Origin of the sequence: Acinetobacter sp. YH12072 (assembly GCF_013419565.1) — a bacterium.
GTDB lineage: Bacteria > Pseudomonadota > Gammaproteobacteria > Pseudomonadales > Moraxellaceae > Acinetobacter.
In genome coordinates this window covers 1-51,440 of sequence record NZ_VOZV01000024.1, presented here as the reverse complement: position 1 = coordinate 51,440, position 51,440 = coordinate 1, and the positions used below count along the sequence as shown (strand labels likewise).

Here is a 51,440-nt window from a genome sequence, read left to right as displayed (position 1 = left end):
GGACAAGCATCGTCATTTTATTATGGTCAGCCTCAGGGTGAAGTGTGTCTAATCAACAGGGTTTTCGGTCTCTAAGTACTTTTTAAAGGGAACATCATCGACTCAAATCTCTATTTGCAACAGTGCCGTGCAACGGCTCAGTACTTAGGTCTTGAATCTGAAGCTGCATTTATGGGTCAAGGCGTAAGTGCCTGTGCAACCTGTGATGGTTTCTTCTACAAAAACCAAAAAGTTATGGTTGTCGGTGGTGGTAATACTGCGGTTGAAGAAGCCCTTTATCTATCCAACATTGCTTCACACGTGACTCTAGTTCACCGTCGTGACTCTTTGCGTTCAGAGAAAATTCTTCAAGATCATCTGTTCGAGAAAGAGAAAGAAGGTAAAATCAGCATCACTTGGAATCATCAAGTGGACGAAGTTCTTGGTGACAGAACGTCAGGTGTAACTGCAGTTCGCCTGCAATCTACCCAAGATGGCTCTAAACAAGATGTAGAAGTTACTGGCTTATTTGTTGCCATTGGTCATAAACCGAATAGCGGCATGTTTGAAGGTCAGTTGAACCTTCGTGATGGTTATATTCAGGTTCAAAGCGGTACGGCAGGTAATGCGACTGCTGCATCTGTTCCGGGTGTATTTGCTGCGGGTGATATTGCTGACAGCGTTTACCGTCAAGCGATTACTTCGGCAGGTTCAGGCTGTATGGCTGCACTTGATGCTGAAAAATATCTTGATAATCTGAATTGATGAGTAGGTTGTCATAATTGAAAAAGTGAATAAATGTAAAAACCCAGTCTTCATGATTGGGTTTTTGCACTAAAGAAATCAGATATAAAAAACAAAAGGGGAAAAGGCGTTGAACCAGAAACAGACGGAAACAGATGTCATCATTATAGGTGGTGGACAGGCTGCTTTATCTACTGCTTATTTTTTAAAGCGCAAGAAAATCCCATTCATTATATTGGATGAGCAAAATCAAGCAGGGGGTGCCTGGCTGCATACCTGGGAGTCATTGCGTCTTTTTTCTCCTAATACCTGGAGTTCTCTATCCGGTTGGATGATGCCCATCACTGAACAGACCTATCCAACACGAAATGAGGTGATTCAGTATTTATCGGCTTATGAACAGAGATATCAATTTCCGATTGTTCGTCCAGTACATGTCGATCGTGTGGAATCGAATGGAAAGTATTTAGACGTATATGCTGGAGAAAAGTTTTGGCGAGCCAAGGCCGTGGTTAGTGCAACCGGGACATGGAGCCAGCCGTTTATTCCTGATTATCCGGGACAAGAAAACTTTCAAGGTACACAGTTACATTCAGCCCATTACATGAATGCAGACCCATTTAAAGGTAAGAAAGTCATCGTTGTGGGTGGTGGGAATTCAGGCGCTCAAATACTCGCTGAGGTTTCACAAGTTGCTGAAACCATTTGGGTCACGAAAACTCCACCTCAATTTTTATCCGATGATGTGGACGGTCGTGTACTGTTTTTAAGAGCGACGGAACGCTTAAAAGCACAGCAAGAGGGTAAAGTCATTGATCAGCCTGTTGGGGGGCTTGGTGATATTGTGATGATTGATAGTGTTAAGGAGGCAAGGCAGAGAGGGGTTTTGCATAGTCGTCCACCTTTTAAATCATTTACCACAGACTCTATCATTTGGCCTGATGGCTCAAAAGAGCAAGTCGATGCGGTGATCTGGTGTACAGGGTTTAAAGCTTCTTTGGATCACTTGAGGACTCTGGGGGTGATAGAGCCAGACAACCTGATAGAGGTTAAGGACGGAAGATCGGTCAAGATGCCGAACTTGTGGTTGGTAGGCTATGGGGAATGGACTGGGATGGCTTCAGCTACGATAATTGGAGTTTCTAGAACAGCGAGAACCACAGTGGAGGAAATCGTTGCTTATCTACACGAAATTGATACTAAAAATTATTTAGAAAAATGAGCTATCTATCTCATTAGAGGATTTTAAAATAGACTCTTTTCAATACGTTACCTATATTAGGTAAGCTAAAATAATTCCATTTTCATAATTCTATTTGCTCTATTGAATGATAAATACAAGGCGTTAAATAGATAGAATATCTACTTAACGCCTTAGGTCTTATCTCAATAAAAGTACAGGTTTTATAGAGCTTGATAACAATTTGGTCGTCGTACTACCAATAAAAAACTGGCGTATCTTTGAATGACCATATGCACCAATCACAATCATATCAATAACGTTTTTTTCTTGATAATCCAATATAGATTTCTCAACATCACCGTCAAGCATGCTATCAATTACATCAAAACCATTATTTACAAGTAGCTCTTTTGCCCAAGTGACTTGTGATGTCATATCACTATTTAGCTTACCAACATATACCACATGAGCTGTCAGGGTTTTTAATAAAGGACTATTTGCAATTTTGTCTACACAAATACGTGCAGTAGGACTTCCATCAAAAGCAATTAAAAAAGACTCAGGTGGACTAAAGGGTGCAGATGTTATTAATACGGGTGAACCGTACCGGGTTTGTCGGAGACTTTTTATTTAAGTTAGGCCACCTGACCTAACGGGTTAATCTTATCATTGTACATTGCTTCAAACTCAAAAGGCGATACATTGTCAACGGCATTCTAAAATTGACCCCTTTTACCTTACAAATGGCAAAGTAAAATTGACCCCTGAAATCAGAGAAAGAGCGGTTCAATTATTGATTGAATCCGAAAAAGATTATCCATCGAATTGGGCAGCAGTTTCCGCAATTGCTCCTAAAATTGGCTGTACTCCTGAAACACTACGTGTTTGGTATCAAAAATATTTAGATCAACAAAATCCTGTCAAAGTACAAGATATCTGATCAAGAGAAAATGAAGGGTAATCCCCCCTAAAAATACTAGCTCTTTAAAAGAGGCAGTATTATGCTTTTACAACATGGTATTTAAACTTGAGAAACTGAATTTAAAACAATCTACTGTAACTCTTCCAGACAGATATGAAATTAATCCACCCCTAACCCTTTAAACACCGCATCCACCGGATCTGCATAAAAGCTGGTCTGGAACTTGGTAAACAGTTCCACAGGAATCGTTGGGATATCTGCCGCACTACTCATGGGTAAAGCAACCTTCTTGGCACCCGCATCAAAAGCAACTTGCAGACATTCGGCAATACTTTCCACCGGTGTCACTGAACCACCCAAGCTCATATCACCCAGTACCACCATCTGACTTTGTACCGATCGTCCTAACAGGCCTGAAGCGAAAGCCACTAAACTTGGCAAGGCAAGATGGCTGAGCGGCCCGGTATTCTGTAATTCAACCACATGTAAGTGGAAATCATGTTCCAGCACCTTACTCCCCCCCGAGATCCGGGATGCATTGGCCTTGAAGTAGTCAAATGCGATCTTGACCTGCTCCTTGGCACTGCTTGAATTCCATAAGCCTGATGTGGCCAATTTTCCTGAACCTTTAGTGACTTGCAGTTCTAAGCGGTATAAGCCTGGCATGCCCTTATTACTGAGGCCAATGGTATACAGGAAGCCTGGTTTAGCAGGACCTTCGGGAATAAGTCCACCTCCACCCTGCTCTTTTACCGAAACAAAATGCTCTTCTAGAGTGTCATTGTCGATATAGCTAAAATGCACATCATAGAATTCCATCCCTCCAATTTTCTTCAGCTGTTCTTTGACCCGACGGCGCACCTGCAGTGCATATTCCAGGCATTGCCGTACATCTTCTTTATTAAACTGACCGTGTGGGTAAAGCAGCTTCATCAATCCAGAAACCGTCTTGCGAACGGCGATCACATCACGCTGATTCAGGTTATTCCCTAGCTTGAAGTACTTCTCAATGGCATCCGCAAAACTGCGCTTGCGCATTTCCCGGAAGAATTCAGCCAGATAATCAACAATCAGGCCATAACGGTTGGTAAAGAATTCCGGGCGCATTTTTGGAATTTCCCAACCTGGGATATAGGCATGAAAGCGATCAAAGAATGCTGAATCGATCATAGCTTCAGGAAACGGAGCCAATAAGTGGCTAGTCTTCACCAAAGATTCAACACTTTGGTTAATATTACCCACAAAAACCATCGAAGCTGAGGCTTCCATTTGTTCACGACCACGAGCAAAAGATCCTGAGGCCATGTAATCTTTCATGATCTGTACACCATCTTTGTCCTTAAAGGAAATACCGGCGACTTCATCAAAAGCTACCACATCCCATAAGCCCACCAGACCAATACGGCGGCTACTCATGTTATAGAACAGGTTGGCGACAGTCGTTTGCCCACCAGAGACTAAAATACTATTCGGTGAACACTCTTTGTAAATATGGCTTTTCCCGGTACCGCGTGGTCCCAGTTCACAGACGTTATAGTTATTTTCAACGAACGGAACCATACGCGCTAATAGGTGCCATTGCACGTCCTCTTTTAACGAAGCCGGTTCCATGCCGATGGAACGGATTAAACTCTCGCGCCACTGATCAGTGCTTAATGCTGCTCTGCCACTGAAGAGTTCATCCATATTCATATTCGGCATTTGAATCGGCTTGAGTAAGCTCACCCCAAATGGAGAACTAGTCTGCCCTTCTTCAAAATAATAACTGAGCGTAGCAATGACCCAGATACCACCAACAAGTAATTTTTCATACTCTTTGACGATGCCTGCCGAGATTTCGGCATCTTTGATGCCCAGATTACTAAATGATGCTTCGTATTTGTCCTTACGCTCATTCAGCTTTACGGTCACCCGATCAATGACTTTATAACTGCCACGTTCACGAACCAGGGATTTCACCTTCTCAGCTTCATCAGGTCGTACATAGTTCTCTGCCAGCACCGTCTTTACGTTACGTAGTCCCTGCTCAATGATCTCAGGATCATCCGAGGCACAATACATCCCTAGCAGGTATTCGAGTACATAGACAGGAACGTTAGCCCCTTCTTTGATCAGTTTAGTCAGATCCTTACGTACCACCCGCCCAGCAAAGTGTTCATTCAGCAGCTGATCCAGTTCTTTATCGTTAGCAGATTCCATGTAGGCTACGCTCTATCGTTAATTCGTTATTAGAAGAAGTCATCGGTAAATGCCAAATCAATGGTGACCTTATAGCGCTGCACTTCGATATTTAGGTCTTTGTCCTTCAGTACCAAGAAGTAATCTTTCTTACGGTCAAAATCAGTACCGGACAATGACAGTCTGACCTGTTTTACCCGTTCCGCAACAGAGTCGGTAGTGCTATCAAAAGTCAAAGTTTCTTCACTGGAAACTTTAAGATCCCCATCATAAATGGCAATGGATAAAGTCACTGGCATGACCAGCTCACTGACAGCTTCGGTTTGCATCAAATCAAACTTCTGGATGTTATTGACCATCTTCAGCGTGGATTTGGTAGAAATGACCTCAACTTTACGCTTGGTCCGCTGTCCAGCCTTTTCACCACGTAGCTGTTTTACCATCAGTACCGGTACCACAATTTCCTGAGGCATGATGCCGCCATGCACGAAACGTGAGCCTCCTACAAAATGGAAACGGTTCGCCCCTTTTGGAATCCAGAAATCAGTCGCAGATAGTGTGCCTGCCGTAGCTTGGGTTGAGCCTTTCCAGGCTTCCTTGCTCTCTGGTAAACCATGACCAATCACATAGCGTTTTTTGCTTTTCAATGTATTGGTAGGTTTTTCAGTCAAGCTTGAACGATCCGCAGATTCCAGTTTACTTTGCTGGAACAAGAAGCCATGGTCGGCTGTGATCAACAGGGTAGAAATATTGAAATGCATCAAGATTTTGCGGCTAAGTTCAGTCAGCTCTTCAATGGTATGTTCCACCGCCATAAAGGTTTCTGATTCTGTCGAGGCACTGTCTCCCCGAGCATCAATGACGTTGTGATAAACATAAATCAAATCATGATCTTTCAGTGCTTCACGGCCTTCATCACGCGACCAGCCTTTTACCGTTTCAGCGGTAACCGCCAATCCATTATAGGCTGCCAGAATTTTGGAGCGTGCTGCAGTCCCTTTGCTGGATTGTCCATCCACCCATACATCATCACCTGCGGCCTCTTTGTACTCCAAAGTCTGATGCGGCAACAACGAGGCCATGCCAAGTGTGGTGTAACTTGGGACAACGCCCAGCTGTGAAGACAAGGTCGCTTCGGAATAACGCTTTTCATTGATACGATCACGCAGCTCTACCGCAGCTTCATAGCGAAAAGCATCACTGATAATTACCACAACCCGGCGTTTCGTTGCAGAACTGAGTAAGGGTCTGACGTGAGTATCGTAGAAGTTCTGCTGATTTGGGATATCTGCCACTTTCCATACATTCAAGCGTTGCTCAGCTTCAATCCGCTCTCCCCAGTTGCGTGCCAAGTGGTCAATAAACCAGTAGGAATAGCAATTTTCGATTTCTTCATCGAGTTTTTTCAGGATATCGACATGAGCTCGCTGAGAGGCTGCACTGTAGTGGCGATAGGCCATATCAAAGCGATACAGCTCCTGCTCGTAGGCTTTATACAAGGCTTCGCTAGAGTCGAAATAGAAACCGGCATCAAACTGTAGTCGCAGACTGAACAGCTCAATCGCTGCCTGCAACGCTGTATAGACAGTGCGATATTTACGGCGTGTTGCATCGTCCTTATGTTTGGAAGCCCAATAGCCATCCAGACGGGTAGAAATAATCGTTCTGAAATGTTCCAGTTCAGCTTTGGCTGCTGCAGGGATATGACTGGCCAGATCGACAATGATCTTTTGTTCAATCACTTCAAAGGTCATGACATCGAGCAGCTGCTCCAGATCAAAAGTCCCGACCTTCTCCTGGATCCGCAGTGCATTGGCCACGGTCTGGGAGAGTGTATCGAAGGTTGGGTAGTATTTAGAACTGTCTCTCCAGCGCGACAAAAAGGCTCTGGCTGTTGCACGGGAGCTGACAGAAGACATCACCAGTTCCTGAGCCCATACGGGTACATCGCCCAAACTTTCACAGAAGCCTGTGGTCATCAAACGGATAAAGAACGTACCGAGCTTGAATGGTGCTTCCCCATTCAACTCTTCAACCGATGCTGGATAACCAATTTCCGCCTGTAATGCTGTGACTAAAGCTGGCACTAGTTGGAACTTTTCCAGTTCAGCAAAGGAGTCTGGATTTACTTCCAGACTCAGATTCTGCTGTACCATTTCATCCGCCAGTGCCAGAACGATATGCATGAGTTCGGCACTATCAGCCTTGACCACAGCCGCAATCATGGCCATATCCAGATCCTGTTCATCTGCATCAGGCTGGATATAACGTTTTAAGGTGCTCAGACGGGCTTTGGCTTTGAGGAATTCTTCACGTTTGGCCAGATGTTCTCTTAGACTCTGCTGCTGTAAACCCAGCTCATTAAAAATAATCGAGAAACGATCGGCATAGAAGCTGCGAGAATAGAGCTTGATGTCCAGTAGCCAGTCTTTTTCAGTTTCAGGCTCAGGGCTTGGGAAATACAGCAAGTATTTGCCCTGCTGATCTTGCAGTTCCAGTTTGAGCTTGATCGCCAGACTCGACTCTTCTGCCATATTCAGAATCTGGACATCATTTAGCTCTAGGGCTTTGATTTCTTCAGTAAATGACTGTTCAGCATCGTACCAAAAAACAATTCGGTGATTTTCAGTATAGAAAGCCTGTTCTAAGCCTTGTGTTATTTGGCTTAAATTCATTTACTTTCTCCTGCTGCACGAAATTCTTTATAAGTCTTTTCCCAATCCTCATCAGGATAAGCCTTTTGAATACTTCCTAAGAAATCTTCTCTATTTAATGTATCAAACGTCACATCTTTATAATTCACATCCAATTGAATCTTCTGCACTAATGATTCAGCTGTTGGAAATGTCTTGTTTAGCTCTCGAGTTAACCACTTTTTAATATTTTCCTCAGTGGGATTATCCCCATACGTCCCGTATAGATGGTCAGGTATATTCTTCTGAACAATAGGTAAATAATAATTAACTATCATTTCTTTTGATTTTTCTAGCTCTTCTTCAAGATGACCAGCCAATGATTTTTGATGGTCCTCTATTTTAGTCCTTAGCTCAGCTATTCTTTCTTCAAATCTCGATAAGGCCTTTTTAAGAATCACCCGACCATGGTTTTTACCTAATGATGGCGTAAAATTGTCTCGGATTTCTTTCAACTCTTTTTCTAAATCTTTAGAAGAAGCACTACCATTTTTATCTAGCAAATCAAAAGTGGTTTTTAGCCGCCCCTCTAATTCCTTATCCATACCTATTTTTTGAATCGAACGAGGAAGATTGAGTTTATTTCTCTGAATAGCAGCACCTGTTAAACTTAGCTCTACATATTGGAAATGTGGCTGAAATACACGTACCTGGCGTGCTATATCAAACTTAACTGGTGGTGCAGCTATTAAATTTTGCTGAATTTCTTCTAAATTTTTGACGTTCAATTTCTCTGGCTGTATTTCTGTAACCAGTTCTTGGATATGTTTAATTTCCTTCTCGGTCTGCGCTTGTGCTAAAGCAATCGCTTTTGAAGCAGGTGATAAGCGTGCCATCGCCTCTTTAATTTGGTCAGGCATTAAACGCATAGCATTCAAAATTGGTGCTTCCGTTTGTTCTTTTTCTAAAAAAAGTGCGGTCGGAGTGTAGCTAAATCCAATGTCATCACTGACTATCAAACCGTTTCTTAAACCGGAAATATGCTGAATCTTAATTCCATTATCCTGCAACAATTTTATCGCTTCTAAAGTGCCATATCCCATACGTAGGACATTCTCATCGATGTCTAAAAAAACCGAGATGAGTTCAGGACCTATGTTCTTGGATAATGTAACAATTTCTGTAGCTGGAATCTCCTGAATGCTTGGTGCTGCATAGCATAGAGAAGTATTAGTTTGAGCAATAAGGTCCCGTAAGACTTCGGAGTTGATATGTTGAAAAAATGTTTCTCTCATTATTTCTCCCCCGTCACTGCTTTCACGTCAGCCAACAAGTCCCCAAACTTGCCGTAGTTCACTTTCACCCCATCATCTAGATCCAGTGATATACGCTGATCGGCATAGTGACGCAGTTTTTCTTCAAAAGTACTGAGTTCGGCCTGTTGCTTATGCAAGTTTTGCAATTCTTTTTCTTTACGTTTTATTTCAGCTGCCGAATCACTGTTTTCAATTTCACTTTCTAAAGAGTTAACCATCGCCGCCATTTTTGAAATCAGCGGCATCACGTATTCAGTACGCATACGCGCCAAGGTGCTTTCGTTATAGCGGTGCAAATACACCAATGCCTGGAAAGCCCCCTGTTTACCACTGCTGAATAGCCAGTAGATTGGACGCTTTTTATAGGTTTGCATGTGGTCTTTATAGAACTTGCTGGCTAGGTAACGGCGAATGGTATCTTCTGCTGTTTCACTGGCTTTTTTGTCCAAACTTTCTGCCAGCCAAAGCATATTGGTATCCAGCGTGTCTTTGCCCCAAACTGCAGTTAAAAACTCTTGGATACGATGTGTTGCATCATCTTCAAACCAATGCATTTCGGTCAATGGAATAATACCGTCGGCATCGGCTGGGAATTTTTGATAACGACTCGCATCAAAGTCTTGATTGCCTGCATGAGCATAGATCAGACCTGGTTCATCCAGACTATAACGCCCCATCATGCAGCCAAGTGCATAAGACACTAAACGTTGGCTGTCTTTTTCACGGTCAGCACGGGTAAGCGTGATTTGCGCATCCGGAACCTCTGGCGTCAGTTCATCCTGTAAACCATAAGCGTCAATAAATAGCTTATTGTTTTCTTCTTCTAGACGTTTCATTTCAGCGACGGCGTCAGCATTTTGTTGCTGCCATGTGTTAAATGCTTGTTCTAGATTTGACTGCTCCGTACGAATAATAGGATTCTGAGTAAAATCCCATGAGGTTTCGTAAGAGTCCCAATCAATTTTAGAAATTTCATATAGCTTATTTTCAATTTTAGATAACCGACTATCATCAAATATTTTTTCTAAAACAGGAGTTATAGCTATCACTCCATTACTGTAATGTAATCCTTGCAGAGAAATATTAACTAAGGTCTGAAAAACTTTAGAGTTCATAAAACCGTGCAAAATAGATTTATGCTCTTGTTTCTTTAAAATGGCTGTTGGACCTGTTGTGTCAAATACAAAGCCTTGACCAACACTTCTAGCATTAAAATAACTTGAAGTTAAATCGCACCAAGTCACTCCTCCTTTAAAATAATCATGCGCATTACGGATAACACTTTTCTCAAATTTTCTTAATTCAAAACCATCATTTTCCCAATTTATTACCCACTCATTATTCCCATACCATCGTCTAAAGCCCCCCCCTTTGCTATGAGGAAACCATTTTCGACCTGATTGAATTGCCTTAGTAGCGTCTGTAGCCTCAAAATAAATTTGATTTATATTTAATTCATTCCATAGTTTTAAATACAGATTATTATCTGCGGTAGCTAACCCTTGTCTTGCATCAGCATATTCTTTTAATGGTTTACCAAATGTGAATGCATCTACTATTTTATCACTCACCCAATAAGCCACAGGACTTCCAGGTATTTTCTTAAAATCATCTGGTTTAGCAGAAAAAAACCAACCACAATCAGGATTGTTAATCGCTTCTATAGTTTTCGGTGCTTGATTTTCATGTCCCTTAAATTCAGATAATTTAATATAACCACCAACAAAATTTGCTATGTGTGATTTTCCTACAATGAAAGCACATACAGGGACACACGCTGGTTCAAAGGCATTGTATTCAAGTTGAATGAGTGATTGTATTGTCGCATCTGTAATCAATTTGCTACGCATTTGCTCATAGGACGAAATAAACATCCATACGTAAGGTGTTACAAACGCTGTTTCACCTGATGCTTTAGAAAGTTCTTGGCATCGCTCTATAAACATTGCGAACATATCTGACTTGCTGTCAGGGAATGTCTTTTTCGCAAAATCTTTAAGTGCTGGATTCATCCCCTTACCACCCATATACGGCGGATTCGCAATCACAGCATCATATTGTTTAGCGAGTAATTTGGCTTGCTTGATTAAAGGTAACAGCTCTTGTGCTGACTGTTGCGCAAAAATATCCCCTGACTCTAATGCTGTATTTAACTTAGTTTCTAATTCAGGCAGCTTTTTAGCGAATGCTTGAGGGATTTGAATCAAAGAACCAAAGGTTGAAGCATGCTCAAATAAGTCCAACAGTTCTTTTAAATCTGCCTGTGCAATACCGGTACTTGCCAAATCCTGACTGAATGCATCCAAACACTCAGGCTGACTATCTTGCAGTGCAATAATATTCAGCTTCGGTGGATTGCTAAATAAACGGCGGTCATCCTCACGTGCTTTCATTAGCAGTGCAAAGCTAGCGAGCTGTGCTGCACGGGTATCAATATCAATGCCGTACAGGTTATTTTCAAGAATCAAACGTGGAATATCTCGGCTACGGTAACCACGTTCTAAATAAATTGCTTTTAGGCAATCATAGGCTTCCACCAGAATATGCCCCGAACCACAGGCCGGATCCAGCACCGTAATACTTTCAGGGTTTAAGGTATCACCATCTTCACTGATACGAACATCAATCAACTGTCTTAGCTGTGCATTGACTTCATCACTTTGTTCCGCTGGTTGAATATAGTATTCCCACTCACTGGCCAGCGTACTGTCAGGCTGCGCCATCATCCATAAACGACCAACACTGTTCTGTACCAGATACTTCACAATCCAGTTTGGGGTGAAGAGTTGCGTCGCTGCAGGAATGTCTTCACTCTTGACGACTTTACCAATCACCTGGTCTTTCTTTTCAGAAATATAGAACTGATACAGCCAGCCAATAATCTGTACATCCGACCAGTCTTCTTCCGGAATGCTGCTCACTAAATCACGGATCAAGGAGTCGGTTTTGGTGAGGTTATCCGGTAACAGTAGTTCAGACTCATCAGACACCTGTTCGAACAGGAGTGGCATGACCTGATTCAACGCATGACACTGCGCCAGTAACAACTCTCGGTACAACTCTTCGTCTTTATTACCATCCAGCTTGAGTTCAGCCACACGGCTGGCATTTAAACCCGGTAGCTCAATGTCCAGACACTCTTCCAGAAGCTGTGGCAAGCCTGCACTACCATCTGCACTACTCAGTACACGGCGACCATGATCCAGTAAGCCTTTGCATTCCATGTAACGAATCGCACAGAGACGGTTAAACCAGCTATAAGCGATATAATCAATCGTCTGCTCAAAGCTAGTTGCTTGAATACGTTTGATCAGCTTGTCACGTGGTTTCATGACTGATAGCGGAAAAACCTGATCGCCAATCAGCAACAAGTCGCCTTTCTGTTCAGCCGGTAAAATGCTTTCTGCGGTGATGCCATATTTGGCGGCCTGTTTGCGCATCGCTGCGATAAAATCATTTCGTGCTTGCGGTGCGTATTTTTTAATATTACTGGTATTCATCTTTAAACCTTTGATTAATGACTGATGCCGATATCCCTAACCCGAGTTAGCGGATACGCACACGCTTTTTATCACTCACGATTTTTTTCAGTTCAGCTTTGAGTGCGTCTACGAACTGATCCACTGATTCTTCTGTTTCCAGATAGACACTGCTGGAGGTTTTGCTGTAAATGCTAGCAACATCAACTTCGACAACAGGTTTCGGTGGCACTACGGCTGTCACAGTCTGTACAGGACTCGCAGCAGGTGTTGATGTAACTGGGCTGGAGGTGGTTGCAGTGTTGGTTACACTCTCGGCTTTGCTCTGAGCCAGTTGTGCCGCTTTGGCCTGACGCTGGATTTCCGCCTCAACTTCGCTTTCCAACTCATACAAGGCTTCATCAAAACGCTCGACGCTGGTTTGGGTTTGCAGCATATAGATGGTGGACAGGCTAGTTTCCACTTCAATATCCGTTTTCAGCAGTTGTAGTGGGCGTAATAGCTTGTTACTCAGCTCAGCGGTGGCAATACCACTGTTTTTAATCTCGGCTTCCAGCTGTTTGATCTTGTCATCAATGTGTTCTATCGCCTGACTGCGCTTTTCAGTCAGCAAGCGTTGATTGACACTTTCCACGGTGCGAACCAAATCAGCGACTTTATTTAACAGGCCATAGGGCGATTCAAGGGTGGAAATACGATGTAATTCGGAGAGGGCTTTTTTTGCCACATCATCACTGCCCAGCGCCTGTTTGTTTTTCTCAAAATGACGCAAGGCTTGTTGCAGTTGTTGCCAGCTCGGCATCTGGTTAGTGAAGAACTCATGAATATCACGATAATCTTCTTCCAGATCCAGATAGTCGTCCTTGTTCTCAACCACGGCCTTAAAGAAATCGAAGCTGTCGCTATTGGCCAGCAAACGCTCCAAAGTCAGAATCGATTTTTCAATCACTTTCTTGCCCGGGAACTGTCCGACATCAGTTTTACTCTTATACGACTTAAAGTTGGCTAACCAAGTCTTAAAATGCTGCAAATAGAATTCAAATAGCTCTTTCTCTGTCGCTGGCCCCATAGCCGAGAAAAGCCCTTGAGTCAGTTGCCGTGCCTGTTTCAATACCTGATCATCAGTCTGGCGTTTTTTAATGATCGACACATCACGGCGACGGCGGCTGTTTTGTAAAGGCTCAAAGGCATCTTTTAACTGTAAGCTGCCGCCATTTAACTGCAGAGAAATCCGCCCCATCGCCGCCAGTTGACCTACCAACAGTAAAATCTCAGCATCTGGCCAGCCATAAGGACGTTTGGCAAAACGATCCACCACATCCGATACCAGAATACGTTCTGTACCTGTTGCCCGTAGCGCAATGTACTGTTCCACTTCTTGTAGTGCTTTCGGGTTCGTCTGACCGCCATTCAGTGACAGGCCTAACTGCGCCATATCATCGACAGTCAAGACGGCGTTCAGTTCACGCCAGGCATCCTGCTGATAGACTTGCAGATAGCTCAGTTTGGTATAGGTATTTTCCAGCAAATAACGACAAGCCTCATCCAGCTTGGTGGTTGGACTTGAAGATGAAAGTTGTAAATGTTGACCCAAGGCATAACTTTCCGCGTCCAGCAACATTTCTTCGACCCGGGCACGCAGGCGTTTTTTACGCTCTTGGTTCTCACGGCCACGGTCTGCCAGGATACGGCTGATATCGGACTGAGTGCCATCATCATTTAACCGAATAAATTTATTGGTTTTCAGCCAGGTGCGCAGTTCATTAAAGAACTGTTTATCGTCTGCCAGTTTAAACAGCACTTGTCCTTCGGCCTGAGTACTTTTACCAATACAGTAAGCTTCAGTATAGAGGTTGTATTCCGTATCCAGCGGAGAAATGATTTCAACTTTCAAATCGCTCTCATACTTGCCATCCAGGCTATGACCATCCAGAAAACGACCAATCTGATAGTCCATCTTGTTGGCTTGATGGCGGTATTTGTTCTGATCGCGCAGTAAATCTTTAAAGATCAGGTTGGCTAACTCTTTATTTTCTTCTGAAGCTGCTAAGTCAGTGGCTTTAATTTTACGGGTGATATCGCGTTCTTCATTGGTCAGGAACAGGAACTCATCACCATTGCGGGTAATCAGGCTTTCTTTTTCCAGACGCTGCAGGCTCTCTTCAATCCGCTTGCGCAATGCCAGCTTATCTTCATCAATTTTCTCAATCGATAAAGTCACCAGGTTATCCAGCGTACCTTTGATGATATCGACATAGCGGATCATGAATAGGGTACGCAGCATCTGCACATCAAAACCATCCAGGGTTTTATTCTGCCCTGCCTGGTCGATGGTACGCTTCACTGCTGTATCCAGAAATCCTTCCACTGAAGTATAGAAGCGGTGGAAAGGAACCAGGGCCCCGACTTCATCTGTGGCAATCGCATTCGCGGCCATCTGGAACGCATCCAGCATAGATCGCTCACCATAGGCCAAGTGTGCACCGGTCGCACCGACCTTACGGATTTCTTCAAAAACTTTTTGCACCAACTGGAAATGATACGGCGCAAAAGGATAGTTATGAATAAAGCTGTCTGGTCCCTCATAGTTCTTGAGGGTTGGGCCTGAACGGTCAAAGGTAATCTGATTTTTTAAGATATCGCCCTTTTGCTCAAACACCGATCTGAGCAATGCTTCAGCTTCCGGGGTTTTACGTAATAAACGTTTCTGGATGACTTCATCGGTATTGGAACTGGACAGTGATAAACGGGTTTTAAAACGTCCAGCAATCTTGGAGAAGTCATTGGCTTTGGAAGAAGACATCTCACCTAAAACAGCATCGATGTCTGCCTGTGAGGTGACGATAATCCAAGCGCGGCCTTTACAGATCGTACCCAGGTTTTCAGTAATGGTTTGCAGTGTCAGCATCAAGCGGGTATCGCTGCCAATAAACTGCCCCACTTCATCCACCAGAAACAACATGCGTTGCTGGGGTCCTTTGCTGTCCAGGTATTCTTTCACCCACTGACAGAAGTTTTCGACCGAAACACTAAAAGTCTGCTCAGAATCCTCAAACCACTTGTGTGCCGCTTCTGCTGATAAGTTGAGGGCTTGGGAAATTGCGGTTTCGACATCATCCTGATAGAACTGATAGCCGTCACGTTCTTCTAGCCAAGACATGCCGCTAGATTCTTCAAAAGCCTGTTTAAAGCGCTCATACACCCCTTTCTGGCTCAGGTGACGTTCCATATGTGCAATATGTGGATGATCGGCACTAAAACCCTGATACTCGTTAAACACGCGTAAAAACACATTCAGAATCGGATTGCCGTCATCATTGGAACTGGCTTTACTGTCGATGTTAAATAGGATGACATCGGCATGATGGCTAACGGCCTTGCCAATATCCGCACGGATAAACGCATCACGGATTTTGCTTTCATCAAAGAATTCTGCAGCACTGCGTTCGTTACCTTCCGCGTCACGTGCCACTTTATTGGCCAGAATATACGATAAGGTTTTCAGGAAGTGTGATTTACCTGAACCAAAGAAGCCTGAAATCCATACGCCGACACGATTGGCAATCGAAGGATCGCTTAGGTCTGTACCATAAGACTGGAAAAAGTCCCGAAAATGCTTTTCCAGCTCATTGGTGACCACGTATTCATCGAGTTCCTGATATACCGTGGTATTGTCATTCTGGTCTGCCTTGACCACCCCGTTTATCGCACGATCTAATGGCTTGTAAAAAAGTTCTTTAATGTTCATCTCAATCCATTCCCCCGAATTCTTATTTCTATTTGCCGTGTTTAAGGCACCAATCTGAATGCTCTGTAGTAATTGTTGCTTGGAATTTTTCCAAATAAACTCATCGCTTGACCGTCGTAATAGCCCGGGTAAAACAGCACCACTGGCTTATGCCCCAATAACGAATGCAAACTGTTCAATAAGTGATGGGCACGTAACAGTGGCCAAACCGACCCTACCCCAGTCATCAACACAATATCTTGCGCATTGGTGGCATATTTACTCACCAGATAAGGCGCGAACTTATCCATATGCAGTGGGCCCTTTAAGGCTTTGAGCAGCGCTTCATCGCCTTTGGCTTTTTGCATTTGAATGGCTTTATCGATGAAGTTACGCTCAGCCAGATAATCCACCACGGCTTGCAGCAGGTTGATATTCACCACCTTCAGCTGACTGTGTTTTTTCTCCAGCATCCCGTCTAGAAAATGCAGATATTCGCGCACCTTCAACTCATCTTCAGGTGCATAATCAAAAATCCAGAAGCCAATTTCATTGCCCAGTCCTTGCCCGGTGAGAAACTCGGTGGAAAGAATTCGCTCTGGAATCTGGTTCAGACGCTCATGTATTGTTTGACTCATTGCTGCCCCTCTACAACTAACGCGTCCATAGCGACACTTCCATAGATCTTTTAATGCGTTGTTTATAATGTTCTTCCAACAGGCTACGCAGCTCTGCTCTGACGATCACGCGCTGTAACTCCAGCTTACGGGTACTTTTTAAGTAACCGGCTTCTGCCAGCATGCGAAACACCACCTGCCCCATTTTTTTCTTGCTGGACTCTTTCCATTCGCAGATATCCGGATCGCGTTGTGAGCGCTCATCCAAAAAATCTGACCAGATATAACTGTCCAAGTATTGCGCCTGGGAGATATAGGCATCCCTCATCACCGTTTCCATAAACTCAAGCAGCAACAGGTTGCGTTCCAGTGCCCCACAAAAAGCCACCTGGGTCGCCAGCTCATCATCCCCATCACGCAAAGCTTTCCAGAAATCAGGCTCTAAGCGCTCAAGACGCTTACGAATGGCAGTGGCGTTACGTTGGGCTGAAGCAGGCGTTCTTTTTTGCAGAATATTGTCAATCTGAATTGCCTGATGCCATTGTTCTGGAGTCGCTTCTCGTAATAACAGATCAGCGATCAGCCGGCTTTCACGCACCATCAGGGAGCCACCAATCAGGTCACTGTCATAATGAAATTGTTCTAACATGGCCAATCTCCTATGAGGCCTGATCAAACAGGTAAGACGACAGCTTTTCGATATCTGAGCGTTGTAGTACCAAGGGATATTTCAAGGCATCATCCGCCTCAGCCAGCGTGATCGCGGCCTGATATCGCTGCAAGGTATAGTGAGCCAGGGCTTTTTTCACCGGAATCTGTAATCTGCCATCAGGCATGCCGAAGTCTTTTTCGACCAGCACTTGTTGTGATGAGTTCAATTTTGGATTAGGGATCAGCGTCAGTACAATTTCTTCATTCCATTGCTGATCCTGAGCAGGGTCTACTGACTCAATCGCCACCACAACAGGTGTGCGATCAATCCTGGAGAGTAAAAAGTCCTTAAACTGCTTGCTCTGATGGCAATAGGCACGGACATGCCAGCGAAAACCGGTATACACCAGGGTGTGTGGGGAAATGATGCGTTCATGCCACTGCGGATTCTGCATCGAGGCATAAATCATTTTTAAAGTGTTTTGGTTTCGGCAGGCACGCAAAACTTCCCGAATCACTTCAGGACGTACACTGCGATCAGGTAATTGAACTGCTGCAAGATTCGGTTCTGGCATCGCTATCAGGGCATGCGATTCACTAACCAAGCCTGACAGCATATTGAGATATTCATTGATATGCGCTGTAGTCAGTACAGGCTGGAAGCTGGCTTTAGGCACATAACCCTTGACTGAGGGGTCATGAATCAAGGCATCGGGGTTATACAGCGTATTATAGCGCTTGATATCCGCAGAAGCCTGCTGTCGACTGAGCCCAAACCAGCTCATCAAACGATTGGTAACCAAACGACCTTCCCAGTAAGCAAGCAGCTCGATCGCTCGCATTCGTAGCAGGACTTCATGCTTATCTGTCGTCATATACCAATCAGTCAATAAATAGCAGCTTTAAGATTACCCTACAGCAAATATACAGTAAACATTTTTGACGGTATTTAAAGGTAGTATTGCAATCATCAGATAAAAAATATACTAGTATCCTGATGATAGCCGTCAAAGTACGATCTCTAGCAGATCATGGATCCTGGTATAGCGCGTGAATTGAGCTAAGTTTTAGAATGAGAGCAATATGGGTTTTAGATTTCGTAAAAGTATTAAATTATTCCCGGGTTTTAAAATTAATCTGACCCATAAAGGCATCAGCAGTGCCAGCATTGGCAAACCTGGTGCTTCTCTAAATATTGGGAAAAAAGGGACTCGAACCAGTGTCGGTATTCCAGGTACGGGACTATCTTACTCTAAACACCAGCCTTACTCTAAAAAGACCCGTGTTCCACAACCGACATCGCTAGAACACACGGAATATAATCCTCAGAATTTAGAACAACCGAAGGCAAAGATCTGGCCTTGGATTATTTTTGGAATATTGTGTTTTATTGTGGGTGCCGTCATTTTTTAGCAAAAACAACATTGTATTTTAATCAAAAAAAAATGCCCAGATGGATGAATGGGCAAACTAAGGAATTAATATCCTTCAGAAACTCCAGCGCAATTCTCGCTACTTTCAGTAAGCGACTCTGGCTCAATCATGATAGTCTGACTCAATCGAGTCGAGGTAAATCGATCCATCACAATTGGAGCAGAAATTATGCTTGAATACATTCTTGAATGATGCTGAAAAGTCTTTGAGTTTTAATTAATAAATAAGAGTATCCATGTCTACCCTCAACTTTACTTATTTTCAGATAGCAACCAATCGAGAGCACTCATTTTTACAATACCATTATAATTCGCTTCAGTCCCTATCGTGTCTAAGGTAAGTAAATACTTGGGATATGAATCAGAAATTTTCTGTAATGGACGTAACTCTCGGCTTAGTGTCTCCTCATTGAGAGTTTCTAATGCCACCTGATAATAAGTTAAATTCTGTAAAGTATCGACAGCAACAAAATCAATTTCATATTCATCAACCCGCCCTACATAGACCGTATAGCCTCGTCTGACAAGCTCAAGATAAATCACATTTTCTAAAATATGACCTTGATCAGCATTAGCATCAGGCAACATAATGCGGCGCAATCCGACATCAACTAAATAGTATTTTTCAGAGGATTGTAATAACTCACGCCCACGTACTTTAAATTGTGCGGCGCTATAAAATAGCAAACTGTCCTGTAAGCCCCGAATATAGCGCTTCACTGTTTCAAATGAGATTTTAACCCCGCTTGAAACAAAGGTATTTTTAATTTTATTGATGGAAATGGGTGAGCCTGTCACGCTTGCCAAATATCTTGCGACACGCTCGAGAGAGTTAATATCGGCAGTATTTAAACGGGGAATAACATCTTTAAACATTACACTGGCATAGACTGCTTGCAAGTAATCATAGGTTTCCTGCTGGCTGGTCATGGCAAGCGTATAGGGGAAACTACTTCGCGTGTACATAGCATACAAATCACGATTGGATAATTGTTGGATGATCGGATTATTTCCAATATGCCACTGTTTAAACTCTTGGAATGACAAGGGTAAAACATGTTGCTCGATATAGCGTCCTGTGAGTAAAGTCGCAAGTTCTCCACTCAGAAAGAATGCATTTGAACCTGTAATATATAAATCGATATAATCCCGAACATATAAAGAGTCGACTACTTTTTCAAAATTGGTAACATGTTGTATTTCATCTAAAAAAACATAGTTTTTCTTGCTTTCATCAACTTTTGACAATACATAATCATGTAGTTTACGGTAATCGGTGAGTTCTTCAAATTCCATAAATTCAAAGTTGATGACAATGATGTTTTCGGCTTGTACCCCCTGTGCTTTTAGGTCTTGTTGAAACATCGCCAGCAAGGTAGATTTTCCAGAGCGACGTACACCCGAAAGCACTTTAATGACATCACGGTTTTGCCATGTATTCAGAAATTTTAAGTAGCCATCACGTCGAATATTAGCGCTTCTCATTGTTTACACTTGAAATCTAAAGTTTTAATTAATTCTATCAAAGTTTAGAACCTAGATGTAAAAATATTCAATTTTAAAAAAAGTTTAAAGTTTAAGTGAAACATTCAAAGCTACTGTTGAAGCATGCAAACAGTAGATCTGATAAAAATCCAAATTCTGTCTTTTTAATTATTTTCCATGTCATGTTATGTCATTGATGCTGCGACTTAACTGCTATATAAATTAAGTGAAAAGTAAAAGGAATTAATATGTTAACTAGAGTGGAACTCATTTTTGTTGTGCTGATGGTCTCAGCCTTAATCCTAATTGCTTATGAAATGCTAAAAGGTTTATTTTAGAGCATCTATACAATTTTTGATCAAAAAAAAGCCCACAGAGGGAATCTATGGGCGAAACTAAGGACCTTGACGGTCATTCAGAAACTACTGCTAGTTTCTGGTTGTGATTCTGGACTGAATTAAAAATAACCACATTGGCTGAATGTATCAAAAGTTAAATCATGTGATTAATCATTGATACATCTGCAAAAATGAGCTCATCGCTCTGTTGATTAATACAGTAATTCACCAAACAAATCCGCTCTAATCTCTTCCAGACTCAGATCTGATTTCATTCTATTACAGATGGGATGAACCAGCAGACCATTCTCTAGAACACCTTGCCCACCTACGGCTTTGGCAATCCGATGATCCGATTCAGTAGAATCAAGATAGATCAATCCATCACAAATGAGGCAAAAGTTATGATTACCCACCAGAAAATTGTGCTTAAGCAGACTCTTGGTTAATGCCGAAAAGGCCTTGGGCTTTGACCGAGAAATTGGACTAATCGACTCCACATATCCCACCACATGCTTGACGACTGCATCATCATAACCACCCAAAAATCTTTCGACATAAAACTCGTTAAAGTTTATGTACTTGAAGGCCTTAGACATGGACAGAATAAAGGTATTCAGGCATTCCTCATCATCAAAATCAACTTCCATTTCCAAGCTTAAGCAAATAAAGGCTTTATAGACAATTTGTAGCCGATCATAGCCCTTGATACCACTGCCGAACTTGCCGACCGTTTCAGTGGTCGCCACGGGGAAATTAGCAATCAAGAACTCAATACTACGGCGTACCCGGGTGAAGTCTTTGAAACTAATCGTTCGATGATGAATCTGCATGAGGCTTTCATGAATTTCATACACAATTGAAAACCATGCAAGAAAAGAAGTAATCTGAAAACGCTGGTCCTTATAAAAATATAAGTATGGATGAAAGCCCAAACTCGGAACCCCAGTATTTTTTACAGGCGTCGCTATTCTGCAAAGAATGGTCAACAGATGCGACATCAGGTTTTCAACGCGTTCCCCCTGATTCAGACTCATAATATTATGAATCTGATCACCAGCAATGATATTCATCAACTCATTGACCAAGCCAATTTTTTTGCCATGACTCATTTCATTGTCTAATAAAATGGTCGAAAAAAGGAGCTGATGGATCCTCTCCCCTAACTCAATCAGCTCATTTAAACGTGTATATTGGAGCTCTTCCAAGTTAGATTTATTGTCATTGATATAACAACAGGCATAGATCGCATAATAGGCGTCACTCCCGCGACTTCTTAGATGATATTCCTCATATTTATCTAGACGTTTAGTATCTGAGTTAATCGATTGAAATACCCGTCGCGCATCTTCTGGAGTCCCCAGTACCTGCCGGAAACTGATTTTAATATCGCCTAATTTCGATTTTTTTTCTGCGAATTCGGCATCAGTACAAATTTTTTGAAAATCAGCAAGATCTCCTAAATAATTGCGGAGGTAACGAATATCTTGTTTTTGTTGATCATTGAAATTAGGTGCTTGAGGGACTTGCTCATCCGCAAAATATCTATTGATCCATGCATAAATACAGGAAAGACGATGTGCCCCATCAATAATGTAAATATTGCCGTGTATATCTTTCCAATACAAAATGCATAAATTGATGTTTTGATCTTCTGTGCAATCCTCAATAAAGTTTGCAATTTCTTGCACATTCCAACATTCCGTAGAACGCTGGTTATCCGCTTTAAATAAACATTTGATGATGGAATGTTTTTCAAAATCAGTCAGTGCTACTTCAAAATTGTCACGCTGCATTGAAGGTGACATTTCTTCTGGCAACATAACTTTACGCTGAATAATATTGGTCAATAATCGTGTTGGACCCATTTTTATTTTCTCCAGACAACACTGTCCTACTTTCGCTCAAGTACGAAATTTGAAAGTGTATATAGTTCGATTTGGTTAAAGCGATGAATTAAATGACCGTCAATATTCAGTCAGCGCTAACAAAAGAAACCTAAGAGAAATGGGTACTTTTAAAATGATATTTTTCATATTGTAATCTCGTTGATCAATGTGAAATTTGCCAACATCTTTTCCACGAGATGGTGGCAAACCAAATAGGGGTGGAAATACCGCTCAACGAAACGGCCAGTCATAGACTGCCCTACTTGGCCTGCCATAAAGCATTGCCATGCAGACACAAAAGAGCCACTAAAAGTGACTCTTTAGCACGTTGAGATGCGGGTTTCCACGCCCGATTACAGATTTTGCTGTAATGTAATTATCATATGGGTATCTTTTTCTTTGGTCAAACCGAATTAGAATTTTTTATTCATTTTTAAATAAAAAAATATAAATCGATAACATATGGATCAAATTGAAAGCAAAGAACAAATCAAAGTCGCTGATTCCTAGGCCCCTTAGGTTGAACGATATATGCTTAGGCTATTTGCACAAGGAAGGATGCTATCTTTAAGTGAAAGAGGACTCCACCCGACAGTCAGGGTGGAGGTGAATTTCACAGATTTTAACCTTGTTGGTTTTGAATGTATTTCTTAATAATATCTAAGGGCGCACCACCGCACGACCCTGCAAAATAAGATCGTGACCATAAAACAGGTTTTGCATAACTACCACGTAAATCTAAAAATTCATTCCGCATTCTTCTGCTTGTTACCGATTTTAAATTATTCACCAACTTACTAAGCTGAACAGTTGGTGGGTACTGAATAAGCATGTGAACATGGTCAGCCTCACCATTACATTCTTTTAGCTCTGCATCAAAATCTTTGCATATTTCGGCTACACACTCACTAAAATACTTATGATGTAGATCATTTAGAATTTTCTTTCTATACTTTGTAATAAATACTAAGTGTACGTGTAAGTTAAAGGCTGAATGGCGGTTTTTATAGATTTCAGTCATTGTTTGATTGTTCGTTTAATGATAGCATTTGATTATATTAACACATACATACTCATTTATGAAAATCAACAAAGCGTATAAATTTAGGCTTGAGCCTAATGCAGAGCAGGAGCTTGTTTTAAACAAGTTGCTTGGCTCTGCACGTTTTGTTTGGAATCAAATTTTAGCTGTATCGTTCGAGATGCTTGCTAATAATGAGCGAATCAACAAAGTTAATTTAGTCAATAAAATTCCTGAATTACGAAAAAAACCTGAGTATGCTTTTCTAGAAAATAGTTCAAATGGCGTTTCACTTCAACAAAAAGTGCGTGATCTTGGTGATGCCTGGGGGAAGTTCTTTGACCCGAAAGAACAAGCCAAGTTAAAGCAAAAACCATTTAAAGCCAAAAAACCAAGATTCTTTAAATTGCCTGATGGTCGTGAAGTCCAACTTAGACCACTCATGCCACGATTCAAAAAGAAATCTAATGGCTGTGATTCCATTCGTATTGTTCAATTCAATAGATACTGTTGGGTTAAAGGCAACCAAGTTAAGTTACCTAATGACATTGGCGTTGTGAAATTCAGAAAATTACAAAATATTGTGGGTGAGATTAAGAACGTCACAATCTCCAAGCATGTCGGGAAATGGTATGTGTCATTTGGTGCTGAAAATACGGTAGAAGCACCAGTCCATCCATCGAAATCAGCCATTGGCATTGATTTAGGTATTAAAAAGTTAATTACAACGTCTAGTGGTCAAGTATTCGACCCGATCAATAGTTTCAAGGCCAATCAAGTAAAGTTGGCTAGGCTTCAGCGCAAGCTGAGAAAGAAAAACAAGTTCAGTCAAAATTGGAAAAAGCTGAATCTCAAGATCAATACATTACACCATCATATTGCCAATATTCGGCATGACTACTTGCACAAAGTCACCACAACGCTCAGCAAAAACCACGCAATGATCGTAGTTGAGGACTTAAAAGTAGCCAATATGTCGAAGTCAGCGAAAGGCTCAATCGAGAAAAAAGGAAAGAATGTTAAAGCCAAGTCCGGCTTAAATAAATCAATCCTGGATCAAGGTTGGTCAATGCTTGTTAATATGTTGGTGTACAAACAGCAATGGCGAGGTGGTTTACTCGTTAAAGTTGACCCTAAATATACAAGTCAGACTTGTAGTTCATGTGGTCACGTTGCAAAAGAAAATAGGCTCACTCAGGCAAACTTTAGTTGTGTCGAGTGTGGCTTTAGCGAGAATGCAGATATTAATGCTTCTCGCAACATTTTAGCGGTGGGACACACCGTTTTGTCTGTCGAGGGAAGATGCGGTAAAGATCGCCCTGTGAAGCAGAAAGCAAGTGAAATCCGTGAGGAAGTCACCTAAGAGCTTTTGCTTTTAGAATCCCCCACTTGAACATCGTGAAAGTGGTGGGAGTATGTCAAACGGCTTCTAGCAGCATATTAAATGCAAGGTATGATGTAGTCAGGTAAATGATATTTATGCACACGTAGCTGTCTTGAACAAATTCACAGAATTTGGCTGCACTTATACCCAAATTGTCACTTGAATTTAGCTCAATTAGGGTAGCGCTGTCTTTCAAAACTTTATGTAATAAAGCGTGCGTAAGTCATATTTACTTAAATTCTGATATGATCTCTAATCACCAAATATCGTACACTCAACCATGCTAGTACCCATCGCACGGCGCTTAATGACGCTTGTTGAGACATAATTCTAAAATAATCATATTTATTATGTTTCATCACTATCGGAAAAAACTGATGTTCTGTAAGGATTGAAAGCATAGGTTCATCCTCTGCCGTAAAATGCATCAATACTTTTGTTACATTACTTTCATACAACCATTTTTTTATTAACCAATTATAAGTTTCTGATTGGTTTTGTTCTAAATAATCAAATCGCTCTAAAATCTCTTGTGCAGAATTAAAATCTACAGCACTGAGTAATTCAGGCAAACGTGCTAACTTTCCTTGTGTCGATAATGGATGTCTTCCTATATTTGAACCACGTTTACCTGACGGAATGTTTGCCATCATAATTAAAGCTTTCTTCCAGGACTCAATATCTAATCGTGGCTGCCCCTGCCCAGAAATAAGATACCGCTCAATATCTTCAAACTTTTGAAATAATTCGTGTTTAATTACTTTTCCAGTCGAATTCCCTCTTTTTTGAGCATAGATGACCCACCTCTGACTTTGTCTTTTTTTGAGTACATATTTTTCGATGGTGTCTCTCAACTCATATTTTAGATTACCATTCTGTTGATGAATCGCTTGGAAATGCCTGAATAAATTACTCCGACTCATGACTCGCTTAAAAAATGCAGTATGTAAATTGGGTTGCTGTTGTTGCATGCTATAGGCATAAGTAGCCAGAAATAAGATATGAACATAATGCTTTAATGTTGTCGATTCATGTAAATGTCCAAGCACTCGACTAATCGCCTTAATCCCTTGCCCAACCTGTCCTTCATTGCCTACTAGCGTATTAAATTGCTCATTCGATGGCATCCAATTTTGTAGCCATGGCAATTCTATCGTGAGCGCTTTAAAATCCACCACTGTTTGCAAACACTTTAAAGTATATGTACTTGCAAACGTATGTCTTAAATGATGTAAGCTGAGATCAACATCTCCAGTGACTTTCTTTAATATTTGAGATATTTGAGCAAAAAAAGGCCTATGCTCACTATTCTCATCAGACATTAATATCGAATATTTTTTATTCTTATAAATATCATTTAATCCATTTTGAATCGTCTGACTTAATAAATTCATCGGAACAACACGTTCTGATCCAAGTGTTTTTAACTGATGCTCACCATAAGGACGAATTCGGAGCATATCCTCATCAATATCTAAGGGCCGTAAATGAAGTGTCTCTGAACGGCGTACACCCATCGCTGCAGATAAACGAAAATGACGCTGAATCTCTAGACGTAAAGCAGCATCATTCACCCCAGATTCTACAGATTGTAATATTTGAACGATCTGCTGCACTTCATTTTTTGAAAAAACTTTAGCACTTGCTTGATGCGCTGTACGCTTGTGTAACTTTATACGATTATCATTTAACTGAATTAAAAAATCTCTAAAGCGATTCCACGCAGCGAGATGCTTGCGGTGTGGAAAATGCTCTTGCGTCAACTCCATCCATTTTTGAAATACATCTTCATCAATCTGGCTATCTTTTGTTAAATCTTCTGAAAACCCCAATATACCTGCACTGACGATGGCCAAATGTAGGTGAATCATATTTCGATTCTGTTGACTTAACTCTTCTGCTTCACAGCGTCGAATCAACCATTGCACAAAGTTCGTTAATAAATTGACTGAGTCGTGATTCGTTTTAATATTGGCGAGCTGTTTAAGCCAAATGCTTGATCTAGACTCATCTTTTAGCTGCTGAACTATCGCCAAAATATCAGACAAATGTAATTGCTCATCGTCTATGTCTATTTCAATTTCTGGCTCAGTACGATCTAAACCTATGGTTAATTTTTCATATCCAGATAAGCGTAATAATTCATTTATGGAAAGATCTTCAGTCAGAACTTGGCCTGATATATAACCTGCAATCAACGGAGTGCTATTGAGCATCACATTTTGCTGTAAAGCTTTCAACCATTGAGCTAACGATAGAGTTGACTTAAACCCGATTTGCTTTAAATATCTATTAAAACACTTTTGCCAAGCTGTTCTTTGTTGATTTCTTGACTTTCCTAAAATCTCATTTAATCGGGGCTGTAAATACTGTCGGTCTACTAAAATTAATGTCGAGACATAAGGACTTAACAGTACTGTCCGGCGTATCTTCGTCACAGATCGATCATTATTCACTGTCAGCTCAACGAGCCGACTATTCCCCATAGCGACTATATGTTGATCAGAAGCAATAAACTCCAACATCGCTTGTAAATGGCTTACTCGGCACAGTTGCGAATACAGGGACAGTACAACCAGCAAACGTCCTATTTCAATATCACAATTTTGATATTCAGGTAAATGTTCTAAATCTCTCTGAATAAGAGCAAGTAAGTTCTGTTCAATATAACACCAGATACTAAAATTATTTTCAGATGTCAGCCATGTGCGATTCGCTTGTTGAGGAAGCTGAACGAATAAAGGAATTTTAGTTTTATCACGAATATAAGCACAATATGCCTTGATCGCTTGTGGCAAATCAATCTTTGAATTTTTAGCTAAATTAGAAGCCAATACATGTCCAAGCTCTAAAGATACTTGAGGCTCAGGATTTCCTTCAAAAATCAACTGACAATAGGGCTCATACTCAGAGTTTTTCAGCCATTCTTTTACATCATTTTCTGAATATTGTATTCTCGGCTTCGTCTCTACTTGAGCTGTTTTAGTCTCTTGGGTTAAAACAAATGTTGGAATATGCTTGATTTTAAAAAAATCAAAACCTTCAAGACATTCGAAACCTAATTGTTTTTGCAAGTTTTCTTGTACATCAAGCCACTGTTGTTTAAATGTTGATACAGGAAATACTGATAACATATCCCATGGATAACGACCGCGCACCCAGTGCCCAAGTCCAGCATCCTTGAACCGTCCAGATAACTGATTATCATCAGAGCGAACCAGCTTCCGTGCCCAATTTCTGACTAATCCTTCAATCTGAAGAGGATCACAAAGTTGCACAGCATAAGATGATAAATCAACACGTGGTTCAACTTGATGTCCTAGCATTCTCATCAAAGCACGTAAAATTTGAATCTGTCTGATCAACGCTCCCGTCAATGGCACATAGCGATCGGTTGATTCATCTGGACGATGTTTATCTTGAATCAATGCCCAACTTTGCTGACTGATCCACTTTGAAAATGGTTGCTTAATCCCTCTTCCTGCAGTGGCAAGATTCATCCATAATTCTGTATACAACGTTAAGTTATCAAAGAGCATCTGCCAATCTTTCTGTTCGGCAGCCTGATTTATCGTTGTTTTTATGCGTGTAATTTCATTTTGTATTTCAGCAATCTTGATCCCTGTCGGGCTACCCACACGTTCACTAGAAGAGTGTATATATTCAGGAATATCAATTTTTATCGTTCTTAAACAATCCGCCCATAACTGTTCAAGTTTCTTTTGATCAAAAGATGCATAATGAATCAAGTTATCATAATTCAGACCTGATGCATTCGTCACTGCTTTAACGACAGCTAAATCACCTTGGCTATGCTGATATAACAACTGCGGAAGAACATCTTTAATACTTTTGAGGCTTATTTCTAATTCTTTAGGCACACTATTAATAAGTGTTTTCACTTCGCGCTCAACTGCGAGTTGACGGGTTTTAATCGCAAGATTTTTTACTTGAGTAATCAAATTATTGAGCTCATTTGGTAAAACTAAATGTAGTCTCTTGGTCCATGGCACATGAAATTTAGATTCTTCTGGCTTTATTTTGAGTGTTGGTGTACCTGCGAAAACACTCAATACATATGCAGATAAAGTATGATCATACAGAATAGTAATATTATGCTGATCAGTGTGTTGATCATACTGATCAGCAATATTGTTCTGATCAGTATTTTGACTAAAATACGGCGCTGTTAACTCACTCACCGAACGTCCTGTAAGTAAACTCAATATTAAAGCTAATTTTGCGCGTAGAATTAAGCTAGTATCAGCCTCACATGGTCGACATAATCTAAATACTTCTTGGATCGAATTTAATGACAATTTCCATTTGGTCCAAACCAAACCAACATTTGCAGCTTCAAGATGCTGAGAAACAGACTTAGAGGCATAAAAACCTCGAATTAAATCGGATTGTTCTGCCAAAAAAAATGTAAATAACGGCTCCAATGGTGTTTCATCTTCTTCAATATCATCATACCCAAATACATCAGTGACCAGACCACGATGTATTTCATCCATATCCTCCAAAGGTTGGATGGCAATACTTAATGAGCCGTATCGTTGCAAGATCAGTTTTTGATGCTTTACCCCTATACGGTGTAAAAACTCTCGACGTTTTTTCTTATTTTTTAGTGAATCATTTCGCCAAATTTGTGATAAAAACAGCTTTAATGCATAAAAAACTTCCTGTAATCGCTTATCTTTACAAACAGCGGACATTAGATTAATCAATTGTTTTGGTTCGTTATTGATCAGTAATTTTTCGACTAAGCGCTTATTTTTATAGACAGCGGACATTAGATTAATCAATTGTTCCGGTTCATTATTGGTCAGTAATTTTTCAACTAATGGCTTATCTTTACAAACAGCGGACATTAGATTAATAAATTCTTCCAATTCTTTATTGGTCAGTAATTTTTCGACTTGTTCTAAAATATCCTTATAACTTGGATCACCCAACAGCCTAATCGCTAAAAAGGCGTTATAGACACGAGAGCCTTTTTGATCTTTCAGCTTTATGCGTCCATCACCATTTAAATAATCACTATAGAGCGTTAAAGTATGTACCTTTTGTTGATAGTGAAATATTTGCTCTAAAAACCAAATGATTAAATTATCAAAACGCTCATTACTCTCAATTCGGCCTGCTTGAATCAAGAGCAAGTCACAAATTCCGCTGTCTCCAGTGTATGGACGTAATGGCGTGGGTGTATGTCTATTTCTATCTATTGTTCCTGAGAAAAAATGTGAATGTTCTGGAGATTCCTTTAATGTACTAATGATCTTTAACGTATTAAGCTCATCACGAAATTCTGATAATTCATCATCCCCAATCAATGTGAAGATTCGCTGACAAATGACAACAATGCCAGCTAAGCTATAGTGTGCACGCAACAAAAATAATGCTTGGATCAGTTGTTCTTTTTCTATATTTTCATTCTGATTAATACATTCTAGGAGCTGCACCAAATACTCATTCATGAACTACTCCGAATACGATAGACCCATGCCTTCTTCCAGTCTGTTAAAGCTAAAGCAACTTCTGCAGTTGGTGCCGCACAAACAATTTGCTGCTGATGTTTTTGATAAAGTTCCTCCAATTGAGGTAAAAATACAAAAAAGTCAGCTAAATGAAAATATGGTTGCACAGATTTTCCAAGCTCTTTTACTTTAATTTTTTCTAATGGCAAAATCTTTTGGGCGATATAGCCTGCTAAAACATTTTCGATTAAAAAATTACCACTCACCACCGGTGGTGCCCAATCAACCAATTTTTGAACAAAGAAAATCGGCAGCTGTTTTAAAAAATGCTGTGTATTTAAAAATAAAATCATTTCTTCTAGATCTAAATGCTTTAGTCGAAGTTGCTTTGCAACCACCATCTTATTCTGTGCTTTATCCACTTTAGCCCAGTGTCTTCTTTTCACACTGTTCTTTAGAGTTTCTACATTCAATAAATCCCTATCGACAGCAAGCAGTAACTTACGATATATCGCGAGCAGTAGTAAGGCTTGATTTTTAATTTTTTTTGAAGACTCACTGCTCATTTCCTCATTGAGTAACATCATTTTCAAAACTAAAACTGGGCATGGTTTTTCAAACCTACCTTCAGATATTGTTAATGCATCAATGAGCAATGGTGTCATCATTTTTTTCTGCACAGGTAAATTATTTTTAGCGTTACAATAATAGAATAACACAATCCCAAAATTAACAAAATTAATTCAAATAGATTTTATATTTAATAAAAAAATATTTGATTTATATGATTTATTTACTAACTTTGTTTTTATACTAAATCAAAAACTGGTTGTAAAAGCATTGAACTAAAAGTGAATTTTCTGTTTATGATCTTTTACAATATTTAGCCATGCTCTAGTTGCAGGACTCATTGCTATAGTCGTATTCCAGGCCATACTTAAAGTCCAATTTAAACCTGGATTTTCCAATACGGCAGTGTTGAATTTTTCCTGATCTAATTGCTGGCAATATATTTGAGGAAGTAATGCGATTCCCATATTTGATTCAACCATTTTTGCAATAAAGTCCCATTGACTGCTTTTACAAACAACTTTAGGTTCAAAACCTACTGTATTTGCTGCTTTAATAATCATACTATTCAAAGTAAAGGTATCAGAAAATAATAGAAAGGATTCTTCTTTTAATTCAATCAAATTGACAGTTTTCCTATTTCTCCACTGTGAATCTTTTATGGATAGTAAGCACATTGTTGAATCAACAACTGGGATTGACGCAAAAGTCGGTCGAATATTACCAAGTAAAATACCAACATCAATACGTTTATCTGCAATTGCTTCCTCAATACTATTTGAGCCTACCTCTAAAAAACTAAGCTGTATATCCGGATGTTGCTTATGAAATAAGGCAATAAGTGAACTAAATAAGACAGAACCTAATGGTGGTAAACCTAAAGTCAGTTTACCCTTTTTAAGTAACTTAACTTGCTCAATCGTGTTATAAATTTTTTCATGTTCTGACAGTATGTTTAATGCATGCTGATAAATCAGTTCACCTGTATAAGTCAGTACGACTTCACGTTTTCTTCCTGCTTCACCTTTTTTAAATAGTGCTGTTCCCAACTCTTCTTCTAAGCTTTTAATGATCTTGCTTAAAGTCGGTTGCGTCATAAACAAGCGTACTGCAGCTAAACTAAAACTCTGGCTATTAACAGTTTCAACAAAAATTTTAAGTGATTTTAGATCCATAAATTATTCCAATATAGAATAATATTTATAAAATTATTCATGATTTCGCATATGTACAGCATATAAAATTTACATTATCTTCAAAATCAAGCTGTGATATCAATGCCTGTACAAATCGAACATCCGACCCGATTTAAATATATCAGTAAAATCATTTTGCAAATCAGTTTATTACTTGCTTTCTGGTGGATTGGCAGCATACTTCAATCCTTATTTAAACTTCCAGTATCTGGTGCAGTGATCGGGCTTTTTATTGTTTTAACAGGTTTATTGACTGGATTTTTTAAACTCGAATGGATCAAGAGTGGCTCCGATTTTATTTTAGGTGAGTTGGTTTTATTCTTTATTCCCTGTTTTGTTGGACTAATTAAATATAAACATCTTTTTTTAACAGAAGGCTGGCAATTAGTCTTTGCTGTTATTCTGGGCACCATTTGTGTCATGGTGGTTACAGCATATAGTGTACATCTTGGCTTTCAGTTTGAAAATAAAATCAAGAATAATCGCTCCCAATCTCTGCGTAATATAGATCAGGATGGAAAATAATCATGACTTTAATCGCCATTGTTTGTCTGATTTCAACTTTACTTTTTTATACTGTCGTAAAAAAAATCCATCAAAAATATCCTTATCTGATTTTATCACCAGCGATACTACCCCCTATCCTTCTGATTATTTTAATCTTATCTTTGAATATATCCTATGATACGTATATGCAAGATAACCAATGGATTGTCTGGATGTTAGGCCCTGCAACAGTCGCCTTTGCCATTCCAATTTATGAATACCGTGAAATAATCAAAACACATCTACTTTCTATCAGTATGGGCGTGGTGATGGGGATGCTAGCAGGAATGATCAGTTCATTTTATTTGGCTAAGCTGTTTAATTTTGATCAGTCAACAACCTACAGCTTAATGGCGCGTTCCATTTCGACACCTTTTGCAATGGAGTTGAGCAGTCATATAGGTGGCTCTGTCGAACTGGTTATTTTGTTTACCATGATTACTGGTGTTATAGGTATGATCATTGGTGATATTGTGCTAGGCGCCTTACCGTTAAAATCTCATTTTGTCATGGGTGCATCTTTGGGCAACGCAGCACATGGATTTGGAACGACTAAAGCCTATAGTCGTGATAAAGAAGAAGGGGTGATTGCCAGCTTAACAATGGTACTTGCTGGTATTTTTATGGTTTTGGTAGGTCCTTTTCTGGTTCATCTGCTTGTATAGTTTGGTTCTGTCGTATTAAGGAATTTAGCTACATTCAACATAGTGGTGATTATATGAATGCAAAAATGCGAGCTTATACCTCTCATTTTAGTCTTTAATTCGCTTTTTCGCTTCGTCATAAACTATGCTATCAGCTCGTTTTCCAACGGTATTCAGCAAGATAACAACCTAATCATCTTCGGTGGTGTTTCAAAAAGTATGCTGAAAAAAACAGGTTGGCTTTTGATAAGATAGTGAGATGCAAATAACACTAGAAATCAAATGTCCAACCTGTCTAAGTGACGGTGTAAAGAAAAATGGCCTCAAAATATATGACAAGCAAAACTATCAATGCAAAAACTGCAAGCGTCAGTTTATTGGTGATCATGCTCTTAGTTATCGAGGTTGTCATTCTGGTATAAATTGTAGTGTTCCGATGAAAGAACCCAAATATACCCCTGAAGAATTCAAAATTGAAGCAGTAAAGCAAGTTACTGAGAAAGGTCATAGTGTAGCTGAAGTTGCTGCACGTTTAGGGACCACCACCCATTGAACCGTACCGGGTTTGTCGGAGAGTCAATATTCTGAGAGACTATCCCGATGACAAAATTAAAATATACCCCCGAAATTAGAGAAAGAGCGGTTCAATTATTGATTGAATCTGAAAAAGATTATCCTTCTACTTGGGCTGCAATCACAGCAATTGCGCCTAAGATTGGTTGTACTCCTGAAACACTTCGTGCCTGGCATCAAAAGCATTTAGATCAGCAAAATCCTATTAAAGTACAACAGATATCTGATCAAGAAAAAATGAAGCAAATGGAACGTGAAATTAAAGAATTAAAGCGTGCCAATGAAATTCTACGTAAAGCAGCCGCTTTTTTCGCCCAGGCGGAGCTCGACCGCCCACACAAATAATGGTGGATTTCATCCATAACAATAAAGATCGATATGGTGTTGATGCGATTTGTAGGATTTTACCGATCGCAGCTTCAACCTATTACCGAACTTTAGATCTCGCTGACAATCCAGAACATCGAGCGAAACGAGATCTACATGATGAGCATCATGCTGAACAAATTCAACGAATTTGGAAGGAAAGTTCAGGTCGATATGGTATGCGTAAGGTCTGGCAACAATTGAAACGTGAAGGTTATGTTATTGCACGTTGTACAGTTGCTCGATTGATGCAGAAGCTAGGTATACAAGGTGTTTGGCGTGGTAAGAATAAACAAACCACCCGTAGCCGAGATGATCAAAAAAGAGCAGATGATTTAGTGAAACGTAATTTTAGAGCTGATCAGCCTAATCACTTGTGGGTTGCTGACTTTACCTATATTCAAACTCATTCAGGCTGGGTCTATACCGCCTTTATTATTGATGTGTTCTCACGAGCAATTGTTGGATGGAAAGTATCTACACGGATGAATACAGATATAGTGCTCGATGCATTAGAGCAAGCATTGCACGATCGAGGCATGCCAAAGAATGTGATTCATCATTCCGATAGAGGTGTTCAATATCTTTCTATTCGCTATACCAATCGTTTAGAAGCTGCAAATTTACGAGCATCATTCGGTACGACTGGTGATTCATACGATAATGCTCTGGCTGAAACGGTGAATGGCTTATACAAAACAGAGGTGATTGAATATTTAAAAGCAGATTGACAAGGTTTAGCAGATGTACAACTTGCGACACTAAACTGGGTAGATTGGTTCAATAAAAAGCGTGTACACAGTGCACTGGGTTATGTATCGCCTTTTGAGTTTGAAGCAATGTACTATGATAAGATTAACCCGTTAGGTCAGGTGGCCTAACTTAAATAAAAAAGTCTCCGACAAACCCGATACGGTTCAGAAGTACGTTTCTTCCATTTTGCGACGGTCTTTTGATTGATGCCGTAACGCTTGGCTAGCGTTCTTAAGCTCTCTTGACTATTTTGTATTGCTCGACGCACTGTCTGTGTCGTTGTGGCGCTGCTGTGTAGAACTTGTCCCATAGTGCTTCCTTCCATTTATCTGAGAATATTGCACCATTAAAATCTGGGACTAAACACCTAACTTAGGAAGGATCTATCTCTAAAGCCTATATGCAATAGAGCCGTTTTTCTTCTATAGTCCTTACCACTTGTATTTTTTAAGAACATATATCTCCAAAAGTGTAGCAAGTTGCTACACTTTTTTCTAAATAAGGTCTTTACCAAAAATATCATTCAGTCTTTCACGAATACTTTGAACGAATTCCGGATTATTTTTAAGTTTATGCTTCATGTTTCGTTTAAAGTCATTCAGCCCTATACCAATTTCAGCAAAATCCATTTGGAATAAAGTGTCATTAATGACAATATTTGCTTGAGAGTCAGTGAGACACCCTACTTTTTTAAACCACTTCTTGAACTGCTGATAATTTTCATCATTATTAAAAATATACCAGGAACGTACATTCATATCGAATTTAGCACCTAACTCTTTTACGAATGCATTGTCTTCAAATGGAACATCAAGATAGATTTTTTCAATTACTGCCATTTCATCCGGTGCTTTATCAGCAATCCGATGATGCAGTTTAAAATTCACACCCACAATTGGACGGCCTTTCTTAACAGTTTCATACTCTAATTGTAGATCTGTATTTTCGTTAATTTCTGCCACTATTTTGTCTAATACATAGCGCCTGAAATCTACCCAACGATCATATTTTGTTTCATTAATATCAATCAGTGCTTTCAAATTTTCTAAAAGTAATGGAACTTCATAACTCTTCTGGTTGGCATACTTGAATTCGTTTTTAATGAAATACGTATAAAGACTCATACTGGCAACAGAATCAAGGGCGAAAAGATGTTTTAGCTGATAGGTAGTAAAATTTCCCCCAGCTAGTTGAGTAAAATACGGTAATACTTCACTGGTAAAACGGATCTGAATTGCATTTTTAGAGTCATCTTCCCATCTTAATTCACGGATGATGGGAACAACAGAATGCACTTTTTTCGTTTTTCTCTTCTTATCATCAGCAGGCTCCTCAATAATAAAATGAGCTACCCGAGATGAAAGTTCTTTATAGATCCGGTCTATTGCAACATTAATTGAATTGCGTTTATTCAATCCTAGTAAATCTGCTAGATCATCCTTATACAAATAAATATAGGTTTGTTCGGTGATTTCACCATTTATCCTATTTTTCTCACTATAATTCGCAACTGCCATTGCATATAGAAGCGCCTTATATTCATTGGCTGATAACTCGATTGGGCGAATTAAACGGTTACTGGTACTGACAACACCATTATGGCGAATGTTGCCTATACAGTAAGGAATATAATTCGATTCTTCTTGCAATGGTTCAGATTCTGTCATAACCGTGATATTTATAATTTGACTTAGTTTTTATATACAAAAGTGGAAAAACTTTCAAGACTTTCACCACGAGATTCTAAAAGTGGAAGGTTTGTCATCAGAAAAAAGCCTTTTAGCCGTTTTTTTGTTTTTAAAGTGGAATTAAATATAATATTTCCACTCTATAGTGACAGATCTTCCACCTTTAGCCGCAAGATTACAGTCCAGAATGCCTATTTTTACTTTTTTTCATCCAGATTCAGGTAGGTTAAGTCAGATAGAAACCCTGATGTGACAAGGCTTCCACCTTTCAGTTAGATTTTAAAGGTATAACTGCACATATAATCATCAGGAAATATCCAATAAAAACAGATTATCCACAGGTCAAGAATATACAGTGACAACCTCTCCACCTTTAAAGCTTAGTTATGAGACTTTATCAACATCTTAAATATTTGTTTTATAAATTATTTTTAAATAAAAATAGCATTTTAAAAAATAGCAGTGACAAACCTTCCACCATAGTGACAAACCTTCCACTTTACGGTGACAAACCTTCCACTTTACGGTGACAAACCTTCCACTTTACGGTGACAAACCTTCCACCTTACAGTGACAAACCTTCCACTTTACGGTGACAAACCTTCCACTTTTAAAACCACAAGCATTTGTTTTATATAGCAAAAATATGCTCCTAATTATTAATTAGCTAAATAACTAATTATTCTAATTATTAATTAAGCTAGCTTAGTTAAAGATTTATTTTTTAAGCTGTTTTACATCTGAACAAACAGGATTTATAAATTTAAAAACTATAGTAAGATGAACGAAAGTTATTTATATTACTAGACATTCAAATACGGAAGCATCTGACACGCATGTCTGCAAAAATTATTACTGTTGCTAACCATAAAGGCGGATGTGGCAAAACAACGACTGTTGTACACCTAGCCTCAGAACTTGCCAACTTGGGCAATAAAGTTCTAGTGATTGATTTAGATCCTCAGGCAAACGCAAGTTTACATATTGGGATTCAGCATCCAAGTGAAATTTCTGTCACCACAGCAGAATTATTGGTCGGTGATATTTCATTATTAGCTGATGCATTACAAGAAGAAACGAACTTCGAAAAAGTATCATTAATTTACGGATCATTAAATTTAGGAAAAACAGAAGACCAGCTGAAAGAAGAAGCACCACGTCCTTCTGAAGAACTTAATATCAAGCTAGAACTCTTAAAAGACCTTTATGACTTCATACTGATTGACTGCCCACCAAGCTTGAAACTTTTAACCAGTAATGCACTGGCATCTTCAACCCATGTCATTATCCCGATCGAATCTGGATCACAATATGGCTTGTACGGGGTTACAGATCTTTTAAATCATCTGGAAAAGATCAAGCGTATTAATCCAGACTTGGCGCTCTTAGGCGCCTTGCTGATTAAGCATGATGAGCGCCAAAATGTATGTAAACTGATTCGGGATGAGGCATTAAAACAGGTTGGTAAAATTTTAGAAACTACGATCCCTCAAAGTACTAAGGTCAATCAGGCAGCAATTTTGCAGCAACCCTTACTCAAAGTAGAAAAAAATTCAAAAGTACGTAAGGCCTTTGAAAGCCTAGCCACTGAAATTGTAGCTAAAGTATAAATTGAGGTCGTTATGGCAAGCACCAAAGAGCTTTTAGCTCAGAAATTGAAACTGAATACTGAGAAACACCAACAGGCACAAAAAGATAATATTAAAGAGCTAAAGGAGTTTAGGCGTAATGTTCCAATTGAGGACATTAGCCGAAGTCCAAACCAGCCGCGCAAAATATTCAAGGAATCGGAATTAAAAGAACTGGCTGATTCTATTGAAGAAGTCGGTCTTTTGCAGCCGATTACTGTCCGTAAACTGGATAACTTGAAATATGAGCTCATTGCAGGCGAGCGACGCTTGCGTGCACATCAGTTACTGGGTAAATCGGTGATTGAAGCGATCATTGTGGATGCCAATAATGAAGAAGCTTCATTATTAACTTTGGCGGAAAATCTAAAACGCCAAGATCTGACAGATTATGAAGTTTTTGTTGGCCTGAGCGCATTGGATGAAAAATTAAAGAAAAACAAGCAGCGTTTGGCCAATTCTCTGGGATTGAACCGCGAAGATATGTACAAATATCTGGCCTATGAAAAGTTGCCACAAGTTATTTTAAATGATCTTGAGCTCAATCCTGGCTTACTGGGTCGTACTGCGGCAACAGCATTTAAAAAATTTTTGTCGGATCATATACAGGAACTATCTGCGGCGGAAGCTGCCTTGCTTCAAGGCTGGGAGAAAGTAAAAGACAAAAAGCTTGAGCAGACCAAAGTGACAGCTTATGCAGAAAAATTATTAAGTCAGGACCCGGAAAAACTGACGACCACCTCAGTCGTAAGAAAAATCGAATACGATGGTAAGATTGCAGGAAATATCAAACTTAACCAGAAGCAGCTTAAGGTCTCGCTCAATATTTCCCATATTGATGAAACAAGTCTGTCCCAGCTAGAAAGCCTGTTAAAAGAGCTGATCCAGAAAAGTGAAAAAGTGTAGCAAGTTGCTACACTTTTTAGTTGAGCCAGGAAAAGGAGGTGAATGCGTAATTCTGAATTAGTAGTTTTCTTCACAAAAACCAAGGTTATGCTATGATTTTTAAATAATTATTATTTTCGTAAAAGAAATAATTTATAACAACAAAAATCTTTAAAAGGTTTTTTTATCTATAAAAAAAATGAATAATGAATAAAACATAAACCACCAATAGGGCAGAGATGACCAAGAATTATTATGAAATATTAGGTGTATCTCGAGATGCAACTGTTGAGCAAATTAAAAAAGCTTATCGTAAACTTGCCAGAAAATATCATCCTGATATTAGTAAAGAAGCTGATGCAGAAGAGCGTATGCAAGAGTTAAACATTGCCTACGATGTGTTAAGTAATGATGAAAAAAAAGCAGAATATGATTTTGAATTAGACCATCCACAGAATAGCCAGGGTAGGGATGCTCATCAATATTATTCAAATATGGGCGGACAGGATTTTTCAGGGTTTGAAGACTTGTTTGGTCGCTTTGGTGGTGGTTTTGGTGGTTTCAATGAACAGCGTTATCAGGGGCGAGCATCCTATAGAGGTGATGATCAACACGCGACTCTAGAAGTAGATTTGGATGTTGCATTCCATGGCGCAACGCAAAATGTCACTTTACAGATTCCAACTATCAATGCGTACGGGCAAGCAGAAGTACAGCGTAAAGTCTTAAAAATTAAAATTCCAAAAGGCATGAAAGCAGGGCAAAAAATTCGTTTAACCGGCCAGGGACAACCGGGTATTCATGGGGGTGAGAATGGCGATCTGTATATTGAAATTCAATATAAAGCTACAGATTCAACTTATGTTGAAAACTCGGATGTCTATCATCATCTGAAGATTAGTCCATGGGAAGCAGCACTTGGACAATCGATTACGGCAAGCTTACCCAATGGTAAACAACTCAATATTCAAATTCCAAAAAATGCCAAAACAGGTCAACAATTACGTTTAAAAAATCAGGGGATTCCTGCTAAAGATGCAGGGCATTTATTTCTCATCCTCGATATTGTGCAACCAACTGCGCAAACCGAACAAGAACAACAAGCTTATGAAGCATTTGCAGCAGCATTTCCAAACTTTAAGCCGAGATCATCATAAGGAGTAAAATTATGACGACAGTTAAATATTATGAGGTGGTCTTAGAAGATATCCAACAGGTAGAAGTTATAGATGAGCAACAATATTATGATTTAAATAGTTTTGCTCAACTTTGTGGTCAAAGTCCTGAATGGATTCTGCAACTGATTGAATACGATATTTTGCCGAATCGTGTAAATGCATCAGATTTATATTTTTTAGTGGATGATGTGGCACGTGCACAAAAAGCGTATCGTTTACAGCGTGATTTTGATGCAAGTTTTACTGCTGTAGCTATGATGTTGGATTTAATCGAAGAATTAGAGAAACTTCGACGTTGATGACACTGAACAAAGTAATACGCTGGTCAATTTAGCTTATGTCCTTAGGGGATGGGCAGAAACGTTGTTGATGCCAGATTTGAACTGTCGGCAATTCTCTGGAAAAATGCCCTGGCAGCCCTGCATTTAACTGGCTAGCGCAATCCTATAATAAATAATAACAAACCCACCGCTCAGTTAGCATACAGTAAGTAAAGAAGTAGTTGACTGTGATCATAAAAATAACAGCTCAAGCCGGAGGGAAGCTAGATGGCCAAGTATAGTGATATCAATAGTTTTAATACCTTAGAAACATTAACCGTCGGTTCAGAACACTATCAGATTTTCAACCTGTCCAAATTGCAAGTGCAATTAGGTGACCTGTCCCGGCTTCCCAAGTCCTTAAAAGTCTTGCTGGAAAATTTACTACGTTTCGAAGATCAACTCACGGTGAAAACCGAGCATATTTATGCCTTGGCAGGCTGGTTAAATAAACGAACTTCAGAACAGGAAATCCAGTATCGTCCGGCACGGGTACTGATGCAGGATTTTACCGGTGTTCCCGCAGTGGTTGATCTTGCTGCGATGCGTACAGCGGTGGCCAAAGCCGGCGGTGATCCGGAAAAAATTAATCCGCTGTCACCCGTGGATTTGATTATTGATCACTCGGTGATGGTCGATTACTTTGCCAGCCCGCAAGCTTTTGAGCAGAATGTCGCCATTGAGATGCAACGCAACGGTGAGCGCTACCAGTTTCTGCGCTGGGGGCAGGCGGCGCTCAATCAGTTTCGCGTGGTGCCGCCAGGAACCGGGATTTGCCATCAGGTCAATCTGGAATATCTGGCACAAGTGGTATGGAGCAATGAGATTGATGGGCAGCGCTTTGCCTATCCTGATACCTTGGTCGGTACTGATTCACATACCACCATGATCAATGGCTTAGGCGTGTTAGGTTGGGGCGTAGGCGGTATTGAGGCGGAAGCGGCCATGTTGGGTCAACCGATCTCCATGCTGATTCCAGAAGTAATCGGCTTTAAGCTTACCGGTAAACTCAAAGAAGGGATTACAGCAACTGATCTGGTGCTGACCATTACCCAGATGCTGCGCCAAAAAGGCGTAGTTGGAAAATTTGTCGAATTTTATGGCGATGGCCTAGCAGATTTACCCCTGGCGGATCGTGCCACGATTGCGAATATGGCACCCGAATATGGCGCTACCTGTGGCTTTTTCCCTGTTGATGAGGTGACGCTTTCCTATTTACGTTTAACCGGACGTCAGCCGGAAAGAATTGCCTTGGTAGAGGCCTATAGCAAGTTGCAAGGATTATGGCGCAATCCGGGAGATGAGCCCGTCTTTACCGACATGCTGGCTTTAGATATGTCGACGGTAGAAGCCAGTCTGGCAGGTCCGAAGCGCCCGCAGGATCGTGTACTCTTGTCACAAGTGCCACAAACCTTTCATGCCTTCATGGATCTGACCTTAAAACCGGTCAAGGAAGAAAAAGATCGTCTGGAAAATGAAGGAGGGGGAGGTACGGCGGTTGAAGCTAAACAGGCCAACCTGCCCCATGAAAATGTTTTTTGTATGATTGAGGGTAAAAAATATCCGTTGCAGCATGGTGATGTGGTGATTTCAGCCATTACCTCTTGTACTAATACCTCGAATCCCAGTGTCATGTTGGCAGCAGGGCTATTGGCCAAAAAAGCAATCGAAAAAGGTTTGCGGCGAAAACCCTGGGTGAAAAGTTCACTGGCTCCAGGTTCCAAAGTGGTCAGTGATTATCTTGACGCTGCAGGGTTGATGCCTTATTTGAATCAACTGGGTTATAACCTGGTGGGTTATGGTTGTACCACCTGTATTGGTAATTCGGGGCCTTTACCTGAAGTGATTGAAGAAGCTGTGCAATGTTTTGATTTGAATGTAGCCTCAGTACTCTCCGGCAACCGTAATTTTGAAGGACGGGTGCATCCTCTGGTGAAAACCAATTGGCTCGCCTCACCACCTTTGGTGGTTGCCTATGGTCTGGTCGGGAATATTCGAACTGATCTCACGACTGAGCCGATAGGTGAGGGTTTTGATGGCCAGGCGGTTTATTTAAAAGATATCTGGCCGACACAGGGAGAAATCGATGCCGCACTGCAGAATGTGAATACCGAGATGTTCCATAAAGAATATGCAGAAGTTTTTGAAGGAGATGCCAAGTGGAAAGCAATCCAGATTCCCCAAAGTCAAACTTATGCTTGGGATGAACAATCCACCTATATCCGGCATCCTCCCTTTTTTGCAGAAATTGATCAGCCGGTGCAACCAATTCAGCCGATCAGCCAGGCAAGGATTTTGGCGGTACTAGGTGATTCCGTCACGACGGACCATATTTCCCCGGCGGGCAATATCAAACAAGATAGTCCGGCCGGAAGATATTTGCAGCAACAGGGGGTTGATGTAAAAGACTTTAACTCTTATGGCTCCCGTCGTGGTAATCATGAAGTGATGATGCGAGGTACCTTTGCTAATATCCGTATCAAAAACGAAATGCTGGGTGGCGAGGAGGGTGGCAATACCCTGCATATTCCAAGTGCAGAAAAACTCTCGATTTATGATGTGGCAATGCGCTATCAGGCAGAACAAACCCCACTTCTGATTATTGCCGGGAAAGAATATGGCACCGGTTCCTCACGTGACTGGGCGGCCAAAGGTACCAACCTGTTAGGGATAAAAGCAGTGATTGCTGAAAGTTTTGAGCGGATTCACCGTTCCAATCTGATCGGTATGGGAGTGTTACCATTACAGTTTGTGGAGGGTCAGAACCGGCAGATCTTGAACCTCAGCGGGCATGAAACCCTATCAATTCTAGGCTTGTCGGATGATATTCATCCGCATCAAATGTTGGATGTAGAAGTGCAACATACCGATGGTACATATAGCCATTTTCAGGTGTTGTGTCGTATTGATACCTTGAATGAGGTGCAATACTTTAAGGCTGGTGGGATCTTGCACTATGTCTTGCGCAATTTGCTCGCTTCCTGAATTGAATGATGAAAAGACCCGACACCTGCTGGGTTTTTTGTGTCTGTAAGAAGGCTACGGAGAAAATCAGTAAAATAGCGACAAATACATGAATAATTGCGCCGCTAATTCTCTCATAAATAACTGAGGTTAAAAGTGGAAGTTTTTACTTGCCATTCCATTAAACCTGCCCGTATTGCTTTGTCAGCATTATTCCAGGCTTGACCTTAATGTGTTTAAAAAATAGCCTAAGCAAAATAAAAGCTTAATAATTTAATTTTCTAATAATGGTATGGTCTTAGCAATCGCAACTTGACATCCTCTCCCCCTTAAAAGATGTTGCTGATATTTTGTGAAAGCTAGCTAGCATACATTCAAAGCGAACCGAAGTTCGCTTTTATTTCACTTCTTAAAAGAACCCGGCTGGTTTGGTCGAATAGCTGACTAGCAAGTTTTTAGTCTGCTGATAATGATCCAGCATCATTCTATGATTCTCACGCCCAATCCCTGATTTTTTATAACCACCGAAAGCCGCATGGGCAGGGTAGATGTGATAACAGTTAGTCCAGACCCGACCTGCTTGAATAGCACGGCCTGCACGGTAAGAGGTATGCGCTGAGCGTGACCAGACACCGGCACCAAGTCCATAAATCGTATCATTGGCGATCTTGATCGCATCATCGAAGTCTTTGAAGGTGGTCACAGCCAGTACAGGCCCGAAGATTTCTTCCTGGAAGGTCTTCATGTCATTGGTGCCTTTAAAGATGGTCGGTTCAATATAGAAACCTTGACCGACTTCCTGACGTGCTTCACCACCAGTCAGGATCTGTGCACCTTCTTCACGGCCAGTGGCAATACAGCCCAGAATCTTGTCCTGCTGTTCCTGAGAAGCTTGCGCGCCAATCATAGTATCAGTATCCAGTGGATGACCGGTTTTAATGCGTTGTACCCGTTCTACTGCACGCGCTAAAAACTCATCGGCAATACTTTCCTGTACCAAGGCCCGGGAAGGGCAGGTACAGATTTCACCCTGGTTCAGGGCAAACATGGCAAAGCCTTCCAGAGCTTTGTCCAGATAATCGTCTTCCTGATCCATAATGTCGGCAAAGAACAAGTTTGGTGATTTACCGCCAAGTTCCAGAGTCACCGGAATAATATTTTCAGTCGCATATTGCATGATCATCTGACCCACGGCGGTTGAACCGGTAAAGGCAATCTTGGCAATGCGTGGATTGGTCGCCAGTGGACGGCCGACTTCGACCCCATAGCCATTGACGATATTCAATACGCCCGGCGGCAAAATGTCCTGAATCAGTTCAGCTAGCACCAGAATACTGACCGGAGTCTGTTCTGCAGGTTTCAGCACAATACAGTTGCCTGCAGCCAAGGCTGGCGCGAGTTTCCAGGCGGCCATCAGAATCGGGAAGTTCCAGGGAATGATTTGTCCGACTACACCAAGCGGTTCATGAAAATGGTAGGCGATAGTATCTTCATCAATTTCGGAAATGCCACCTTCCTGAGCCCGGATACAGCCGGCAAAATAACGGAAATGGTCAATGGCCAGTGGAATATCGGCAGCCAGCGTTTCACGGATCGGTTTTCCATTGTCCCAGGTTTCTGCTACAGCCAACATTTCCAGATTTTGTTCCAGACGGTCGGCAATTTTCAACAGAATATTGGAGCGGGTGGTCGGCGATGCTCTGTTCCATTGTTCTTTGGCTTTGTGCGCTGCATCCAGGGCCAATTCAATGTCTTCTACAGAAGAACGCGGAACCTTGGTAAAGACTTTGCCATCTACCGGAGAGATGTTGTCAAAGTATTCACCTTTGACCGGAGTGACCCATTCGCCACCAATGAAATTATCGTATTGTGCTTTAAAATGAACTTTTGAATCAGGTTGATTAGGATCGACGTAACGCATATGTATTTCCTTTGCTTATTTTCGTGTGACCAAACTGCTTCTACAGCTTTGGTATAAGGTACTTATGTACGCTATTTGATTAACATAACTGGTATAAGGTTGGAGAAAGGTTGGAGTGAAGCAGGTTTACACTCTTTTCGATCCATCTAAAAAATAACGATTACAGCGGATGTAAATCATGAATTGTTGTGAGAATAAGAAATGATGACAAAACAAGATTTGATGCAGAAAAGGCGCGATGCTGATCAGTTTCGGCAAAGCAGCAGTTTGTCTCCCTTGCATGCAGAGCAACTGGAACAAAGTATTGCCAGCTCTTGGCAACGTTCATCTTCGGCCGAAATCCCTAAGAGTCGTTTAGCAGCACCGCTGACAGATGTAAAAAAGACTGCCTCTTCTTCAACTTTAGCCCACGCACTTCGCCATTGTGCACAGGATTTAAAACATATTGCTGAACAGTCATCTATGGTGCTGGCGGTTGGAGATATCGGCAGTACCATCATTTGGGCAGCCTCTAGCCCACAAATGCAAAGTGCTGCAGAAAGTGTACACTTTATTGAAGGAGGGCAATGGCGTGAAGAGCTAGTCGGAACTAATGCACTGGCATTGTCCTTAAAAACTCAACAATCTAGCTGTGTCTTTTCCAGTGAACATTACATGTCCTCGATTCATGATTGGGTTTGTTACGCCGCTCCGATTATTGATCCCTATTCAAAACAGGTTTTAGGTGTCATTGACCTTTCTACCACTTGGCAAAAGCATAATAGTTTGGCACTGTTGGCTGCTGAGCGCTGTGCCACAATCATTCAGTCTGCCTTGCAGGAATGTCAAAAACAGCGCTTATTTATCCGGGCTTTTACAGTGCCACAAGTACTGTTTAATGGTAAAGTTTTAGTACTTACTCCTCGCCAGATTGAAATTCTGACTATTCTAGCCTTATGCCCGCAGGGTCTGAGTCTGGACACCTTGCATCAGGCATTATATGGTGAACGTAAAGTCAGTATCGGTACTCTAAAAGCAGAAATGTCGCAGCTGCGCGATATATTGGGTGGCATGCTTGGCTCTAGACCTTATCGATTACTGGCGCATGTAGAGGCTGACTTTTTACTGACAGAGCAATCTCTGGATGCTGGATATATTGATTCCGCCTTGAAGTTGTGTACCGGTGTATTTCTGGCCAAAACAGAAAGTCCATTTTTATGTGCTTGGCGCGATTGTCTGGAATCACGTTTAAGTGATGCTATTTTCAAAGCAAATGAAACCGATGTGTTGCTGAAACATGTGGCACATTTCCCTGAAGCGATTGATGCGGTAGAACGCCTGATTGAGCTGATGCCCAAAACCCATCCTGTCCATCAAACCCTGTTAAAATATAAAAATCTTTAAAAGCCGGAGCATCGATCGGTAGAAGGCTAAAACAGCAAAATCCTGGAATATGGAGCATCATCTTTGCTTACTGCGGGTTAGCTTATCAATTTAGCCTGAATCCGATTTTAAAATTTTATCAAATGGAGTGTAAAGTGCTGTCCTTCAGGGCAGAGAGATAAGCGACACGACATGAAATGTCGTTGGATTTTTTTAAAATCAACACCTTTAATTTAACATGAGCTAATATAAGCCCATGAAAACACTTAAATTACGTATAAGAGACAAACATTGCAAGATGCTAGACCAATTAGCATCTGAGGTAAACTTTGTCTGGAATTATGTCAATGATTTAGGGTTTAAACATTTAAAAAGAAAAGGTGAATTTCTATCAGCTTACGATGTAGCGAAATACACAAAAGGCGCATCTAAAGAATGCAACCTACATAGTCAAACCATTCAGGCTGTGACAGAAGAATTAGTAACAAGACGCAAGCAATTCAAAAAAGCAAAGCTAAAATGGCGTGTAAGTAACAAGAAATCAGCAAGGCGCTCTCTTGGTTGGATACCCTTTAAAAAGGTAGCCATCAAATCTGCTGATGGATCTGTTCAATACGGTAAGCACCAATTCAAGCTATGGGACAGCTACGGATTAAGCCAATACCGCATTAAAACAGGCTCATTTGTTGAGGATAGTCGTGGTCGCTGGTATGTCTGCCTGGTGGTGGATTCACCTAAGCAAGCCAAACCAACCGTAACGAAAGCGATTGGTATTGATCTTGGCTTAAAAGATATTGCGACCTGTTCTGATGGTACAGTCATTTCCAATCGCAAGTACGAGCAGAAATTAGGAATTGCTCAACGAGCGAGAAATAAAAAGCGTGTTCGTGCATTACACGCCAAAATTGCAAACTGTCGTAAAGACCATTTGCACAAGGCCAGTACCCAACTTGTGAGGGAAAATGCACTGATTGTTGTAGGTGACCTGAGTGCTAAAAAGCTTGTAAAAACTAAAATGGCAAAATCGGTTTTAGATACAGGGTTTTCAAAACTTAAAACAATGCTCAAGTATAAATGCGAGAACGCAGGGGTAATGTTTGAGGAAGTCAATGAAGCCTATACCACCCAGATCTGCTCGTGCTGCAAGCAAATATCAAGCAGTAGTCCGCAAGGTAGGGTTGATCTTGGAATAAGAGAATGGACATGCCAGAGTTGCGGTACAGTCTGGCAGCGGGATTTAAATTCCGCATTGAACATTCTTGCGCTTGGGCATAAGCGTCTAGCAGTAGGAATCTCCTTCTTTTAAGGGGGAGAGGATGTCAAGAAGGGGGAAGGATCAGCCAAGAGCAGAAAAATGGGTTCTTTCTCTTGGCATACTTCCTTAGAAAGCGAAACAGGGGCTGCTAAAAATGTAAGTCAGATGATTGGAGAGATGACTTATAGGAAGGCATTACATTGCCGCTTTAAAAATATCCACCACTTGAGCATGATTGGCCTTACGTGGATTGGTCAGCATGCAGGCATCTTTTTGTGCATTTTCCGCCATGATGGCCAAGTCAGCTTCTTTTACATTCAATTCCGTCAGCCCAGATGGAATACCAATTGAAGCCGAAAGCTGACGAATGGCGCCAATCGCTTCATAAGCTGCTTCAGTTACGGTTAAGCCTTCTGTATTCACCCCCATCAATTGCGCAATTTTGGCATAACGTTCAGGACAAGCAATCAGGTTAAATTCACAAACATGGGGGAGCAGAATTGCATTACAAACACCATGCGGCAAGTTGTAGAAGCCTCCGAGCTGATGTGCCATCGCATGCACATATCCTAAAGAGGCGTTGTTAAAGGCCATTCCGGCAAGATATTGGGCATAGCTCATGGCATCCCGTGCTTCCAGATTATCCCCATTCGCCACTGCCGGGCTAAGCCATTCGCTGATCATGGTAATCGCCTTTTCTGCACAGGCATCAGTGATTGGATTTGCTGCTGTAGACACATAGGCTTCTACTGCATGCGTCAAGGCATCCATACCTGTTGCCGCAGTCAGCCCTGCAGGTTTGGCCAACATAAGTTTAGGGTCATCAATCGCAATGAGTGGTGTACAACGCCAATCTACAATCGCCATTTTCACATGGGTATCGGTATTGGTAATAATACAGAAACGTGTCATCTCCGAAGCTGTCCCTGCCGTAGTATTGATTGCAATCAGTGGTGTCATCGGGACGGTACTTTTATCAATCCCTTCATAATCACGGATATGTCCGCCACCTGCAGTGACTAGGCCAATGCCTTTGGCACAGTCATGTGATGAACCCCCACCTAACGATACAATAAAATCACAGGCATTTTCATTATAAGCTGTAACTCCATGATGCACGTTAATATCAGTTGGATTGGGTTCCGCGCCTGGGAAAATATAACTGTCAACACCCGCCTCTTTCAAATAATTTGCAATCTCATCTGCAACACCAAATTTAAACAGCCCCGCATCAGTTACAATCAGCGCTTTCTTGGCACCTAAATTTTGTGCTTTTATCCCGATTTCTTTAGCACAGCCGGGACCAAAAAGTGAAACACAGGGAATATAAAAACCGTTAGTTTGATCTGAAATATTTTTAAAAGCCATGGCGTGATTCCTTCTACCATTCATTGATTATTTTATCGGTGACCCTCACCGTAATATGAGTATTGGATGAAGTTAAAAAGAATCCTACCTACCAAATACCTACCAATTTAAATTTTTGATTCTAGCCAAAATAATGAATCTGAAATATTTAAAAGTAGGTTGGCAAGGTTTAGCAGATACTGGGTAGATTGGTTCAATAGAAGGCATGTAAGTAGCGCACTAGGCTGTTTGCTACTTTCTGATTTTAAATAAATACTAAAATGCTTTATTAATTTTTAAGATAAAAATAAACAGTACAGGGCTTAGAAATACCCATAGAGCCACAAAGCTGATACTGTAGCTAAACCGGGTCCGTAATAGAACCATTGCGACGAATAAGAAAATACCTGCTGTGAATTTAGTGTACGTAGGAAAATTCGCTAAAAAAGCGTACCGAGATTTTCGGGTTTTTAGGATCTGCTTTGCACTTACCGCATAAAAACCAAAACAGCTCAGCCAAAGCAGACCGATCACTGCAATCCATATCATGTTGATGATTCCTGTTGCGTAATTTTTAGTTTGGCGTGAATTTTATTGACCGCCTTTTGCTGAATAGGGGTAATTTTCTGGTGTAACAATAGGGCGAGAAGTGCCAAGTTCCACAGCATCAGATCGATTCGCAGAAATGGCCAGTAAGTCGTAAAAGAATCAATATAATCATGGAAAATGAGATAATAAATATTGATCAGCGGCAGCATAAAAGCAGTACCAATCAGGATTTTAAGCTGAATTTTCCATAAATATTGCTGCGGTGTTAAACATGCCAGAATGAAACTGCCGAGCCAAATACTGAAAAAACTATAAATCTCATAATTTGGTGCACCTACAGGTGAACCGTACCGGGTTTGTCGGAGACTTTTTTATTTAAGTTAAGCCACCTGACCTAACAGGTTAATCTTATCATCGAACATTGTTTCAAACTCAAAAGGTGGCACATAACCTAGCGCACTAGGTACACGTTCTTTATTAAACCAATCCACCCAATTTAATGTCATAAGTTGTACATCTACTAAACCTTGCCAATCTGCATTTAAATATTCAATCACCTCTGTTTTGTATCAGCCATTCACCGTTTTAGCCAGTGCATCAAGCACCATATCTGTATTCTTACGTGTCGATACTTTCTAGCCAACAATTGCACATGAAAACACATCAATAATAAATGCGGTTTAGACCCAACCTGAATGAGTTTGAATATACGTGAAGTCCCCCACCTGAGAAGCATTGCTTCGCAAGGGTTTTGATGATCAGCACTAAAATTACGTTTCACTAAATCATCTGCTCTTTTTTGATCATCTCGGCTACGGGTGGTTTGTTTATTCTTACCACGCCAAACACCTTGTATACCTAGCTTCTGCATCAATCGAGCAACTGTACAGCGTGCAATAATATAACCTTCACGTTTCAGTTTTTGCCAGACTTTACGAACGCCATACCGCCTCGAACTTTCTTTCCAAATTCGTTTAATTTGTTCAGCATGATGCACATCATGTAGATCTCGTTTCGCTCAATGTTCTGGATTTTCACAGAGATCTAAAGTCCGGTAATAGGTTGAAGGTGCGATAGGTAAAATTCTACAAATCGCCTCGACTCCGTACAGAGATGGATCCGTAAATTTGAACAACTCCTATAAGTGATATTCTGCTCCTCAAATGATGTTATAAACATCAATATATGGAGTATTTTATGGCACGTAGACCAAGAAGAAATCATTCAAATGATTTT

Annotated in this window: 30 protein-coding genes, 11 pseudogenes and 1 other annotated feature; of the genes and pseudogenes, 18 read left to right on the top strand and 23 right to left on the bottom strand. The window is 40.7% G+C overall.

Translation table 11 applies throughout. The annotated features are described in order from the left end of the window. The 3 genes and pseudogenes from FTU19_RS11125 to FTU19_RS11115 form a co-directional block, all read left to right on the top strand. Nucleotides 1-75: pseudogene (locus FTU19_RS11125) on the top strand (IS6 family transposase); the annotation flags it as partial. Nucleotides 76-129: 54 nt separating this feature from the next. After that, nucleotides 130-744: pseudogene (locus FTU19_RS11120) on the top strand (NAD(P)/FAD-dependent oxidoreductase); the annotation flags it as partial. A gap of 109 nt (nucleotides 745-853) precedes the next feature. After that, nucleotides 854-1,945, top strand: a complete 1,092-nt coding sequence (locus FTU19_RS11115) for an ArsO family NAD(P)H-dependent flavin-containing monooxygenase (protein WP_005253618.1) — start codon at nucleotides 854-856, stop codon at nucleotides 1,943-1,945. 159 nt (nucleotides 1,946-2,104) lie between these two features. On the opposite strand, the pseudogene FTU19_RS16335 reads toward FTU19_RS11115, so the two are convergent. Further along, a pseudogene (locus FTU19_RS16335) lies at nucleotides 2,105-2,503 on the bottom strand (universal stress protein); the annotation flags it as partial. Nucleotides 2,504-2,627: 124 nt separating this feature from the next. Between FTU19_RS16335 and FTU19_RS11105 the strand changes: the two are divergent. Then, nucleotides 2,628-2,862: pseudogene (locus FTU19_RS11105) on the top strand (hypothetical protein); the annotation flags it as partial. 125 nt (nucleotides 2,863-2,987) lie between these two features. Here the strand turns inward: FTU19_RS11105 and brxL are convergent. The 8 genes from brxL to FTU19_RS11065 are packed head-to-tail and all read right to left on the bottom strand — an operon-like array spanning nucleotide 2,988 to nucleotide 18,304. Further along, nucleotides 2,988-5,027 carry a protease Lon-related BREX system protein BrxL gene (gene brxL / locus FTU19_RS11100; RefSeq protein ID WP_005021615.1) on the bottom strand — a complete coding sequence of 680 codons (2,040 nt, stop codon included), beginning with the start codon at nucleotides 5,025-5,027 and terminating at the stop codon, nucleotides 2,988-2,990. 29 nt (nucleotides 5,028-5,056) lie between these two features. Beyond that, nucleotides 5,057-7,681, bottom strand: a complete 2,625-nt coding sequence (pglZ, locus tag FTU19_RS11095; protein WP_180070745.1) for a BREX-1 system phosphatase PglZ type A — start codon at nucleotides 7,679-7,681, stop codon at nucleotides 5,057-5,059. Then, nucleotides 7,678-8,934 (bottom strand): hypothetical protein, encoded by a 1,257-nt coding sequence (locus FTU19_RS11090; RefSeq protein WP_180070747.1) that lies wholly within the window; start codon nucleotides 8,932-8,934, stop codon nucleotides 7,678-7,680. Before FTU19_RS11090 ends, pglZ begins: the two co-directional genes overlap by 4 nt. Next, nucleotides 8,934-12,455, bottom strand: a complete 3,522-nt coding sequence (pglX, locus tag FTU19_RS11085) for a BREX-1 system adenine-specific DNA-methyltransferase PglX (protein WP_180131188.1) — start codon at nucleotides 12,453-12,455, stop codon at nucleotides 8,934-8,936. Before pglX ends, FTU19_RS11090 begins: the two co-directional genes overlap by 1 nt. Before the next feature lie 46 nt (nucleotides 12,456-12,501). After that, nucleotides 12,502-16,182 (bottom strand): BREX system P-loop protein BrxC, encoded by a 3,681-nt coding sequence (gene brxC / locus FTU19_RS11080; protein ID WP_180131186.1) that lies wholly within the window; start codon nucleotides 16,180-16,182, stop codon nucleotides 12,502-12,504. A gap of 41 nt (nucleotides 16,183-16,223) precedes the next feature. Next, nucleotides 16,224-16,799, bottom strand: coding sequence for a DUF1788 domain-containing protein (locus FTU19_RS11075; RefSeq protein ID WP_002010699.1), 576 nt, complete (start codon nucleotides 16,797-16,799; stop codon nucleotides 16,224-16,226). A gap of 16 nt (nucleotides 16,800-16,815) precedes the next feature. After that, on the bottom strand, nucleotides 16,816-17,427 hold the full coding sequence (locus tag FTU19_RS11070; protein ID WP_004758931.1) for a DUF1819 family protein: 612 nt from the start codon (nucleotides 17,425-17,427) through the stop codon (nucleotides 16,816-16,818). Nucleotides 17,428-17,437: 10 nt separating this feature from the next. Then, nucleotides 17,438-18,304 carry a YafY family protein gene (locus FTU19_RS11065; protein WP_029574627.1) on the bottom strand — a complete coding sequence of 289 codons (867 nt, stop codon included), beginning with the start codon at nucleotides 18,302-18,304 and terminating at the stop codon, nucleotides 17,438-17,440. 208 nt (nucleotides 18,305-18,512) lie between these two features. Here FTU19_RS11065 and FTU19_RS11060 point away from each other — a divergent pair, with 208 nt between their 5' ends. Next, nucleotides 18,513-18,842 (top strand): DUF4236 domain-containing protein, encoded by a 330-nt coding sequence (locus FTU19_RS11060; RefSeq protein WP_010116447.1) that lies wholly within the window; start codon nucleotides 18,513-18,515, stop codon nucleotides 18,840-18,842. 272 nt (nucleotides 18,843-19,114) lie between these two features. Here FTU19_RS11060 and FTU19_RS11055 read toward each other — a convergent pair whose 3' ends face one another. The 3 genes from FTU19_RS11055 to tnpA form a co-directional block, all read right to left on the bottom strand. Then, the gene (locus FTU19_RS11055) at nucleotides 19,115-20,347 is read right to left on the bottom strand and encodes an ATP-binding protein (RefSeq protein ID WP_180131183.1); all 1,233 of its coding nucleotides are present in this window, start codon (nucleotides 20,345-20,347) and stop codon (nucleotides 19,115-19,117) included. 550 nt (nucleotides 20,348-20,897) lie between these two features. Then, nucleotides 20,898-22,553, bottom strand: a complete 1,656-nt coding sequence (locus FTU19_RS11050) for an HNH endonuclease signature motif containing protein (protein WP_180131181.1) — start codon at nucleotides 22,551-22,553, stop codon at nucleotides 20,898-20,900. A gap of 643 nt (nucleotides 22,554-23,196) precedes the next feature. Next, complete coding sequence (gene tnpA, locus FTU19_RS11045; protein WP_074382711.1) at nucleotides 23,197-23,595, bottom strand: IS200/IS605 family transposase; 399 nt, start codon at nucleotides 23,593-23,595, stop codon at nucleotides 23,197-23,199. Nucleotides 23,596-23,653: 58 nt separating this feature from the next. Between tnpA and FTU19_RS11040 the strand changes: the two genes are divergently transcribed. Further along, nucleotides 23,654-24,958 (top strand): RNA-guided endonuclease TnpB family protein, encoded by a 1,305-nt coding sequence (locus tag FTU19_RS11040; protein ID WP_180131178.1) that lies wholly within the window; start codon nucleotides 23,654-23,656, stop codon nucleotides 24,956-24,958. Nucleotides 24,959-25,212: 254 nt separating this feature from the next. Here FTU19_RS11040 and FTU19_RS11035 read toward each other — a convergent pair whose 3' ends face one another. From FTU19_RS11035 to FTU19_RS11020, 3 genes are all read right to left on the bottom strand, one after another. Then, nucleotides 25,213-30,459, bottom strand: coding sequence for a tyrosine-type recombinase/integrase (locus tag FTU19_RS11035; protein WP_257220261.1), 5,247 nt, complete (start codon nucleotides 30,457-30,459; stop codon nucleotides 25,213-25,215). Further along, the gene (locus tag FTU19_RS11025; RefSeq protein WP_180052750.1) at nucleotides 30,456-31,127 is read right to left on the bottom strand and encodes a hypothetical protein; all 672 of its coding nucleotides are present in this window, start codon (nucleotides 31,125-31,127) and stop codon (nucleotides 30,456-30,458) included. The genes FTU19_RS11035 and FTU19_RS11025 overlap by 4 nt, the downstream gene beginning before the upstream one ends. A gap of 177 nt (nucleotides 31,128-31,304) precedes the next feature. Next, a complete protein-coding gene (locus FTU19_RS11020; RefSeq protein WP_180031414.1) occupies nucleotides 31,305-32,204 on the bottom strand; it encodes a LysR family transcriptional regulator in 900 nt (299 codons plus the stop codon). Between the two features lie 102 nt (nucleotides 32,205-32,306). Here FTU19_RS11020 and FTU19_RS11015 point away from each other — a divergent pair, with 102 nt between their 5' ends. Together FTU19_RS11015 and FTU19_RS11010 are read left to right on the top strand one after the other, a co-directional pair. Further along, nucleotides 32,307-32,750 carry a CidA/LrgA family protein gene (locus FTU19_RS11015; RefSeq protein ID WP_180052751.1) on the top strand — a complete coding sequence of 148 codons (444 nt, stop codon included), beginning with the start codon at nucleotides 32,307-32,309 and terminating at the stop codon, nucleotides 32,748-32,750. 2 nt (nucleotides 32,751-32,752) lie between these two features. Beyond that, nucleotides 32,753-33,436: an LrgB family protein gene (locus FTU19_RS11010; protein WP_166137095.1), complete on the top strand. Its 684-nt coding sequence runs from the start codon at nucleotides 32,753-32,755 to the stop codon at nucleotides 33,434-33,436. An 87-nt stretch (nucleotides 33,437-33,523) separates the two neighbouring features. Here the strand turns inward: FTU19_RS11010 and FTU19_RS11005 are convergent. Further along, nucleotides 33,524-33,604, bottom strand: a pseudogene (locus FTU19_RS11005) (type II toxin-antitoxin system RelE/ParE family toxin); the annotation flags it as partial. A 70-nt stretch (nucleotides 33,605-33,674) separates the two neighbouring features. Between FTU19_RS11005 and FTU19_RS11000 the strand changes: the two are divergent. The 3 pseudogenes from FTU19_RS11000 to FTU19_RS10990 all read left to right on the top strand — a co-directional run. Then, nucleotides 33,675-33,836: pseudogene (locus FTU19_RS11000) on the top strand (IS1 family transposase); the annotation flags it as partial. 15 nt (nucleotides 33,837-33,851) lie between these two features. Beyond that, nucleotides 33,852-33,965, top strand: a pseudogene (locus tag FTU19_RS10995) (transposase); the annotation flags it as partial. 50 nt (nucleotides 33,966-34,015) lie between these two features. Continuing rightward, nucleotides 34,016-35,235, top strand: a pseudogene (locus FTU19_RS10990) (IS3 family transposase). Beyond that, nucleotides 34,291-34,407 (top strand) — a sequence feature (AL1L pseudoknot). It overlaps the preceding pseudogene by 117 nt. A 38-nt stretch (nucleotides 35,236-35,273) precedes the next feature. Here FTU19_RS10990 and FTU19_RS10985 read toward each other — a convergent pair. Further along, nucleotides 35,274-35,417, bottom strand: a pseudogene (locus FTU19_RS10985) (IS481 family transposase); the annotation flags it as partial. A 184-nt stretch (nucleotides 35,418-35,601) separates the two neighbouring features. Beyond that, nucleotides 35,602-36,774, bottom strand: coding sequence for a replication initiation protein (locus FTU19_RS10980; RefSeq protein ID WP_180031416.1), 1,173 nt, complete (start codon nucleotides 36,772-36,774; stop codon nucleotides 35,602-35,604). Between the two features lie 857 nt (nucleotides 36,775-37,631). On the opposite strand from FTU19_RS10980, the gene FTU19_RS10975 reads away from it, so the two are divergent. The 5 genes from FTU19_RS10975 (at nucleotide 37,632) to acnA (ending at nucleotide 43,791) form a co-directional block, all read left to right on the top strand. Next, the gene (locus tag FTU19_RS10975; RefSeq protein ID WP_166134659.1) at nucleotides 37,632-38,405 is read left to right on the top strand and encodes a ParA family protein; all 774 of its coding nucleotides are present in this window, start codon (nucleotides 37,632-37,634) and stop codon (nucleotides 38,403-38,405) included. A 12-nt stretch (nucleotides 38,406-38,417) separates the two neighbouring features. Beyond that, complete coding sequence (locus tag FTU19_RS10970; RefSeq protein ID WP_180052752.1) at nucleotides 38,418-39,329, top strand: ParB/RepB/Spo0J family partition protein; 912 nt, start codon at nucleotides 38,418-38,420, stop codon at nucleotides 39,327-39,329. A gap of 218 nt (nucleotides 39,330-39,547) precedes the next feature. Next, complete coding sequence (locus FTU19_RS10965) at nucleotides 39,548-40,465, top strand: DnaJ C-terminal domain-containing protein (protein ID WP_180031418.1); 918 nt, start codon at nucleotides 39,548-39,550, stop codon at nucleotides 40,463-40,465. An 11-nt stretch (nucleotides 40,466-40,476) separates the two neighbouring features. Further along, on the top strand, nucleotides 40,477-40,785 hold the full coding sequence (locus tag FTU19_RS10960) for a chaperone modulator CbpM (RefSeq protein WP_166134667.1): 309 nt from the start codon (nucleotides 40,477-40,479) through the stop codon (nucleotides 40,783-40,785). A 249-nt stretch (nucleotides 40,786-41,034) separates the two neighbouring features. Beyond that, nucleotides 41,035-43,791: an aconitate hydratase AcnA gene (acnA, locus tag FTU19_RS10955; protein ID WP_180131175.1), complete on the top strand. Its 2,757-nt coding sequence runs from the start codon at nucleotides 41,035-41,037 to the stop codon at nucleotides 43,789-43,791. Nucleotides 43,792-44,179: 388 nt separating this feature from the next. Here acnA and FTU19_RS10950 read toward each other — a convergent pair whose 3' ends face one another. Next, nucleotides 44,180-45,691, bottom strand: coding sequence for an aldehyde dehydrogenase family protein (locus FTU19_RS10950; RefSeq protein ID WP_166134673.1), 1,512 nt, complete (start codon nucleotides 45,689-45,691; stop codon nucleotides 44,180-44,182). Between the two features lie 201 nt (nucleotides 45,692-45,892). Here FTU19_RS10950 and FTU19_RS10945 point away from each other — a divergent pair, with 201 nt between their 5' ends. After that, on the top strand, nucleotides 45,893-47,074 hold the full coding sequence (locus FTU19_RS10945; protein ID WP_159123513.1) for a transcriptional regulator: 1,182 nt from the start codon (nucleotides 45,893-45,895) through the stop codon (nucleotides 47,072-47,074). Nucleotides 47,075-47,309: 235 nt separating this feature from the next. Then, entirely contained in the window at nucleotides 47,310-48,359 is a 1,050-nt protein-coding gene (locus FTU19_RS10940; RefSeq protein ID WP_180058066.1) for an RNA-guided endonuclease TnpB family protein, read from the top strand. A gap of 144 nt (nucleotides 48,360-48,503) precedes the next feature. Here FTU19_RS10940 and FTU19_RS10935 read toward each other — a convergent pair whose 3' ends face one another. The 4 genes and pseudogenes from FTU19_RS10935 to FTU19_RS10925 form a co-directional block, all read right to left on the bottom strand. After that, a complete protein-coding gene (locus tag FTU19_RS10935) occupies nucleotides 48,504-49,676 on the bottom strand; it encodes an iron-containing alcohol dehydrogenase (RefSeq protein ID WP_159123511.1) in 1,173 nt (390 codons plus the stop codon). A gap of 255 nt (nucleotides 49,677-49,931) precedes the next feature. Continuing rightward, nucleotides 49,932-50,204, bottom strand: a complete 273-nt coding sequence (locus tag FTU19_RS16430; RefSeq protein WP_306670368.1) for a hypothetical protein — start codon at nucleotides 50,202-50,204, stop codon at nucleotides 49,932-49,934. Further along, nucleotides 50,201-50,545, bottom strand: a pseudogene (locus tag FTU19_RS16425) (PepSY domain-containing protein); the annotation flags it as partial. The gene FTU19_RS16430 and the pseudogene FTU19_RS16425, both read right to left, overlap by 4 nt. 39 nt (nucleotides 50,546-50,584) lie before the next feature. Then, nucleotides 50,585-51,312: pseudogene (locus tag FTU19_RS10925) on the bottom strand (IS3 family transposase); the annotation flags it as partial. Between the last annotated feature and the right edge of the window lie 128 nt (nucleotides 51,313-51,440).

Coding starts and splice junctions, on each gene's coding strand:
- FTU19_RS10970 (WP_180052752.1), top strand. CDS start 38,418: ATGGCAAGCACCAAAGAGCTTTTAGCTCAGAAATTGAAACTGAATACT.
- pglZ (WP_180070745.1), bottom strand. CDS start 7,681: ATGAATTTAAGCCAAATAACACAAGGCTTAGAACAGGCTTTCTATACT.
- FTU19_RS10935 (WP_159123511.1), bottom strand. CDS start 49,676: ATGGCTTTTAAAAATATTTCAGATCAAACTAACGGTTTTTATATTCCC.
- pglX (WP_180131188.1), bottom strand. CDS start 12,455: ATGAATACCAGTAATATTAAAAAATACGCACCGCAAGCACGAAATGAT.
- FTU19_RS16430 (WP_306670368.1), bottom strand. CDS start 50,204: ATGATATGGATTGCAGTGATCGGTCTGCTTTGGCTGAGCTGTTTTGGT.
- brxL (WP_005021615.1), bottom strand. CDS start 5,027: ATGGAATCTGCTAACGATAAAGAACTGGATCAGCTGCTGAATGAACAC.
- FTU19_RS10965 (WP_180031418.1), top strand. CDS start 39,548: ATGACCAAGAATTATTATGAAATATTAGGTGTATCTCGAGATGCAACT.
- FTU19_RS11055 (WP_180131183.1), bottom strand. CDS start 20,347: ATGAGAAGCGCTAATATTCGACGTGATGGCTACTTAAAATTTCTGAAT.
- FTU19_RS11075 (WP_002010699.1), bottom strand. CDS start 16,799: ATGAGTCAAACAATACATGAGCGTCTGAACCAGATTCCAGAGCGAATT.
- FTU19_RS11090 (WP_180070747.1), bottom strand. CDS start 8,934: ATGAGAGAAACATTTTTTCAACATATCAACTCCGAAGTCTTACGGGAC.
- FTU19_RS11060 (WP_010116447.1), top strand. CDS start 18,513: ATGGGTTTTAGATTTCGTAAAAGTATTAAATTATTCCCGGGTTTTAAA.
- FTU19_RS11010 (WP_166137095.1), top strand. CDS start 32,753: ATGACTTTAATCGCCATTGTTTGTCTGATTTCAACTTTACTTTTTTAT.
- FTU19_RS11020 (WP_180031414.1), bottom strand. CDS start 32,204: ATGGATCTAAAATCACTTAAAATTTTTGTTGAAACTGTTAATAGCCAG.
- FTU19_RS10975 (WP_166134659.1), top strand. CDS start 37,632: ATGTCTGCAAAAATTATTACTGTTGCTAACCATAAAGGCGGATGTGGC.
- FTU19_RS11035 (WP_257220261.1), bottom strand. CDS start 30,459: ATGAATGAGTATTTGGTGCAGCTCCTAGAATGTATTAATCAGAATGAA.
- FTU19_RS11015 (WP_180052751.1), top strand. CDS start 32,307: ATGCCTGTACAAATCGAACATCCGACCCGATTTAAATATATCAGTAAA.
- brxC (WP_180131186.1), bottom strand. CDS start 16,182: ATGAACATTAAAGAACTTTTTTACAAGCCATTAGATCGTGCGATAAAC.
- FTU19_RS10945 (WP_159123513.1), top strand. CDS start 45,893: ATGATGACAAAACAAGATTTGATGCAGAAAAGGCGCGATGCTGATCAG.
- FTU19_RS10980 (WP_180031416.1), bottom strand. CDS start 36,774: ATGACAGAATCTGAACCATTGCAAGAAGAATCGAATTATATTCCTTAC.
- FTU19_RS11040 (WP_180131178.1), top strand. CDS start 23,654: ATGAAAATCAACAAAGCGTATAAATTTAGGCTTGAGCCTAATGCAGAG.
- FTU19_RS11065 (WP_029574627.1), bottom strand. CDS start 18,304: ATGACGACAGATAAGCATGAAGTCCTGCTACGAATGCGAGCGATCGAG.
- FTU19_RS10960 (WP_166134667.1), top strand. CDS start 40,477: ATGACGACAGTTAAATATTATGAGGTGGTCTTAGAAGATATCCAACAG.
- acnA (WP_180131175.1), top strand. CDS start 41,035: ATGGCCAAGTATAGTGATATCAATAGTTTTAATACCTTAGAAACATTA.
- FTU19_RS11070 (WP_004758931.1), bottom strand. CDS start 17,427: ATGTTAGAACAATTTCATTATGACAGTGACCTGATTGGTGGCTCCCTG.
- tnpA (WP_074382711.1), bottom strand. CDS start 23,595: ATGACTGAAATCTATAAAAACCGCCATTCAGCCTTTAACTTACACGTA.
- FTU19_RS11050 (WP_180131181.1), bottom strand. CDS start 22,553: ATGGGTCCAACACGATTATTGACCAATATTATTCAGCGTAAAGTTATG.
- FTU19_RS11025 (WP_180052750.1), bottom strand. CDS start 31,127: ATGATGACACCATTGCTCATTGATGCATTAACAATATCTGAAGGTAGG.
- FTU19_RS10940 (WP_180058066.1), top strand. CDS start 47,310: ATGAAAACACTTAAATTACGTATAAGAGACAAACATTGCAAGATGCTA.
- FTU19_RS10950 (WP_166134673.1), bottom strand. CDS start 45,691: ATGCGTTACGTCGATCCTAATCAACCTGATTCAAAAGTTCATTTTAAA.